The sequence below is a fragment of the Streptacidiphilus jeojiense genome (genome assembly GCF_000719095.1).
Taxonomy (GTDB): Bacteria; Actinomycetota; Actinomycetes; order Streptomycetales; family Streptomycetaceae; genus Streptacidiphilus; species Streptacidiphilus jeojiensis.
In genome coordinates this window covers 285,450-341,368 of sequence record NZ_JOEH01000016.1, presented here as the reverse complement: position 1 = coordinate 341,368, position 55,919 = coordinate 285,450, and the positions used below count along the sequence as shown (strand labels likewise).

The 55,919-nt window shown below is 70.8% G+C and carries 49 protein-coding genes and 1 pseudogene (2 of these 50 cut by a window edge); 25 read left to right on the top strand and 25 right to left on the bottom strand.

Annotation, left to right across the window (positions count from 1 at the left end):
* The 3 genes from IF29_RS48575 to IF29_RS0122470 form a co-directional block, all read right to left on the bottom strand.
* Positions 1-4,482 carry the 5' portion of a DUF5979 domain-containing protein gene (locus IF29_RS48575; protein WP_084714771.1) on the bottom strand. It extends 312 nt beyond the left edge of the window, so only the first 4,482 of its 4,794 coding nucleotides appear in the window; it begins with the start codon at positions 4,480-4,482; the stop codon falls past the left edge of the window.
* 241 nt (positions 4,483-4,723) lie between these two features.
* Positions 4,724-4,906, bottom strand: a complete 183-nt coding sequence (locus IF29_RS0122475) for a hypothetical protein (RefSeq protein WP_030257895.1) — start codon at positions 4,904-4,906, stop codon at positions 4,724-4,726.
* Between the two features lie 135 nt (positions 4,907-5,041).
* Positions 5,042-6,607: a Na+/H+ antiporter gene (locus IF29_RS0122470; RefSeq protein WP_030257892.1), complete on the bottom strand. Its 1,566-nt coding sequence runs from the start codon at positions 6,605-6,607 to the stop codon at positions 5,042-5,044.
* 641 nt (positions 6,608-7,248) lie between these two features.
* Here IF29_RS0122470 and IF29_RS0122465 point away from each other — a divergent pair.
* The 4 genes from IF29_RS0122465 to IF29_RS0122450 all read left to right on the top strand — a co-directional run bounded on the left by IF29_RS0122465 (position 7,249) and on the right by IF29_RS0122450 (position 12,534).
* Positions 7,249-8,583, top strand: a complete 1,335-nt coding sequence (locus tag IF29_RS0122465) for a DUF1254 domain-containing protein (RefSeq protein WP_030257889.1) — start codon at positions 7,249-7,251, stop codon at positions 8,581-8,583.
* Complete coding sequence (locus tag IF29_RS0122460) at positions 8,576-9,253, top strand: GAP family protein (protein ID WP_030257881.1); 678 nt, start codon at positions 8,576-8,578, stop codon at positions 9,251-9,253. Before IF29_RS0122465 ends, IF29_RS0122460 begins: the two co-directional genes overlap by 8 nt.
* Positions 9,254-9,629: 376 nt before the next feature.
* Entirely contained in the window at positions 9,630-11,669 is a 2,040-nt protein-coding gene (locus IF29_RS0122455) for a thioredoxin domain-containing protein (protein ID WP_030257879.1), read from the top strand.
* A 16-nt stretch (positions 11,670-11,685) separates the two neighbouring features.
* Positions 11,686-12,534 carry a GNAT family N-acetyltransferase gene (locus tag IF29_RS0122450; protein WP_030257876.1) on the top strand — a complete coding sequence of 283 codons (849 nt, stop codon included), beginning with the start codon at positions 11,686-11,688 and terminating at the stop codon, positions 12,532-12,534.
* A 52-nt stretch (positions 12,535-12,586) separates the two neighbouring features.
* Here IF29_RS0122450 and IF29_RS0122445 read toward each other — a convergent pair whose 3' ends face one another.
* From IF29_RS0122445 to trhA, 3 genes are all read right to left on the bottom strand, one after another.
* Complete coding sequence (locus tag IF29_RS0122445) at positions 12,587-13,270, bottom strand: acyl-CoA-like ligand-binding transcription factor (RefSeq protein ID WP_084714769.1); 684 nt, start codon at positions 13,268-13,270, stop codon at positions 12,587-12,589.
* Positions 13,267-14,856 carry an MFS transporter gene (locus IF29_RS0122440; RefSeq protein ID WP_051725683.1) on the bottom strand — a complete coding sequence of 530 codons (1,590 nt, stop codon included), beginning with the start codon at positions 14,854-14,856 and terminating at the stop codon, positions 13,267-13,269. Before IF29_RS0122440 ends, IF29_RS0122445 begins: the two co-directional genes overlap by 4 nt.
* A 102-nt stretch (positions 14,857-14,958) precedes the next feature.
* A complete protein-coding gene (trhA, locus tag IF29_RS0122435) occupies positions 14,959-15,660 on the bottom strand; it encodes a PAQR family membrane homeostasis protein TrhA (protein WP_030257869.1) in 702 nt (233 codons plus the stop codon).
* 263 nt (positions 15,661-15,923) lie between these two features.
* On the opposite strand from trhA, the gene IF29_RS0122430 reads away from it, so the two are divergent.
* Positions 15,924-17,756 (top strand): phosphoenolpyruvate carboxykinase (GTP), encoded by a 1,833-nt coding sequence (locus IF29_RS0122430; protein WP_051725682.1) that lies wholly within the window; start codon positions 15,924-15,926, stop codon positions 17,754-17,756.
* On the opposite strand, the gene IF29_RS0122425 is transcribed toward IF29_RS0122430, so the two are convergent.
* From IF29_RS0122425 to IF29_RS0122415, 3 genes are all read right to left on the bottom strand, one after another.
* Complete coding sequence (locus IF29_RS0122425) at positions 17,753-18,235, bottom strand: SCO4983 family protein (protein ID WP_157623867.1); 483 nt, start codon at positions 18,233-18,235, stop codon at positions 17,753-17,755. The two genes, IF29_RS0122430 and IF29_RS0122425, sit on opposite strands and share 4 nt — an antisense overlap.
* A gap of 99 nt (positions 18,236-18,334) precedes the next feature.
* Positions 18,335-19,549 carry a pyridoxal phosphate-dependent aminotransferase gene (locus IF29_RS0122420; protein WP_030257861.1) on the bottom strand — a complete coding sequence of 405 codons (1,215 nt, stop codon included), beginning with the start codon at positions 19,547-19,549 and terminating at the stop codon, positions 18,335-18,337.
* An 11-nt stretch (positions 19,550-19,560) separates the two neighbouring features.
* Entirely contained in the window at positions 19,561-20,580 is a 1,020-nt protein-coding gene (locus IF29_RS0122415) for a hypothetical protein (RefSeq protein ID WP_030257858.1), read from the bottom strand.
* Between the two features lie 200 nt (positions 20,581-20,780).
* On the opposite strand from IF29_RS0122415, the gene IF29_RS0122410 reads away from it, so the two are divergent.
* Entirely contained in the window at positions 20,781-22,223 is a 1,443-nt protein-coding gene (locus IF29_RS0122410; protein ID WP_198037529.1) for a cellulase family glycosylhydrolase, read from the top strand.
* Here IF29_RS0122410 and IF29_RS0122405 read toward each other — a convergent pair.
* Entirely contained in the window at positions 22,201-23,865 is a 1,665-nt protein-coding gene (locus tag IF29_RS0122405) for an N-acyl-D-amino-acid deacylase family protein (protein ID WP_030257854.1), read from the bottom strand. The two genes, IF29_RS0122410 and IF29_RS0122405, sit on opposite strands and share 23 nt — an antisense overlap.
* A complete protein-coding gene (locus IF29_RS0122400) occupies positions 23,865-25,184 on the bottom strand; it encodes an alanine racemase (RefSeq protein WP_051725677.1) in 1,320 nt (439 codons plus the stop codon). The genes IF29_RS0122405 and IF29_RS0122400 overlap by 1 nt, the downstream gene beginning before the upstream one ends.
* Before the next feature lie 93 nt (positions 25,185-25,277).
* Here IF29_RS0122400 and IF29_RS0122395 point away from each other — a divergent pair, with 93 nt between their 5' ends.
* Together IF29_RS0122395 and IF29_RS42300 are read left to right on the top strand one after the other, a co-directional pair.
* Complete coding sequence (locus IF29_RS0122395; RefSeq protein WP_030257851.1) at positions 25,278-25,673, top strand: RidA family protein; 396 nt, start codon at positions 25,278-25,280, stop codon at positions 25,671-25,673.
* A gap of 37 nt (positions 25,674-25,710) precedes the next feature.
* Positions 25,711-26,334 carry a prepilin peptidase gene (locus IF29_RS42300; protein WP_051725675.1) on the top strand — a complete coding sequence of 208 codons (624 nt, stop codon included), beginning with the start codon at positions 25,711-25,713 and terminating at the stop codon, positions 26,332-26,334.
* Positions 26,335-26,338: 4 nt separating this feature from the next.
* Here the strand turns inward: IF29_RS42300 and IF29_RS0122385 are convergent, their stop codons facing one another.
* Positions 26,339-27,877 (bottom strand): chitinase, encoded by a 1,539-nt coding sequence (locus IF29_RS0122385; protein ID WP_030257847.1) that lies wholly within the window; start codon positions 27,875-27,877, stop codon positions 26,339-26,341.
* Between the two features lie 224 nt (positions 27,878-28,101).
* Positions 28,102-29,142 carry an L-glyceraldehyde 3-phosphate reductase gene (gene mgrA, locus IF29_RS0122380; protein ID WP_030257843.1) on the bottom strand — a complete coding sequence of 347 codons (1,041 nt, stop codon included), beginning with the start codon at positions 29,140-29,142 and terminating at the stop codon, positions 28,102-28,104.
* Positions 29,143-29,334: 192 nt separating this feature from the next.
* On the opposite strand from mgrA, the gene IF29_RS0122375 reads away from it, so the two are divergent.
* From IF29_RS0122375 to IF29_RS0122345, 7 genes are all read left to right on the top strand, one after another.
* On the top strand, positions 29,335-30,126 hold the full coding sequence (locus tag IF29_RS0122375) for an isoprenyl transferase (RefSeq protein ID WP_051725673.1): 792 nt from the start codon (positions 29,335-29,337) through the stop codon (positions 30,124-30,126).
* 185 nt (positions 30,127-30,311) lie between these two features.
* Positions 30,312-31,643, top strand: a complete 1,332-nt coding sequence (locus IF29_RS0122370; protein WP_030257839.1) for a PhoH family protein — start codon at positions 30,312-30,314, stop codon at positions 31,641-31,643.
* Positions 31,644-32,085: 442 nt separating this feature from the next.
* Complete coding sequence (locus tag IF29_RS0122365; protein WP_030257836.1) at positions 32,086-32,772, top strand: lytic transglycosylase domain-containing protein; 687 nt, start codon at positions 32,086-32,088, stop codon at positions 32,770-32,772.
* Positions 32,773-33,094: 322 nt separating this feature from the next.
* Positions 33,095-34,417: an AI-2E family transporter gene (locus IF29_RS0122360; protein ID WP_063757562.1), complete on the top strand. Its 1,323-nt coding sequence runs from the start codon at positions 33,095-33,097 to the stop codon at positions 34,415-34,417.
* A gap of 95 nt (positions 34,418-34,512) precedes the next feature.
* Complete coding sequence (locus tag IF29_RS0122355; protein WP_030257831.1) at positions 34,513-35,880, top strand: AAA family ATPase; 1,368 nt, start codon at positions 34,513-34,515, stop codon at positions 35,878-35,880.
* On the top strand, positions 35,880-36,596 hold the full coding sequence (locus tag IF29_RS42295) for an HNH endonuclease family protein (protein ID WP_051725671.1): 717 nt from the start codon (positions 35,880-35,882) through the stop codon (positions 36,594-36,596). The genes IF29_RS0122355 and IF29_RS42295 overlap by 1 nt, the downstream gene beginning before the upstream one ends.
* 11 nt (positions 36,597-36,607) lie before the next feature.
* Positions 36,608-37,573: a pirin family protein gene (locus tag IF29_RS0122345; protein WP_030257826.1), complete on the top strand. Its 966-nt coding sequence runs from the start codon at positions 36,608-36,610 to the stop codon at positions 37,571-37,573.
* 15 nt (positions 37,574-37,588) lie between these two features.
* Here IF29_RS0122345 and IF29_RS0122340 read toward each other — a convergent pair whose 3' ends face one another.
* Complete coding sequence (locus tag IF29_RS0122340) at positions 37,589-38,437, bottom strand: SAM-dependent methyltransferase (RefSeq protein WP_198037528.1); 849 nt, start codon at positions 38,435-38,437, stop codon at positions 37,589-37,591.
* A gap of 317 nt (positions 38,438-38,754) precedes the next feature.
* Here IF29_RS0122340 and IF29_RS0122335 point away from each other — a divergent pair, with 317 nt between their 5' ends.
* Positions 38,755-40,737 (top strand): glycosyl hydrolase family 18 protein, encoded by a 1,983-nt coding sequence (locus tag IF29_RS0122335; protein WP_037596179.1) that lies wholly within the window; start codon positions 38,755-38,757, stop codon positions 40,735-40,737.
* Between the two features lie 83 nt (positions 40,738-40,820).
* On the opposite strand, the gene IF29_RS0122330 is transcribed toward IF29_RS0122335, so the two are convergent.
* Both IF29_RS0122330 and IF29_RS0122325 read right to left on the bottom strand, forming a co-directional pair.
* The gene (locus tag IF29_RS0122330) at positions 40,821-42,215 is read right to left on the bottom strand and encodes a class II fumarate hydratase (RefSeq protein ID WP_030257821.1); all 1,395 of its coding nucleotides are present in this window, start codon (positions 42,213-42,215) and stop codon (positions 40,821-40,823) included.
* An 80-nt stretch (positions 42,216-42,295) separates the two neighbouring features.
* Positions 42,296-43,948, bottom strand: coding sequence for a fumarate hydratase (locus IF29_RS0122325; protein ID WP_030257818.1), 1,653 nt, complete (start codon positions 43,946-43,948; stop codon positions 42,296-42,298).
* 138 nt (positions 43,949-44,086) lie between these two features.
* Here IF29_RS0122325 and IF29_RS0122320 point away from each other — a divergent pair, with 138 nt between their 5' ends.
* Both IF29_RS0122320 and IF29_RS0122315 read left to right on the top strand, forming a co-directional pair.
* Positions 44,087-44,821: a DUF1707 SHOCT-like domain-containing protein gene (locus IF29_RS0122320; protein WP_030257812.1), complete on the top strand. Its 735-nt coding sequence runs from the start codon at positions 44,087-44,089 to the stop codon at positions 44,819-44,821.
* A 127-nt stretch (positions 44,822-44,948) separates the two neighbouring features.
* On the top strand, positions 44,949-45,305 hold the full coding sequence (locus IF29_RS0122315; RefSeq protein WP_030257810.1) for a WhiB family transcriptional regulator: 357 nt from the start codon (positions 44,949-44,951) through the stop codon (positions 45,303-45,305).
* A 25-nt stretch (positions 45,306-45,330) separates the two neighbouring features.
* Here IF29_RS0122315 and glpX read toward each other — a convergent pair whose 3' ends face one another.
* Positions 45,331-46,377, bottom strand: coding sequence for a class II fructose-bisphosphatase (gene glpX, locus IF29_RS0122310; protein ID WP_030257808.1), 1,047 nt, complete (start codon positions 46,375-46,377; stop codon positions 45,331-45,333).
* Positions 46,378-46,571: 194 nt separating this feature from the next.
* Between glpX and IF29_RS0122305 the strand changes: the two genes are divergently transcribed.
* Positions 46,572-47,141, top strand: a complete 570-nt coding sequence (locus IF29_RS0122305) for a DUF4245 domain-containing protein (protein ID WP_232242343.1) — start codon at positions 46,572-46,574, stop codon at positions 47,139-47,141.
* A 56-nt stretch (positions 47,142-47,197) separates the two neighbouring features.
* Here IF29_RS0122305 and IF29_RS0122300 read toward each other — a convergent pair whose 3' ends face one another.
* The 3 genes from IF29_RS0122300 to xseA all read right to left on the bottom strand — a co-directional run bounded on the left by IF29_RS0122300 (position 47,198) and on the right by xseA (position 49,435).
* Positions 47,198-47,797, bottom strand: a complete 600-nt coding sequence (locus IF29_RS0122300) for a malonic semialdehyde reductase (protein WP_030257804.1) — start codon at positions 47,795-47,797, stop codon at positions 47,198-47,200.
* 137 nt (positions 47,798-47,934) lie between these two features.
* Complete coding sequence (locus tag IF29_RS0122295) at positions 47,935-48,177, bottom strand: exodeoxyribonuclease VII small subunit (RefSeq protein ID WP_030257802.1); 243 nt, start codon at positions 48,175-48,177, stop codon at positions 47,935-47,937.
* A gap of 46 nt (positions 48,178-48,223) precedes the next feature.
* Positions 48,224-49,435 carry an exodeoxyribonuclease VII large subunit gene (xseA, locus tag IF29_RS0122290; protein WP_030257799.1) on the bottom strand — a complete coding sequence of 404 codons (1,212 nt, stop codon included), beginning with the start codon at positions 49,433-49,435 and terminating at the stop codon, positions 48,224-48,226.
* A 104-nt stretch (positions 49,436-49,539) separates the two neighbouring features.
* Between xseA and IF29_RS0122285 the strand changes: the two genes are divergently transcribed.
* The gene (locus tag IF29_RS0122285; protein WP_030257798.1) at positions 49,540-50,511 is read left to right on the top strand and encodes a 4-hydroxy-3-methylbut-2-enyl diphosphate reductase; all 972 of its coding nucleotides are present in this window, start codon (positions 49,540-49,542) and stop codon (positions 50,509-50,511) included.
* Positions 50,512-50,602: 91 nt separating this feature from the next.
* Positions 50,603-51,343 carry a polyphosphate--glucose phosphotransferase gene (gene ppgK / locus IF29_RS0122280; protein WP_030257795.1) on the top strand — a complete coding sequence of 247 codons (741 nt, stop codon included), beginning with the start codon at positions 50,603-50,605 and terminating at the stop codon, positions 51,341-51,343.
* Positions 51,344-51,423: 80 nt separating this feature from the next.
* Here ppgK and IF29_RS0122275 read toward each other — a convergent pair whose 3' ends face one another.
* Complete coding sequence (locus tag IF29_RS0122275; protein ID WP_084714761.1) at positions 51,424-51,987, bottom strand: DUF6542 domain-containing protein; 564 nt, start codon at positions 51,985-51,987, stop codon at positions 51,424-51,426.
* Between the two features lie 183 nt (positions 51,988-52,170).
* Here IF29_RS0122275 and ychF point away from each other — a divergent pair, with 183 nt between their 5' ends.
* Positions 52,171-53,244 (top strand): redox-regulated ATPase YchF, encoded by a 1,074-nt coding sequence (gene ychF / locus IF29_RS0122270; protein ID WP_030257789.1) that lies wholly within the window; start codon positions 52,171-52,173, stop codon positions 53,242-53,244.
* Between the two features lie 138 nt (positions 53,245-53,382).
* Here the strand turns inward: ychF and IF29_RS0122265 are convergent, their stop codons facing one another.
* Both IF29_RS0122265 and IF29_RS0122260 read right to left on the bottom strand, forming a co-directional pair.
* Positions 53,383-53,967, bottom strand: a complete 585-nt coding sequence (locus tag IF29_RS0122265; protein ID WP_051725667.1) for a GNAT family N-acetyltransferase — start codon at positions 53,965-53,967, stop codon at positions 53,383-53,385.
* A complete protein-coding gene (locus IF29_RS0122260) occupies positions 53,952-54,224 on the bottom strand; it encodes a hypothetical protein (protein ID WP_030257783.1) in 273 nt (90 codons plus the stop codon). Before IF29_RS0122260 ends, IF29_RS0122265 begins: the two co-directional genes overlap by 16 nt.
* A 230-nt stretch (positions 54,225-54,454) precedes the next feature.
* Here IF29_RS0122260 and IF29_RS0122255 point away from each other — a divergent pair, with 230 nt between their 5' ends.
* Both IF29_RS0122255 and IF29_RS0122250 read left to right on the top strand, forming a co-directional pair.
* Complete coding sequence (locus IF29_RS0122255) at positions 54,455-54,727, top strand: type II toxin-antitoxin system Phd/YefM family antitoxin (RefSeq protein ID WP_030257780.1); 273 nt, start codon at positions 54,455-54,457, stop codon at positions 54,725-54,727.
* Complete coding sequence (locus IF29_RS0122250; protein ID WP_030257777.1) at positions 54,724-54,987, top strand: Txe/YoeB family addiction module toxin; 264 nt, start codon at positions 54,724-54,726, stop codon at positions 54,985-54,987. Before IF29_RS0122255 ends, IF29_RS0122250 begins: the two co-directional genes overlap by 4 nt.
* On the opposite strand, the pseudogene IF29_RS45165 reads toward IF29_RS0122250, so the two are convergent.
* Together IF29_RS45165 and IF29_RS0122245 are read right to left on the bottom strand one after the other, a co-directional pair.
* A pseudogene (locus IF29_RS45165) lies at positions 54,959-55,096 on the bottom strand (Txe/YoeB family addiction module toxin); the annotation flags it as partial. The gene IF29_RS0122250 and the pseudogene IF29_RS45165 sit on opposite strands and share 29 nt — an antisense overlap.
* Positions 55,097-55,115: 19 nt before the next feature.
* Positions 55,116-55,559, bottom strand: coding sequence for a MarR family winged helix-turn-helix transcriptional regulator (locus tag IF29_RS0122245; protein ID WP_030257775.1), 444 nt, complete (start codon positions 55,557-55,559; stop codon positions 55,116-55,118).
* 82 nt (positions 55,560-55,641) lie between these two features.
* On the opposite strand from IF29_RS0122245, the gene IF29_RS0122240 reads away from it, so the two are divergent.
* Positions 55,642-55,919: the 5' end (the start) of an SDR family NAD(P)-dependent oxidoreductase gene (locus IF29_RS0122240; RefSeq protein ID WP_051725665.1), read on the top strand. 544 nt of this gene lie beyond the right edge of the window; 278 of the gene's 822 nt are visible here — the first part of the coding sequence; its start codon is at positions 55,642-55,644; its stop codon lies beyond the right edge, outside the window.

The following is a 55,919-nucleotide window of genomic DNA, read 5'->3' as shown; positions in this document are numbered from 1 at the left end:
CCAGCAGCGGCTGTTGACGGGCAGCGGTTGGACGGTGACCGGCTTGCCCGTGGTGACCTGGTAGGTCTTGTGCAGTACCAGGTCGCTCGGGGATCCGTCGCCGTTGGGCAGGGCGCAGGAGAGCTCGATCGGAAAGGAGGTGGTCGCGAAGTCGGCCGCACCGTCGCCGTTGAGCTGCTTGACCAGTTGCAGCGTGCCGAACTGGAAGGTGTTGGCGATCTCCACGGTCTGCACCGCGGGCGTGCCCAGGCCCGGGGCGATGGTGAGCTGCACGGGTCGGCTCACGGGGTGGTCGGTGCTGCCGCCGCGGGCCGAGGTCTCCCAGACCGAGCAGTCGGCTCCGGCCGGGATGCCGTCCACGGTCCTCGGCCGGGCCGCAGTGACCCGGTAGTCCTGGTCCAGGACGGTGCGGTCGGGCCGTCCCTGGGGGTGGATGACGCAGGTGACGTGGAACGCGAACGGCACGTGCGACAGCGCGCCGGTCAGCTGCGCCGAGGGCGAGTCGACCGTCTTCACCAGCTTCAGCGAACCGTAGGCGAGTGCCACGCCGACCTGGATTGGCTCGTTCGCCTGCAGCACCCGGGCCGAGCCGGCGCGGTCGGTGACCTCGTTGTGGGCGTAGGAGTTCCAGGCGATGGTCGGGTCGCCGTTGTGGGCCACGTCCAGCGGGGTGTCCATGGCGTAGGTGAGGTTGACGAACCCTCCGGGCACCAGCGGGGTGGGGAAGGTCAGTTCCGCGCGGAAGCCGCTGGCCCTGGCGCTGAACGGGTCGTCCCAGGTGGAGGCGGGGCAGGAGGCCGCTCCGGCGTCGGCGCCGGCCCCGGCCATGCTCAGGTCGTCGGCGCAGACGGCGGCGTCGTTCTCGTAGGCGAGGGTGAGGTCGCCGGGGCCGTCCAATGCGGGGCGGGTGGCCAGGGTGGGCCGGTGGTCCCAGGCGGTGTTGCGGGCGGAGTCGATGATGACGCCCTTGTCGCCCTGGACCGGGAAGCGGTCCACCACGCGCATGGCGGTGGCGTTCTCGGTGCCGGCGTTCTGCAGCCGCAGCAGGTAGTGGTACCGGTCGCCGGGGTTGACCAGGGCGATGCAGGGGCTGGTGGTGTACAGCAGGCCGTCTGGGCCGGTGAGGGACAGGCAGGAGGAGTCCCCGGCCGGCACGGTGGTCTTGCTGAGTACGTTGTACCAGCCCAGGCTGTCGCGTCCGGAGACCCACTTGCGGGCGGCGAAGCTGGCCCCGGCCTTGGCGGTGAGGGCGGCGGTGGCGGTGCAGTACAGGCCCGTGCCGAAGGTGGCGCCGTCGCGCTGGGAGGCGCCCTCGCAGGCCAGGTCGGGGTCGGTGGAGGTGGCGCCCATGGTGTTGGTGACCACGTCGCCCGCGTTGACGCCGGCCTCCAGCTTCACATGGATCTCGATGGTGAAGGTGGCGCCGGGCGCCAGCACCCACGGCTTGCCGTCGTCGGCCTTGGAGAAGTCCCAGGTCAGCATGGAGACATGAGTGCCGCTGTTGGTGGTGGAGAAGACCGGGGCCGGAACCGCCGGGGTGCCGGTGGGCACCTGCTGGTCCTCGATCTTGTAGGGCTGGCCGTTGTCGCCGGCGAACGAGTCGTTGAAGGCGATGCCGGCCGGCAGGCTGTCCCGGACCACCAGGTCAGGGACATTGGCGGTGCCGGTGTTGACGACCTTCAGGAAGAACGGGGCGTCCTCGCCGGGGGAGAGCGCGGTGTCCGGGGTCTTGCTGACGTCCAGCCGCGGGGTGCCCTTGACCAGGTCGAGGGTGGCGGTGACCGGATCGATGGGGCGCGGCCGGCCGGGCAGCTCCAGCTTGGTCAGGAAGGACCCCGAGACGGTGTCCTCCAGGTGGTCGGGCACCGTGCCGCCGGTGCTGCGCAGCTTCTCGCGCGGGCTGACGTCCAGGTGCAGGATGCCCTGGCAGCTGGTCCCGCTGGTGCACGGGGTGAGGGCGTAGCCGCCGTTGGCGGTGCTGGTGGAGGAGTAGGTGACGCGGAGGCCGGTGACGTCCGCGGCGCTCACCCCGGACGGCAGGGCGGCGGCGGAGGACGGGGTGCCGTTGACCCAGGCGCCGTTGACGTAGGCGTCGATCTGTACCCGGTCGGCGCCGCCGGGCATCTGGTTGGACGTGATGGACAACAGGTCCACGGCGTCGAAGAAGTCGCTGTCCTGGTCGGTCATCTGCAGGTACTTGGCTGACATGTTGCCGGTGTTGGCCACCGTCAGCGCCACGTCGGCATGCTGCTGCGGCAGGCCGGGGACGGGCTTGGGCAGTTGGCCGGGGGAGATCGACTTGTTGAGCGAGGCGCTGTCGGAGGCCGGGTCGGTGTTCATCGACGCCGAGCAGGACGGGGTGGTGGTGTAGCCGCCGTCGGCGCTGATGCCGAAGCAGTTGGTGAAGGTGGTGTCGTCGGGGGTGCCGGGCCGGCGTTCGGTGACCACGTTCACGGTGAAGGTGCCCTCGGGCGGCAGGTCGCCGGTGTAGGCGACGCGGATTCCGGTGGCGCGGTGCAGCAGCGCGGTGTCGCTCGCGTTGTAGGGGACCCAGCCGCCGGCCCCGCTGTTGGCGGTCGGGTCCCACAGCTCGATGGTGGCCGGGGTGGAGGACGGGTCCAGGGTGACCGAGTCGATCTGCATGACCGAGAAGGGGTTGCCCTGGCTGAAGTCGGGGGTGCCGTCGGCCTTCGCCGGAGGGTCCGTCAGCACCGGGTTCACCAACGGGGTGTTGCCGTTGTTGGTGATCTTGAGGTGGAACGGGATGGGCTGGCCGACCGGGACGGAGGTCTGGTCCGTGGTCTTGTCGCCGCCCGCGTCGGTGTTCGGGTTCTCGACCGTCATGTCCTTGCAGACGCCGCCGCTGGCGGTGCCGGAGCCGTCGGTGCGGCCGGCGTCGCCGGTGAAGGAGGCGCAGTTGGTCAGGGTGCCGGCCGCCACGCCGTCCTTGAGCGTGCCGTGCAGGTCCAGTCCGGCGTCGGCGTTCGGGGCGATGGTGGGGTTGCCGTCCGCGTCGGTGCCGGTGTAGGTGACCTCCACTTTGGTGACGCTGGTGCCCGCTTTGGCGACGTCAACGGTGGTGTCGGCGGTGTAGGTGTTGGTGCTGGTGGTGCCGTCGGCGTAGGTGACGGTCAGGGTGGCCGAGGTGGCGCCGTCGGGGAAGCGCAGCCGGACCTGGCTGACGTCGATCGAGTCCAGGCTGCTGGGGTTCCTGCTCGGGTCGGGTTCGGTGACGGTGATGGTCTTCACCGGGAACGGCGACTTGTTGGTGACGTCCACCAGTGCGCTGACCGGGGAGTTCTCGCCGGTGACGGCATGCTCGCTGCTCTGGTGGGTGAAGTCGCCGTTGGTGTCGGGGAAGAAGTCCTTGGTGGAGTCCAGTACCAGGATGTTCGGCAGGATGTCGTACGGCGCGCACGCCTGGGCGCCGTTCGTGCTGCCGGTGGTCTTCTCCTGCGCGGACGGGGTGGCGCAGTTGTCGACGGTGATCTTGTCAGTGGGGCGCAGCGGGGCCCCGGTGGTGCGGTCGGTGTCGCGCAGCTTCAGCTTGACGGTGACGCTGCCGCCGTCGGTGTCGTAGGGCAGTGGGTCGCCGTTGCTGTTGGTGAACACCACCTGGAATCCGGTGACGTCCCCGGCAGCCACGCCGGTGGGCAGGGGGAGCGCGCCGGGCGCGGTGATCGGGTCCCCGGTGTGGGTGGTCCCGTCGGCGGTGGTGACCACCAGTTGGGCCTGGTCGGCGCCGGCCGGGAACTTGGTCACCTCGGCGGACTCGAAGTCGAAGTACTCGAACGTCTGCTGGCCGGTGTCCGAGATCGTCAGCGAGGTGACGTCGGCCGAGGAGGAGGAGTTGTTGCGCACGCCCAGGGTGAGCGTGCTCTCCTCGCCGCTGCCGGCCACTGCCGAGCCGTCGGTCCAGGTCTTGGTGGCCACCGGCTTGACGACCAGCGGGATGTGGACGGTGACGTCGCTCTCTGCGGACTTGGTGGCGGCGTTGTCGGCGGTCACGGTGGCGGTGTTCGGCAGCACCGTGCCGTCCTTGAGCTGGGTGTCGGCGGGCAGCCGCATGCCGACCTCCACCGAGCCGCTCTGACCGGCCCGCAGTCCGGTCTCCCCGGAGGGGTTGGTCAGCGGCTGCTTGTAGACGATGGTCAGCTTGCGGGTCGCGGCGACGTAGGTGACGTCCCGGGTGGAGTTCGACTGCGGCAGGCTGGTCACCTCCAGGCCGGCGGGCAGTACGTCGGTGACGGTGAAGTGCACGCAGTCCACGGTCAGACCCGAGCACTGCCCCTGCAAGGTGTAGATGAACTCGTCCCCGGGCTCCAGCGGACCGCTTGCATCATTGGTCTTGGTGATACTCACCGAGCTCTGCGGCAGGGCGCGCCTGGCCTCGGCGGCGACCGCCCCGGGGGCGGCGGCCAGCAGTCCGAAGGTGAGGGCGGCCACCGCCAGGCGGTGGAGGCCGCTTGCGTGCAGGCGCATGTGACGGTCCTTCGGCAGAGGGCACGGGGTTTCTCCGGACAGTAAATGGGATGATCCGCGAAGAATGGTCAGCGGCACTGACGCCCCGCACCTTTTCACTCAGACGGCCCCGAGCTGCGAAAATGCAACACAGGGTCGTCCGGTCGGTGACAAGGACTGAACCTCACCGACGTCCTGTGGTGAGGCGCTCTGCGCGCAGCGGGTCGCCAGCTTTGGGAGGCCGAGGGAGGGTGATGGTGCTTCAGAACGGGCTGTCGCTGTAGGTCGGGAACCTGTCAAGCCCTAGTTCGCGCACGTGGGCGTGGGTGCTGGAGTCGGCCCGGTGGACGGTGACCGGGGGATTGCGGGTCTGAGACGCGTTGAGCGCGGCGAAGAAGAACAGGACGGAGGCGGCAGTAGCGCTCAGGTTTGGCCTGGCCGACATCGAGGTGCGTCTAGCCCCGAGGTGGTCGGTGTCTGCTGGGTGGTGGTGCAGAGCACGTCGGTCCTGGTCGGTCTTAGGCCCCTCTCCGCCTAGGTTCTGGGTAGCTGTGCTGTGGAGCGCAAAGTGTCTGTGCGGTCATCGGCCGCCGCTGATGCCGGACTCCTCCAGGTCGAGGTCGTGCTGCAGCTGGCGCCGGGTGGTGTCGCTGATCTGGTGGGTGTCGTACATGCCCTGCAGTTCGGTGCCCTGGACGGCGATGACCTCGCGTCGCAGTTGCTGGTAGATGTGCAGGAGCGGTGTCTGGTCGGTGCTGGGGTCCTGTTGGTCCTGGGCCAGGCTGTGGCGCAGGCGCGCGTCCAGGGCCAGGCGTACGCGTTCGAGTGCGGCTTGTGGGGCTGCGTCGAGGTCGGCGAGCTGGTCGAGGTAGTCCAGGCCCGCGCGGGCCAGCTGTTGACGGGCGTGTTCCTGCTCGCGGGCGGTGTCGCGCGGTTCCAGGGCCAGTCCGGAGCGGCCCACCAGAGGTGCCAGGCTCAGGCCCTGGACGACCAGGGTGAAGACCACTACCGCGGTGGTCAGCACCAGGACCAGTGGGCGTCCCGGGAGTGCTGTGCCGTCGTCGGCTATCAGGGGGATGGACAAGGCGGCGGCCAGCGGCATCACCCCGCGGGTGCCGGCCCAGGTCACCACGGCCGCCACCCGCCACGACGCGGCGCCGTCCACCGGCTTGACCACCTTGGACAGCGGCCACACCCACAGCACCCGCAGCCCGATCAGGACCGCGGCCAGCGCCAGGGCCTGCAACGGCCATCGACCGCTGCCTGCGGGCAGGTCGCGGACCATGGTGGGCAGCTCCAGGCCGATGACCGCGAAGACCACGCTCTCCAGCAGGAACACCACCACCGAGTACACCGCCTGTAGTTGCAGGCGGATCCGTGCGTCGGTCAGCCGGTAGCCGGAGCGGCCGAGGACCACGCCCGCGATCACGACGGCGGTGACCCCGGAGGCGTGCGTGCCTTCGGCGAGCACGTACGCGCCGTAGGGGGTGGCCAGGGCGATCACGGTCTCCAGGACCGGGTCGGTGGTCCGGGCCCGGATGAACGCCACCACTGCGGCCACGGCCGCGCCGACGAGGCTTCCACCGCCGGCCAGCAGGAAGAACTCGCCGCCCGCAGCTGGCCAGCTGACCACGGTGGAGGCCACCGCAAGCCCGACGGCGACCTTGAACAGCACCAGGGAGGTGGCGTCGTTGAACAGGCTCTCGGCCTGCACCATGGTCTGCACCCGCCCCGGCAGTGCTAGCCTGCGGCCCAGAGCGGTTACGGCCACCGGGTCGGTGCTGGCAAGGACCGCGCCCAGGACCAGGGCCATCGGCGCGGTCAGCGGCGTCAGCGCAACCGCGAGCACGCCGACGGCGGCGGCCGAGGCCAGCACCAGGCCCAGGGCCAGGACCGTGACCGGCCGCCACACGGTCTTCAGGTCGCGCAGTGACATCTCCTCCGCTGATGCGTACAGCAGGGGCGGCAGCACCACCAGGGCGATGGTCTGCGGGGCGATGCGCAGTGCCGGGGTGCCCGGTATCAGGGCCACCACCAGGCCCGCGATGACGAGCAGGGAGGGTGCCGGGATACGCCAGCGGCGGGCTCCGGTGGCCACGACGGTGGCCAGGACCACGAGAACAAGCACAGTGCCGACGGCGCGCATTTCGGGATCCCCGGATCGTCACCGGGGTCCCTGCCGCGCGATTGCGGCAGATCCATCCCCGGGCCGACCAGACTTCCCGGCACACCGTGGAGCTACTTTATCGAATCCTTAACACCCTGGGCCGCTGGCAGCACCGACATGTCAGCCGGCGCAGATCCATCTGCCGTGCCCTGCTGTGCACGGCCGATGATCCTGACCGACTGGCCTCCACCCTGTCGCGGGCAGCAGGGTACTTCGATCATCTATGCGGGTTGTAGAGTTTCCGTGCGCCTATGCCATTCGCCCTCGTCGGCGTCAGTGCGCACGAGCGGGTGCAGCTTCTCGGCCAGGAAGCGCAGGAGCGCGCCGGGTCTTGGCCGGCCAGGATGCCTAGGCAAGTCCGCGAAGGTGCTCGGCGAGGGGAAGCGTGGATGTCGGCGGGTGTTGGCCTTGTTGCCGAGAGCCGGAGGTGCATTGACGCGGCTCCAGGGGTCTGCCGGGTTTTCCGCGTCAGTGGGTTTGGGCGTCAGTCGGGGGCCTTTCGCCCGGCAGGTGCTGTGGGCCCGAAGGGTGGATTGGACGCCGCCGGGCAGGATGGCGGGCGGCTGCCTAGGATCTGGCTTAGTGCCAGATGATCATCCTGCTAGGTGAGGCGGCGGCGTATGAGTGGTGCGGGTCTGGACCTGGATGCGGTGCGGGAGACGGCGGCGCAGGGGTGGGTGTACGGGCATCCGGTGCTGGAGAACTACCGCACGATGTACACCCAGGCCATCGACTCCACTGACCCCCGGTACGTGGGCGGCTTCGGCCGGTTCCGGCACTACCCGCAGCCGTCCCGACCGCGGAACACCGACATCGTCACCCCGAACAACGACACCCCCTACTCGTGGTGCTGGCTGGACCTGCGGGCCGAGCCGTGGGTGGTGTCGGTGCCCGCGATGGACCGCTACTACGTGCTGCCGTTCCACGACCTGGACACCACCTACCTCGGATACATCGGCGCCCGTGCTACCGGCCAGGCCCCGGGCGACTACCTGATCGCAGGCCACGGCTGGGACGGCGAAATGCCCGCGGGCATTGCCGCGGTGCTGCGCGCCGACACCCAGCTGATCGGCTGCCTGGGCCGCACCTACCTCACCGGCCTGACCGACCAGGACGTCACCCAACTGAAGAGCATCCAGAACCAGTACCGGCTCCGCCCCTTGAGCGCCTTCATCGGCACCGCCGCCCCGCCCGCCGCCCCGGTGCCGGCGTGGCCGCGGTGGCGCGAGGAGAACAGCGACGGCCTCGGATTCCTGGCGGTGCTGGACTTCCTGCTCGGCTTCTTCCCCGTCCTGCCCACCCAGCGGGACCTGCGCGAGCGCCTGGCCGCCCTGGGCGTCGACGGCACCGGCACCTTCGACCCGGCCGCACTGGACCCCCAGGTCCGAACCGCCCTGGAAGAGGGCCTGGCCCGGGGCCGCGCGCAGGTCGAGGACGCCAAGGCGCAGGCCGTCGGCTCCACCGGGCTGTTCGGCACCCGCGACCAGCTGGGCGAGGACTACCTTGCCCGGTGCGTGGGCGCTGACAAGGGCCTGTACGGGCTGCCCGAGGAGGAAGCCTGGTACGGCGGCTGGATCGCCGACAGCGCCGGCAACCGCCCCCCGAACGCCGCCACCCGCGACTACACCGTCCACTACCGCGCCGACCAGCTCCCCAAGGCCCGGTTCTTCTGGTCCGCCACCCTGTACCGGCTGCCCGAACGCCTGCTGGTCGACAACCCGATCAACCGCTACTCCATCGGCGACCGCACCCCGGGCCTGGTCTACGACCCGGACGGCGGCCTGACCCTGTACGTCCAGCACACCCGGCCTGCCGACCCCGACCGGGTCGCGAACTGGCTCCCCGCCCCGGACGGGCCGTTCACCGTCATCACCCGCATCTACGGCCCCGACCCCGCCGTCCTGGACGGCACCTGGACCCTGCCGGACCTGACCGCCGGACCCGACCGTGGGTGACGCCATCGGGCAGATGCTGCCCTCCGCCGTCGGCATCGCCATCAGCCCATTGCCGCTGATTGCCGTCATCCTCATGCTCGCCACCCCGAACGGCCGAACCAACGGCATCGCCTTCACGGCCGGCTGGACCGCAGCCCTGGGCCTTGCCACCGCCGCCCTGGTCCTGCTCGGGTCCGGCGCCGACGCCGCCAGCGGGGACGGCACCCCGGCGACCTGGACCAGCTGGCTCAAGCTCGCCCTGGGACTGCTGTTCGCCCTGCTCGCCGGCAAACAGTTCACCTCACGCCCCCGTGATGGGCAGGAAGCCCAGGCCCCGGGCTGGATGAAGGCCATCGACCAGTTCACCCCCGCCAAGGCCACCGCCCTGTCCGCGGCGCTCGCGGTGGCCAACCCGAAGAACCTGGTCCTGGTGGTCGGCGGCGCCATCGCGATCGCCAGCAGTACGGCGGGCACCGGCGGCAAGACGATCGCCGCGGTGCTCATGGTGCTGATCGCCTCGCTGTGCACCACCGTGCCTCTGGCCGTCTACCTCTTCGGTGGCCGGCGCGCCGCCACCACCCTGGACAGCTGGAAGGCATGGATGTCCGCCCACAACGCCGCCATCATGACCGTCGTCCTGGCCGTCCTGGGTGCCAAGTACATCGGCGACGCCATCAGCGCCCTCACCTGACGCACCCCAGACGACACCGCCTCCTGTTCGCCGCAGACGACCGACTTCAGTTGAGCCCGACTTGGCCCAGTGCGCGATTGGAGTACCGGCCATCGCGAACACACTGGGGAATGCACGAGTGCCTATTCTCGTGCTCGAATTCTGAGTTCCGGTTGGCCGTGCCGCGATGACGGCTGTCAGCATTGAGGGCGGCCGAACCCTCTCGTCGGACGTGTCCCCACTGCTGACTCTGTCTATTTGACAGATCCATATGTCGCCTTGACAGGAGTGGCGGTGGGGGGTGAGACTTTCGATCACTACCGATGCGACAGAAGTGTTCGTGTGCTGGTCGTGCTGAGCCGGGGATGACGAAGGGCCTTGGGAGGCAGGGCGGTTCATGAACAGGCTTGGCCGAACAACATCGCCCTACCTGCTTCAGCACGCCTCCAATCCGGTGGATTGGTGGCCGTGGGGTAGGGAGGCGATGGCGGAGGCCGTCAGGCGAGATGTGCCTGTTCTGTTGTCAATCGGTTATTCGTCATGCCATTGGTGCCATGTGATGGCCCATGAGAGTTTTGAGGACGCCGGGTTGGCCGGGTACCTCAATGAGCGCTTCGTGCCGGTGAAGGTGGACCGGGAGGAGCGGCCCGATGTCGACGCCGTGTACATGGAGGCGGTGCAGGCGGCGACCGGGCAGGGTGGGTGGCCGATGACGGTGTTCCTGACGCCGGGGGGCGAGCCGTTCTACTTCGGGACCTACTTCCCGCCGCAGCCCCGGCACGGGATGCCCTCGTTCCGGCAGGTGCTGGAGGGCGTCTCGGCGGCGTGGCGGGAGCGGCGCGACGAGGTGGCCGAGGTGTCGGCGCGGATCGTCGCCGACCTGGCCGGGCGGGGCGATGTCTACGGCGCCGCCGGGCAGCGGCCGCCGACCGAGGCGGAGCTGCACGAGGCCGCCGTCGCGCTCGGACGGGAGTACGACGACAAGCGCGGCGGCTTCGGTGGCGCGCCCAAGTTCCCGCCGTCGATGGCGCTGGAGTTCCTGCTGCGGCACCACGCGGCGACCGGCTCCGCCGAGGCGCTGCGGATGGTGGAGGGCAGCTGCGCCGCGATGGCCCGCGGCGGGATCCACGACCAGCTCGGCGGCGGGTTCGCCCGCTACGCGGTGGACGCCGAGTGGGTGGTGCCGCACTTCGAGAAGATGCTCTACGACAACGCCCTGCTGCTGAGGGTGTACCTGCACCTGTGGCGGGCCGACGGATCCGAGCTCGCGCGCCGGGTCGCGCTGTCCACCGCCGCCTTCCTGCTCGCCGAACTCCGCACCCCCGAGGGCGGGTTCGCCTCCGCCCTGGACGCCGACAGTGCGGGACCGGACGGGCACAACCACGAGGGCGCCTTCTACGCCTGGACGCCGGCCCAGCTCGTCGAGGCGCTCGGCCCGCAGGACGGGGCGCGGGCCGCCGCGCTGTTCGCCGTCACCGCCGCCGGGACCTTCGAGGCCGGGGCGTCGGTGCTCCAGCTCCCGGAGGACCCCGACGACGCCGAGTGGTTCGCCTCGGTTCGGTCCCGGCTGCTCGCCGCCCGCGCCGGGCGCCCGCGTCCGGCCCGCGACGACAAGGTGGTCGCCGCCTGGAACGGACTGGCGATCGCCGCCCTCGCCGAGACCGGCGCGCTGCTGGAACGCCCCGAGTACCTGGAGGCCGCCCTCGCCGCCGCCGACCTGCTGGTCGCCGTCCACCTCACGCCGGAGCCGGAGGGACGGCTGCTGCGCACCTCGCGCGACGGCCGCCCCGGCGCCAACGCCGGAGTGCTGGAGGACTACGCCGACACCGCGGAGGGCTTCCTCGCGCTCTACTCGGTGACCGGGGACGACAGTTGGCTGACCCTGGCCGGAGTGCTGCTGGACACCGTGCTGGCCAGGTTCACCGACGAGGAGTCAGGAGCGCTGTACGACACGGCGTCCGACGCCGAACGGCTGATCCGCCGCCCGCAGGACCCGACCGACAACGCCGTACCCTCCGGCTGGACGGCGGCGGCCGGAGCGCTGCTCGGCTACGCCGCCCTCACCGGGTCGGAGCGGCACCGCACCGCGGCCGAACGGGCGCTCGGCGTGGTCAGCGCGCTGGGGCCGCGCGCCCCGCGCTTCATCGGCTGGGGCCTGGCCGTGGCCGAGGCACTGGTCGACGGCCCGCGTGAGATCGCCGTGGTGGGCCCGGCCGACGACCCCGGGACGGCGGCGCTGCGCCGCACTGCGCTGCTCGCCACCGCGCCGGGCGCGGTGCTCGCGGTGGGCGAGCCGGGGGCGACGACGGTGCCGCTGCTGGCCGACCGTCCGCTCCGGGACGGGCTGCCCACGGCGTACGTCTGTCGCCGTTTCAGCTGCGACGCCCCGGTCACCAATCCCGTGGCGCTGGCGGAGAAGCTGGCTGCGACTTTCTAAGACGGAGATCGACTGCATGGCTTGGGAGATAACGCACGACGTCGATGCCTTCCACAGCGTCGCGGCCGCGTACCTGGCGGCGGATCCGGTGCGCAACACCGTGCTGCTGACCGTCGCCGACACGGTTCGGTCGCGCGGGCCGCACGCCTACGGCGGCGATCTGCCGGCCCGGTTCGGGTGGTGGCGGGGCCAGGACGGCACGGTGCAGGGGGCGTACGTCCACACGCCGCCGTTCCGGCCGACGCTGGGGCCGATGCCCGACGAGGCGGCGCGGGCGCTGGTGCGGAAGTGGCGCAGCAGCGGCGCGACCGCCCCCGGGGTGTCGGGCGGTGCCGGACTGGTCCGGACGGTCGGCGCGGAGTGGGCCGCCACCGGCGGCGGCTGGACCGTGTTCCGGGACCAGCGGCTGTTCCGGCTCGGTGAGTTGACGCCGCCTCAGCCGGAGCCGCCCGGCTCGGCGCGGCTGGCCGACGCGGCGGACGTCCCGCTGGTGGTGCGTTGGTTCGAGGAGTTCTCCGAGTCGATCGGTGAGGGCAGCGGGAACACCCCCACCCAGGCGCAGCGCCGGGTCGCGGCGGGGAACCTGGTGCTCTGGGTGCTGGACGGGGCGCCGGTGAGCATGGCCGGCTTCTCCCGGGTGATCGCCGGTCAGGGCCGGGTCGCTCCCGTCTACACCCCGTCGGAGCTGCGCGGACGCGGCTACGCCGGGATGGCCACGGTCGAGGCGAGCCGCGCGCTGAGGGCGGCGGGCGCCGCGGAGGTGCTGCTCTACACCGACCTGGCCAACCCCACCAGCAACGCCCTGTACCAGCGCCTCGGCTACCGTCCGGTCGAGGACGTCACCGTGCTGGACCTGCACGACTGACGGAGGCACGACTGACGGAGGCACGACTGACGGAGGCACGACTGACGGAGGCTCAGCTCCAGGCTGCGCCGCTGAAGCCCTCGGCCACCGCGTTCAGCGCCAGTTCGCACAGGTCGGCCACGTCCCCCTCGCCGTCCCGGTCGGCCCAGTACGCGACCGCCTCGCTGCAGGCGGCGAGTATGGCCGAGACCAGGGCGCGCAGCCCGAGGTCGTCGTCCGGGCGGCCGGTGCGCTCGGCGAGGACGGCGACGATCAGGTCCCGGGAGCGGATCATCTCCAGGGCGCTGCGGCTGCGGATCGCCGGGACCTCGTTGAGCAGCTTCATCCGCAGCAGCATGTCGCCGCCCTCGGTCCCGGTGATCTGGCGCAGGGCCGGCACGATCGCCTGCCGCATGGACTCCGTCAGCGGCTCGTCCAGCGGCCTGGTGCGCAGTCCCGCCACCATCACCGGGTCGTAGTCGTCGCTGACGACCAGGTCTTCCTTGGTGGGGAAGTACCGGAAGAAGGTGCTGGGCGAGACCTCGGCGTCGGCCGCGATCTGGTCCACCGTGGTGGCGTCGTAGCCCTGGGTGGTGAACAGGCGGAAGGCCGCCGTGCGGATCGCACGGCGGGTCTTCAGCTTCTTGCGCTCCCGCAGCCCCAGCGGGGCGGCGAGGAGTTCCTCGAGTGCGTCCTGATCGGTCGTGTGCTGATCGGTCGTGTCCTGATCGGTCGCGTTCGGCGGTGCGGGGGTCATGCCACTGATTGTGCGTGATCCGCCGCACCGTTGGCGATGTCCCGACCCTCCTGCCGGGCCGCGCGCCCGGCGGCACCCGGCATCCGCAGGGCGATCAGCGCCGCGGAGAGCACCGCGGTGATGCCGCAGACCAGCAGCACGGTGGTCATCCCGTGCAGGAAGGCGCTGTGCGCGGAGGCGGCCAGTGCGGTGGAGTGCAGCTGGTCGGCGACGGCCTGGGCGGCGGAGACGGAGCCGCGCGCGGTGTGGGCCAGCGGGCCGGGGAGGCCGGAGGTGTCGAGCCGGCCGGTGTAGATCCCGGCGAGCAGCGCGCCGAGCAGGGCGACGCCGATGGCGCCGGCGGACTGGCGGAGGGTCTGCAGCAGACCGGAACCGACGCCGGAGCGGTCGGCCGGCAGCGCCGTCATGGCTGCGCCCATCGCGGGCACCATGGTGAGGCCCATGCCCAGGCCCAGCACGGTGAGCCAGATCGCGGTCCAGCCGTAGCCGTCGGTGGAGCCGGTCAGGCTGCCGAGGAACATGGCGGCGGCGACCAGCAGCAACCCGGAGCTGATCACCCAGCGGGCGGAGACCGCGGCGACCAGCCGCTCGGACAGCCGGGCCGCCACGATCAGGCCGAGCATCAGCGGCATCAGCCGGACCCCGGTGCCCAGCGCGTCGTAGCCGAGCACCGACTGCAGGTACTGCGGCAGCACGAACAGCGCGCCCATCAGCACGGCGGTGACCAGCACGGTGGCGATGGTGCTCCAGCGGAACACCCGGTCGGCGAGCAGGGTGAGGTCCAGCATCGGGTGCTCCTCGGAGCGTTCGCGCAGGACCAGGCCGCCGAGCAGCAGGACCGAGGCGACCAGCATGCCGACGATCAGCGGGGAGCCCCAGCCGTCGCTGGGGGCCTGGATGAACCCGAAGGTGAGGGCGGCCAGGCCGGCGGTGCCGAGCAGGGCGCTGACCGGGTCCACCCGGGGGACGGCGGGGTTGCGGGACTCGGGGACCAGCAGCACCAGGGCGAGGATGCCGACGGCGATCAGCGGCACGTTGATCAGGAAGATCGAGCCCCACCAGAAGTGGTTGAGCAGCAGCCCGCCGATGATCGGCCCGAGCGGCAGGCCGAGGGCCGTGCCGGTGGTCATCACGGCGACGGCGCGGCCGCGCTCGTCCGAGGGGAACAGGTTCGGCACGATCGACATGGCCAGCGGCATGATCAGTGCTCCGCCGAGGCCCATTCCGGCGCGGACGGCGATCAGGGTGGCGGGCGAGTCGGCGAAGGTGCCGACCAGGGAGGCCGCGAGGAAGAGGGTGAGGCCGGCGATGAGCAGCCTGCGCCGCCCGAAGCGGTCGCCGAGCAGCCCGGCCGGCAGCATCGCCGCGGCGAAGACCACCAGGTAGGCGTCGACGATCCACTGCAGCTGGCCGGTGCCGGCGTGCAGTTGGACGGCGATGTCGGGCAGGGCGACGTTGAGGACGGTGCTGTCGAAGCCGATGACCAGGACGGCCAGGCAGAGGGCGCCCAGCGCCCACCAGCGGCGCGGGACGGCGGCTGGTGCGCTGGCTGGTGCGGCGGCGGGGGGCTCGGACGAGGAGGACATGGCAGGCTCCATCAGTTGAGTGAAACTGTCTTATGACAGTAACTCTCAAAAGATTGGAGCCGTCAATATGCGGTTGTATGAAGCTGTGCGGGAGCGACGGTTTCAGGCCACGGCCGAGTACGCCACCAGTGAGACGCCGACGTACTGGACGATGAAGGCTGCCAGCGTGCAGAGGTGGAACACCTCGTGGAAGCCGAACCAGCGCGGTGACGGGTTTGGCCGCTTCAGGCCGTAGATGACGCCGCCGGCGCTGTAGAGCAGCCCGCCGACGACCAGCAGCACGACCACGGCGATCCCGCCGGTGCGCAGGAAGTCCGGCAGGAAGAACACCGCCGCCCAGCCCAGGGCGATGTAGCAGGGGGTGTAGAGCCAGCGCGGCGCGCCGACCCAGAAGACCCGGAAGGCGATCCCGGCCAGGGCGCCGGCCCAGACCAGCCAGAGCAGCAGCTCCCGGCGGCCGCCGCTCAGCAGCAGGATGGTGAAGGGGGTGTAGCTGCCGGCGATGATCAGGAAGATGTTGCTGTGGTCGAGCCGGCGCAGCACCGCCTCGCCGCGCGGGCCCCAGTTGAAGCGGTGGTAGAGCCCGCTGATGCCGAAGAGCATCCAGGCCGAGGCCGAGTAGACCGCGCAGGCGATCCTCGCCTGGGTGGAGTCGGCCAGGCAGATGAGGACGATCCCGGCGGCGATCGAGGCGGGGAACATCCCGGCGTGCAGCCAGCCGCGCAGTTTCGGCTTGAAGGTCTCGAGCGACTCGAGGGGCGCGGGAGCTGCGGCGTCACTGGTGGCGCTGGTGGCGTCGGTCATGGGGCAACCATACCTACGGAACCGTAGGTTACTTATCAGTAGAGGGTGTGAATCCTCACTCATAGGTTTCCGGAAGTCCTGTTTCGGCGCCGTGGATGCGACGGATTTCCGGATTCGTCTCCCAGGAAGGCGAGATCTTTGTGCGCTGGGTCACATTGAGCGGACAGGGGCGGTATGTCGCATTCGGAATATCGGCGTTACGCTGCGAGAACCCTCAACCCCGTCACCGAATCAAGGACGATTCGGTGCGAAACGGAGCGATCGTGCCGTACGAGAACTCTGCCCTGGCCACCTCCGCGCCCACGCAGCACAAACCGCTGCTCGCCTGGGTCCAGGAGATCGCAGAGCTCACCCAGCCCGACCGAATCGAGTGGTGCGACGGCTCTGAAGCCGAGTACCAGCGCCTGTGTGACCTCCTGGTCGACAAGGGGACATTCACCAGGCTCAACCCCGAGAAGCGGCCCAACTCCTACTACGCAGCCTCCGACCCCAGCGACGTCGCCCGGGTCGAGGACCGTACCTTCATCTGCTCCGAGCGGGAGCAGGACGCCGGACCCACCAACAACTGGAAGGCCCCCGCCGAGATGCGGGCGGTCTTCGGCGAGCTGTTCGAGGGTTCGATGCGCGGCCGGACGATGTACGTCGTGCCCTTCAGCATGGGCCCGGTCGGATCCCCTCTCGCCGCGTGCGGCGTCGAGATCACGGACTCCGCGTACGTCGCCGTCTCCATGCGCACCATGACCCGGATGGGACAGGCCGTCCTGGACCACCTCGGCGAGGACGGCGAGTTCGTCCGGGCCGTGCACAGCCTGGGCGCCCCGCTGGCCGAGGGGCAGGCGGACGTCGCCTGGCCCTGCAACCCGACCAAGTACATCTCGCACTTCCCGGAGACCCGCGAGATCTGGTCCTACGGCTCCGGCTACGGCGGCAACGCGCTGCTCGGCAAGAAGTGCTACGCCCTGCGGATCGCGTCGACCATGGCGCGGGACGAGGGCTGGCTGGCCGAGCACATGCTGATCCTCAAGCTCACGCCGCCCGAGACGCCCTCCGGCAAGGGCGAGCCGGTCTACCTCACCGCGGCCTTCCCGAGCGCCTGCGGCAAGACCAACCTGGCGATGCTCCAGCCCACGATCCCGGGCTGGACGGTCGAGACCATCGGCGACGACATCGCCTGGATGCGCTTCGGCGCCGACGGCCGGCTCTACGCGATCAACCCCGAGTTCGGCTTCTTCGGCGTCGCCCCCGGTACCGGCGCGGACACCAACGCCAATGCGGTGGAGTCGATGTGGGGCAACACCGTCTTCACCAACGTCGCGCTGACCGACGACGGCGACGTGTGGTGGGAGGGCCTCACCGAGGAGCCCCCGGCGCACCTCACCGACTGGCGCGGCAACAGCTGGACGCCGGAGAGCCCGACCCCGGCCGCGCACCCCAACGCGCGGTTCACCGTGCCGGCCTCGCAGTGCCCGATCATCGCCCCCGAGTGGGAGGACCCGGCCGGGGTGCCGATCTCGGCGATCCTCTTCGGCGGACGCCGCGCCAGCGCGGTCCCGCTGGTCACCGAGTCCTTCGACTGGCAGCACGGCGTCTTCCTCGGCGCCAACGTCGCCAGCGAGAAGACCGCGGCGGCCGAGGGCACCGTCGGCGAGCTGCGTCGCGACCCCTTCGCGATGCTGCCGTTCTGCGGCTACAACATGGGCGACTACTTCGCCCACTGGGTGAAGCTGGGCAGGCAGGCCGAGGCCGCCAAGCTGCCGAAGATCTACTACGTGAACTGGTTCCGCAAGAACGCCGACGGGAAGTTCGTCTGGCCGGGCTTCGGCGAGAACAGCCGCGTGCTCAAGTGGATCGTCGAACGGCTGCAGGGCGGCGCGGACGGGGTGACCACCCCGATCGGGGTGCTGCCCACCCGCGCGGCGCTGGACCTGGACGGGCTCGACATCGACGAGGCCGACCTGGAGCTGCTGCTGAGCGTGGACCCGGAGATCTGGCGGCAGGAGGCCGCGCTGATCCCCGAGCACCTGGAGCTCTTCGGCGAGCACACGCCGAAGGAGCTGTGGGCCGAGTACGACCGGCTGGTCGAGCGGCTGGGCTAGCCCACCGCAAGGGTCGACAGTGCCGTCGCATGGGCGTCCATGCGGCGGCACGCCAGCATCGCGGTGGCGGTGTCCTGCTGCGCGGCGGCGACCACCAGCAGCCGCCCGGCCAGTGCGTGGGCCTGCTGGTGCAGCTCGCGGAGCGGGCGGCCACCGGCGGACGGGACTGACGGCAGGACGCCGGCGGCCCGGTCCGAGACGGCCGAGACCTCGTGGATCCTGGTGCCGATCTGCTTGAGCGCGGCATCCAGCTCGGCCTGCTGCGCCCGGTCCTCGGCGGCCTGCCGGACCGCCTCGGTGGCGGAGCGCAGCGCCGCGAGATGGCCGACCAGCCGGGTGTCACGCTGCGGGGCCGGGACGGTGCTGCTGTGCGCGCTGCTGTTGTGGACCGGCGTCTGTCCGGATTGGACCCGGGTCGGTGCGCGCCGGTAGGCGGGAAGGGTCTTGGGCTGCTCGTACATGGGGCGCCCTCGGGGCATGCTGGTGACGATGTGCGGGACACCATCCTAACTTGGACTCAGTCCAAACTGGATCGCATTTCGCCCCGATCCCCGTCCCGGGCCCGGCGCCGTCCCGGTTCAGGGCTGGCTGTAGCCGTCCAGGAAGTGGCCGATCCGGGTGACCGCCTCGGCCAGGTCCTCCGCGCGGGGCAGGGTGACCAGGCGGAAGTGGTCCGGGTCGGGCCAGTTGAAGCCGGTGCCCTGGACCACGTAGATGTGCTCCTGCTTCAGCAGGTCCAGCACCAGCTGGGCGTCGTCCTTGACCCGGTAGACCTTGGGGTCGAGCTTGGGGAAGGCGTAGAGCGCGCCCTTGGGCTTGACGCAGGAGACGCCGGGGATGTCGTTGAGCAGCTTCCAGGCCACGTCCCGCTGCTCCAGCAGCCGGCCGCCGGGGAGGACCAGGTCCTTGATGGACTGCCGGCCGCCGAGGGCGGCGGCGATGGCGTGCTGGGCCGGCATGTTGGCGCAGAGCCGCATGGTGGCCAGCACGTTCAGACCCTCGATGTAGCTGCGGGCGTGGTCCCTGGGGCCGGAGACGGTCATCCAGCCGGAGCGGAAGCCGGCCACCCGGTAGGCCTTGGACAGCCCGTTGAAGGTGAAGCACAGCAGGTCCGGGGCGAGCAGCGCGGTGGGGGTGTGGGTGACGTCGTCGTAGAGGATCTTGTCGTAGATCTCGTCCGAGTAGATGATCAGGTTGTTGCGGCGGGCGATCTCGGTGAGGCCGCGCAGCAGCTCGTCGTCGTAGACGGCGCCGGTGGGGTTGTTCGGGTTGATGATCACGATGCCGCGGGTGCGGTCGGTGATCTTGGCCTCGATGTCGGCCAGGTCCGGGTACCAGTCGGCCTGCTCGTCGCAGCGGTAGTGCACGGCGGTGCCGCCGGACAGGCTCACCGAGGCGGTCCACAGCGGGTAGTCCGGCGCCGGGACGAGCACCTCGTCGCCGTCGTCCAGCAGCGCCTGCATGGCCATCTGGATCAGCTCGGAGACGCCGTTGCCGATGTAGACGTCATCGACCGTCAGATCCTCGAAGCCGAGGTCCTCGTAGTGCATCACCACGGCGCGGCGGGCCGCCAGCAGCCCCTTGGAGTCGCCGTACCCGTGTGCGTTGGCGAGGTTGCGCAGGATGTCCTGCAGGATCTCGGGCGGTGCCTCGAAGCCGAAGGGTGCCGGGTTCCCGGTGTTCAGCTTGAGGATCCGGTGGCCCTGCTCCTCGAGGCGCATGGCCTCGTCGAGGATCGGTCCGCGGATGTCGTAGCAGACATTGGCGAGCTTGCTGGACTGGATCACCTGCATGGCTCGGTACTCTACGGGGCCTGGGTGCTGGATGCCTTGTGGTTTTCGTCATGCGGACTGGTGTCGTCACCGCTGCCGGTGCGCTGACGTGGGAACTTCACCGGCAGTCTGACACCGGACGGGAGCTTCGGCCGGCTCGGCAGCCTCACCTTGGCGGGCAGCTTCACCTTGGCCGGCAGCTTCACCTTGGCGGGGAGCCTGACCTTGGCGGGCAGCTTCAGCGCGGCGGACAGCCCGGCCTTCGACGGGAGCTTCAGCCCGCTCGGCAGGTTCAGCCGGGCCGTCAGTTTCTTACCCGCCGCGAGCGCCGCCGCCAGCTTCAGCCCCAGGCTCAGCCGCAGCTTCGCGACCCGCGCCGGTCCGCTCCCGGCCCGCCAGCGGCGGGCCGCCCGGCCGCCCAGCTCCCTGGTCGGCTCGACCAGGTAGACCAGCACCAGCCGGCCGCTCTCGGCCCACCACTCGCGGGCGCGTTCCACCGCCGCGGCCGGGACCACGGCGAACACCGCGGCCAGGCCCGGGATCCAGCCCAGCGCCACGCACCAGACCAGGCTGACCAGCGCGCCCAGTGCGGGGTAGCCGAAGTAGGCCAGCGGTCCGCCGGCCACCTCCCGGGCCACGACCAGGCCGCGGAAGAAGCCGGAGAGCAGCCCGCCGGCCATCAGCGCGCCCCAGCCGACGAAGAACCGGTGCAGCCGCCCGGAGCTGGGGAAGTTGCGGCGGTGCCGGGCGAGCAGCCGGACCACCGTGCCGACCAGCAGCAGCGCGGCGAAGTCCTCGCAGCCCAGCGCGGTCCAGCTCTCCTGGGCGAAGCGGGTGAAGCGCAGCCCGGGCAGCAGCACCGGAACGCCCAGGGAGCCGGGTATCAGCAGGTCGCCGTAGTTCTGGGTGAACCAGAAGAGCAGTGAGTCCGTCCCGAACAGCAGCACCAGAAGCAGCGTCACCAGGCCGCCGGCGTAGGCGACCTTCCGTCCCGTCAGCGCGCGCGACACGGCCGCACGCAGGAGGGAGGGACGCTGCTCGATCATGGCCATGCGCCGGACTCTAGTGCCGGACGATCCGTCTGGACAGCCGTTCCCCGACAATCTCAACCTGCGAATACGCCGTGACATCTTGGTACTGAATCAGGACATTGCCAGAGTGGGATGTATGGTTCCGGCGATCTAGGATCACCGGATCGGTACTTCGGGGCGGGCGGGGTGTGGGGCTAGTGGCGCGGCTGCGGCGATGGCTGGTGAACCTGGTGGTTCTGGCCTGCGCGATAGGACTACTGGGGGCGGTGGGGGCGAAGCCCTCCGGGCACGGTGCGTGGCAGGAGCGATTCATCACGGATTCGCAGGGCCGCGCTCTGATCCTCTACGGACTGAACACCTCCAGCAGCTCCAAGTACTCGGCTGACGGAATGCCCTGGATCAAACAGGCCGACGTGGCCGCGGAATACAACACTCTGGGCACGGATTTCGTGCGCTACCTGATCCAGTGGAGCGATGTCGAGCCCGAGCCCGGGGTGTACGACGACCACTACCTGGCCGAGGTCAGGCAGCGCATCGGCTGGTACCAGGCGCAGGGCTACCAGGTGCTGCTGGACATGCACCAGGACGTGTACGGGGCCGCGGTCGGCGGCAACGGCGCCCCCGGCTGGGCCACCGACAGCGGCGGCCTCGCCGCCACCGTGCAGAGCCCGTGGGAGATGACCTACGTCCAGCCCGGGGTGACCCACGCCTACGACGAGTTCTGGGGGACCCGGACCGACCACCCGGAGTACCAGCAGCAGTACGTCGCGGCCTGGACCCATGTCGCCTCGTACTTCGCCAGGAACAACACCGTGCTCGGCTACGACCTGATGAACGAGCCCTGGGGCGGCTCGGTGCAGGGCCCGGCCTTCGAGACGGGGCCACTGGCGCACCTGTACCAGAACGCCATCGACGCCATCAGGACCGTGGACCCGAACCACTGGATCTTCGTCGAGCCCGAGGCGGCCACCACCAACTACGGCCTGCCCAGCGCCCTGCCCAAGCTGGACGACCCGAGGACGGCCACCCCGGGCGCCGAGGCCAGGATCGGCTACGCGCCGCACCTCTACCCGGCCCCCATCGACTCCGGCGGCACCTACAGCGGCACCGACCAGTACCTGACGGACCGTACGCTGGCCTCCTGGCAGACCCAGGTGCAGCGGACCGCGGCGCGGATGGACGCGCCGGTGCTGATGGGCGAGTGGGGCCTGGACGCCACCCAGGACGGGGCGCACCTCTACGTCGACCACATCCAGACGCTGCTCGACACCATGATGATCGGATCGGCCTACTGGTCCAGCGATCCGGGCAGCTGGTCGCCGTGGAAGGCGCCGGGCAAGCCCTCCGACATCGCCGACGTGCTGGCCACCGCCTATCCGCGGGCCATCGCCGGGCAGCCGGTGGACTTCAGCTACGACAAGTCCACGCTGGAGCTGACCATGGACTGGAACGACAAGGCCGGCGTCACCGGCAGCACCGACGTCTACCTGCCGCCGGGCGACTTCCCGGACGGCGGCGACGTCCAGCTCAACGGGGACTACAAGGCGAAGTGGGACGCGAGCCGGCACATCCTGTCGCTGACGGTGAAGGCGACGCCGGGGGTGACGCACCATCTGGTGATCACCCCGACGGTGCCGGGCGTCAACGAGAGCTCGATCGGCTGACGCCCCGTCTGACGCTGCGTCCGGGGGTGGCGGCGGTGCGCCGATGGTCGTCGACCACCGGGACGCCGTCCACCAGGACGTAGGGGATGCCGGACGGCGCGGCGCGCGGCTGCTCGTAGGTCGCCCCGGCCGCCACCGTCTGCGGGTCCAGTAGCACCAGGTCGGCCCGGAAGCCCTCGCGGACCAGGCCGCGGTCGGTCAGGCCGAGCCGCCGGGCCGGGCCGGCGGAGAGGTGCCGCACGCACTCGGCCAGCCCGAGCACTCCCTCGGTGCGCACGTAGTGGCCGAGGTAGCGCGGGAAGGTGCCCCAGGCCCGGGGGTGCGGCCGGTCGCCGACCAGCAGCCCGTCGCTGCCACCGGTGTGCGCGGGGTGCCGCATGATCGCCCGGACGTTCTCCTCGTGGCCGACGTGCTGCAGCACGGTGGTCCCCAGTCCGTCCGCGCGCAGCAGGTCGACATAGGCGGTGAAGGGGTCGACGCCGTCCCTGGCCGCGAGTTGGCTGACCGTCAGGCCCACGGTGGACCGCAGCTCGGCCCGGCGCACCCCGCTGACCTGAACGGTGTCCCAGTCGGCGACCACGCCGTGGCAGCCGTCCGAGCCGTGCAGCTCCAGGTCGGCGCGGATCCGGGCGAGCACGGCCGGCGACGCCAGCCGGCGCAGTGTCTCCTCGGGGCCGCCGGCGGTGGCCCAGCCGGGCAGCAGTGCGGCCAGGGTGGTGGACCCGGGCAGGTAGGGGTAGCTGTCCAGGGTCAGGTCCACGCCGTCGGCGAGCGCGGCGTCCAGCAGCTGCAGCAGCTCGCCCGCCCGGCCCGCGTTGACCTGGAAGTTCATGGTGGCGTGGGCCAGGTGCAGGGCGCAGCCGGACTGCCGGGCCACCTCGGTCATCTCGGCGTAGGCCGCCAGGGCGTGGGCGCCGTAGGAGCGGTGGTGCGGGCAGAAGTAGCCGCCGCGGGCGGCCACCGTCCGGCACAGCGCCACCAGTTCGGCGGTGTCGGCGTACATGCCGGGGGAGTAGCTGAGCCCGGCGGACAGGCCCATGGCGCCCTCGGCCAGGGCCCGGTCCAGGTGGCGGTCCATCAGCTCCAGCTCGGCCGCGGTGGCGGCGCGGTCCTCCCAGCCCAGCACCAGGGCGCGCAGGGTGCCGTGCGGGACCAGGTAGGCGGCGTTGACGGCCAGTCCGCCGCCCAGCGGTCCGGCGTCCAGCCGGTCCAGGTACTCGCCGACGCTGCGCCAGGACCAGTCCAGGCCTTCTGGATCGCCGTTCCAGCCGGCGAGTTGAACCCGCAGCCCGGCCAGGGTGGCGTCGTCGACCGGGGCGTAGGAGAGGCCGTCCTGGCCGAGCACCTCCAGGGTGACGCCCTGGGCGGCCTTGGCCTCGTGCCCGGGGTCGGTGAGCAGGGCCAGGTCGGAGTGGGCGTGCATGTCGATGAAGCCGGGGGTGAGCGCCAGGCCGTCGGCGTCGACGGTGCGGCCGGTGGTGCCGGGGCGGGGGCCGGGGTCGGACTCACGGTGGATCAGTGCGATCCGTCCGTCCCGGACGAGCGAGTCGGCGAGGTACGGGGTCCCGCCGGAGCCGTCCACCACCAGCGCGCCGCGGAGCAGGAGGTCCTGACGGGCCCCCTGACTCGTCGTCGCAGGCATCAGAAGAAGGTCCGGATCAGGTCGACCACGGTGCCGTCCGCCTCGACCTCGGGGATCAGCTGCCACTTCTCGAAGGCCGTGCAGGGGTGCGAGAGGCCCAGCGCGACCCAGTCGCCGACGTTGACCTCGGCGCCCGGGGCGACCGTCACGAAGGCGTGCTGGTCGGCGAGCTTGTCGACGGTCAGCCCGGCGGCCGGGCGCTGCGCGCCGGTGCCGGGGTCGCGGACCAGCTCCGGCAGCGGCAGGCCGAGGTCGTAGGGGAGGTCCCGCTTGCCCGCGTTGAGCAGGGCCAGTCCGGGCTCGGGCCGGGAGACGACCTGGGCCCACAGCCGCAGCGCGGGCCGCAGCCGCTCCGCCTCGGCGGCGTCGCGCAGCGGCGAGATCCCGGCGTAGTGCAGCGCGTCATGGGTGACGTAAGCGCCGCTGCGCAGCAGCCGCAGCACCGGCCGGGAGAGCCGCAGCGCCGGTTCGGTCAGCGCCTCGGCGACCAGGTCGAAGTGCTCGCTGCCGCCGGCGCTGACCACGATCTCCTCGGTGCCGGCGAACAGCCCGGCGGCGTCCACCCGGTGGGCCGTCTCCACCAGGTCGGCCAGCCAGGCCCGGACCAGGGCACGGTCGTCGACGGTGGCGATGGTCCCCTCGTAGCCGGCCACCCCGACCAGCCGCAGCCGCTGGCTCGCGGCGGCGCGCCGGGCCAGCTCGACGGCGGCCGCGACTCCGCGCACGCCGGTGCGGGCGCCGTCCGCGCCCAGCTCGACGACCACGTCCACCGGCCGGACGCCGGTCGGCAGGGCCGCCTCCATCAGTTCCACGCCGCGCACCGAGTCGACGTAGCAGACGAAGCGGAACCCCGGATCGGCGTCCAGCTCGGCGGCCAGCCAGGCCAGCGCGGCCGGGTCGACCAGCTCATTGGCCAGGAACACCTGCGGCACCCCGAAGGCCCGGTACATCCGCAGGTGGGAGGGCATGGCGGCGGTGATCCCCCAGGCGCCCAGCTCCAGCTGGCGCCGGTAGAGCTGCGGGGCCAGCGGGGTCTTGCCGTGCGGGGCGAAGGCCAGTCCGTGGGCCGCGGTCCAACGGGCCATCAGGGCCAGGTTGTGGCGCAGCGCGTCCGCGTCCAGGGTGAGCACCGGGGTGGTGAAGCCGTCCTCGAAGAGGCTGGGCTCGGCCGCCACCAGCTCGGCGACGGTGCCGCCCGCACGGGCGGGCGGCATGCCCTTGAACCGCCAGTCGAGGAGGGTGCTGCCGAGCTGCTCCAGCGCGAGGTGGTCCACGATGCTCCTGACAGGGTGTTGCGGCAGACGCAATGCTGGTTGCATATCCTGCCGCACGGCAGTTCGTCCGTACAGATCCGCCCGTACAGATCCGCCCGTGCCCGTCCGTCCGTTCCAGCGCCGAGGAGTACCACCGCCATGAGCAAGAGCGTCGTCCGCACCGACCAGGCCCCGACCCCGATCGCGAGCTTCTCCCAGGGCGTCGCCAAGGGCGGGCTGCTCCAGGTCGCCGGCCAGGTCGGCTTCGACCCGGCCACCGGGACCCCGGTCGGCCCCGGCCTGACCGAGCAGATCGAGCAGACCCTCCGCAACGTCCAGTCCGTGCTGGAGGCGGGCGGCGCCGGCTGGGACGACGTGCTGATGATGCGGGTCTACCTGACCGACACCGCGCACTTCGCCGAGCTGAACGCGGTCTACGACGCCTGGTTCGCCAAGGCTCTGCCCGAGGGCGGCTTCCCGGCCCGGACCACGGTGTACGTGGGCCTCCCGGCCGGCCTGCTGGTCGAGATCGACGCCCTGGCCGTCACCGGCTGAGGTTAGTCTGAGGGCCTCCGGGGGAGAGGGGGCGACCGTGCTGGGTCCGTATGCGTTCACCGTGGTGGCCGGCGGCCTGGTCGGGGTGGGGGTCCATGGCCCGGTCCGGCGCGAGGCCGCCCGGTACACCGCGCAACTGCCCTCTCCCGCCCAGGTCATGGGCCTGTGCGTGGCGGCCCTGGGGGCCACCGCGGCGGCCACCGGCTACCACTGGCACGTCCTGGCGCTGCTCTGGGCGGCCGCCTGCGCGGTGCCGCTGGCGCTGGTGGACGTCACCGAGCACCGGCTGCCGCGCCGGCTCACCCACCCCTCGGCGGCCGGGACGCTGCTGCTGCTCGGCGCCGCCCGGCTGGCCGGTGACCGCACCGGCTCCGCGCTGCACGCCCTCTACGGGGCCGCCGCGCTGGGCGCGGTGTTCTGGCTGATGGCGCTGGCACTGCCGTTCGGCCTCGGCGACGCCGCGCTGGGGCTGACCGTGGGCGCCGTGCTCGGCTGGTACGGCTTCGGGGCGGTCTTCGAGGGGGTGCTGCTCGGCTTCCTGCTGGCGGCGGTCTACGGCACGACGAAGCTCGCCGCGCGCCGTGCCGGGCGTCGCGACGAGCTTCCCTTCGGACCGTTCCTGCTGCTGGGGGCGCTACTGGCGATAGCGCTCAGCCATTAGCCAGCTACGCCATGGCGTGGACGAACACACCCTCGTTGTTGGCGAACTGGTTGCCGTTGCTGGCGTCCCAGTTGGTCGACCAGGTCATCACCCCGCCGATGGCCGGCCAGGTGGTGCTGGGCTTGAAGGTGCCGCAGTTGGTGCCCTTGGCCAGGCAGTTGAGGGCGTTCTCGACCACGCTGGGTGCCACGTAGCCGCTGCCGGCCGCGCTGGTCGAGGCCGGGACGCCGATGCCGACCTGGCTGGGGCTGAGCCCGGCCTGGATGGCGGTGCAGGCCATCGAGGTGATGAAGTCCACGGTGCCCTCGGAGTAGACGCCGCCGTCGCAGCCGTTCATCGAACCCGAGTTGTAGTACTGGGTGTTGACGATGGTGAGGACGTCCTTGACCGCCAGCGCCGTGGCCAGGTAGTCGGAGCTGGAGTTCAGCATGTCGATGGTCTGCGGGGCCATGGTGAGCACGAAGCCGGAGCCGGCCTTGCTCGCCAGCGAGTGCAGCGCCTGCGCCATGTAGGTCGGGTTGAGGCCGTTCTCCAGGTCGATGTCGACCCCGTCGAAGCCGTACGTCTGCATCAGCGAGTAGGCGCTGTTGGCGAAGTTGGTGGCGGCGGCGGAGCTGGCGACGGAGATGGTGCCGTTCTGGCCGCCGACCGAGAGCACGACCTTCTTGCCGGCCGCGTGCTTGGCCGCGATGTCGGCCTTGAACTGGGCGTCGGTGTAGCCGCCGAGCTTGCTCTGCAGGGTGGAGTCCAGCGAGAAGGTGATGCCGCCGGTGTTGCTGGGGTCGGCGGTGGCGAAGGAGACCGCGATGATGTCGTACTGCGAGCTGACGTCGCTGATCTTCTGGTCGGTGGCGCCGTTGTCGAAGTCCTGCCAGTAGCCGGTGACCAGGTGCTTCCCGGTGCCGGTGCTGCCGGTCGAGGTGGCGGTGGGGGTCGGCGAGGCGGTGGTCGCGGTCGGCGTGGGGGAGGCCGAGGCGCTGGCGCTGGCGCTCGCGGAGGCCGACGCGCTGGCGGTCGGGCTCGCCGAGGTGGTCGCGCCCGCGGCGCCGCTCAGCACCACGTCGTCGGCGTAGTACGCCGCCTGCCCGTACCAGCCGTGCAGGTAGATGGTGACGCTGGTGGTCGAGGCGCCGGTCTTGAAGGTGGTGCTCAGCTGGTTCCAGGAACTGCTGTTGGACCAGGTGCTGACGTCCGTCGTGCCGTCACCGCTGGTGCCCAGGTAGACGTACGGACCCTGGACCCAGGAGCTGAGCGAGTACGAGGAGTTGGGCTGGACGCTGATGGTCTGGGTGCACTGCGCGTCGTCGCCGCTGGTGGGGGTGGCGACCAGGGCGTGGGTGCCGGAGTGCACCGTGGCCGTGGTGACGGCGCCGCCGCTGCAGGTCCAGTTGGAGAGGGTGCCGGTCTCGAAGCCGGGGTTGGCCACCAGGTTGGTGGTGTCGGCGCTGGCGCCGCCGGTGAAGGCGACCAGGCCGGTCAGACCGAGTCCGACGGCCGTTGCACAGGCGGTAACTGCGCCGATGGCGCGGCGAGGGGAAGCCATGGATCTGTCCTCAGGGTGTGGGGGAGGGAAGACAGCAAGTGAAGCTTGACCCACAAGTTGGACTAGACCAGTTGGCATGTCAAGACCCCCAACTGCTGCTTAAGGTTCCGTTGAGACAACTCCGAGCAGGCGGTCGGGAGAGCAAAAAGGTACAGACCACATCCGGAGGGGATCCCCCCGAATGCGGTCTGTACCATGTTTTCCCAGTTGGGCGGAGTGCCTTTTCAGCCCTCGCTGGACGCCGACCAGATGTTGATGTCCGCGTCGGTCGCGTAGCGGTCGATCTCGGCCAGCTCCTCCACGGTCAGGGCCGGGCCCTGGATTGCGGCGATGTTGGTCTCCAGCTGCGCCACCGAGGAGGCCCCGATCAGCGCCGAGGTCATCCGCGGGTCCCGCAGCAGCCAGGTCAGCGCCAGCTGGGCCAGCGACTGGCCGCGCTTGGCGGCGATGTCGTTGAGCGCGCGCAGCTTGAACAGGGTCTGCTCGTTCAGCGCGCCCGGGTCCAGAGACTTGCCCTGTGCGGCCCGCGAGTCCTCCGGGATGCCGTGCAGGTAGCGGTCGGTGAGCAGGCCCTGCGCCAGCGGCGCGAAGCCGATGCAGCCCGCCCCCTCCTGCTCCAAGGTGTCCAGCAGCCCGTCCTCCTCGGTCCAGCGGTTCAGCATGGAGTAGGAGGGCTGGTGGATCAGCAGCGGAACGCCCAGGTCGCGCAGGATCGCCGCGGCCTTGCGGGTGTTCTCGGCGTTGTACGAGGAGATGCCGACGTACAGCGCCTTGCCCTGCTGGACGGCGGACGCCAGCGCGCCCATCGTCTCCTCCAGCGGGGTCTCCGGGTCGAACCGGTGCGAGTAGAAGATGTCGACGTAGTCCAGGCCCATCCGCTGCAGCGACTGGTCCAGGCTGGCGGTGAGGTACTTGCGCGAGCCCCACTCACCGTAGGGGCCCGGCCACATGTCGTAGCCGGCCTTGGTGGAGATCACCAGCTCGTCCCGGAACGGACGGAAGTCCGCGGCCAGGTGCCGGCCGAAGTTGGCCTCGGCGGCCCCGTACGGCGGGCCGTAGTTGTTGGCCAGGTCGAAGTGGGTGACGCCGAGGTCGAAGGCCCGGCGCAGGATCGCCCGCTGGGTCTCCAGCGGCTTGTCGTCGCCGAAGTTGTGCCACAGGCCGAGCGAGATCTCCGGCAGCTTCAGCCCGCTGCGGCCGGTCCTGCGGTAGTTCATCGAACCCTGGTAGCGGGTTTCGGCCGGCTGGTAAGGAGCTGGGATCATGGGGTGGATGCCTCTCCGGATGGCGCATTTTGTCAGACCACTGAACAATAGTCCGCCGATCCCACCGGCACGATTCCATGACGCTCAGGTGCCGGGAGTATGGTGACCCCCCGGGGACGGGCTGCTGCTGACGCCCGCCTGCCCGGAAGGTCGCAGCCGACCGGAGGGTCGCAGTAGAGGGGCGCAACAACCATGGACCTCGGGCTGGTCATCCGCCGCACACCGGTACTCCGCAAGCTGACCTACGGGCTCTACGGCCGCCGGGTCGAGGCCCACCTGGACCGGGCCACGGTGCCGCGCCACGTCGGGGTGATGCTCGACGGGAACCGCCGCTGGGCCCGCGCCGCCGGGATGTCCACCGTGGACGGGCACCAGAGCGGCGCCGACAAGATCCCGGACTTCCTCAGCTGGTGCGAGGAGGTCGGCGTCGAGGTGGTCACCCTGTGGATGCTGTCCACCGACAACCTCAGCCGGCCCAAGGAGGAACTGGTCCCGCTGCTCGGCATCATCGAGCAGGCGGTGCGCGACCTCGCCGCCACCGGCCACTGGCGGGTCCACCCGGTCGGTGCCCTGGACCTGCTGCCGACCGGCACCGCGGCCGTGCTCAAGGAGGCCGAGCAGGCCACCGCGCACCACACCGGGATACTCGTCAACGTCGCCGTCGGCTACGGCGGCCGGCACGAGATCGCCGACGCGGTCCGCAAGCTGCTGCAGGAGCAGGCCGCACTCGGCACCTCGGTCGAACAGCTGGCCGAGATGATCGACGTCGAGCACATCGCCCGCCACCTCTACACCAGCGGCCAGCCCGACCCCGACCTGGTCATCCGCACCTCCGGCGAGCAGCGGCTGTCCGGCTTCCTGCTCTGGCAGAGCGCGCACTCCGAGTTCTACTTCTGCGAGGCGTACTGGCCGGCCTTCCGCAAGGTCGACTTCCTCCGGGCGCTGCGCGACTACGCCAACCGCCAGCGCCGCTTCGGCGGCTGACCCGCGGTCCGGTTTCTTGTCCAACGGCCGAAGAACGGCTGATGACGATGGGGCGTCAGTTCGTTTCCATCGGCATGGGTTCGGGCGAGCCGGGGAATAACCGGGTCAGACCGTGACCTCGGCCATCGGGGCCCGAGGGTCCGGCGAACCGCGGATGACAGCAGGTCGTCCGCCCGGGAGGCCCTGTGGTCAGCTCCAAGAGCCGCCGGAGTGAGCAAGACCGGCGCACGTACGTCCTCGACACCAGCGTTCTGCTGGCCGACCCGAACGCGATGACGCGATTCGAGGAGCACGAGGTCGTGCTCCCCGTGGTCGTGGTCACGGAGTTGGAGGCCAAGCGGCACCACCCGGAACTCGGCTACTTCGCCCGCCAGGCGCTGCGCCTGCTGGACGACTACCGGGTCCGCTACGGACGGCTCGACGCCCCCATTCCCGTGGGCGACGTCGGCGGAACGATCCGGGTCGAGCTGAACCACACCGATCCGTCCGTCCTCCCGGCCGGCTACCGGCTCGGGGACAGCGACAGCCGCATCCTGGCGGTCGCCCGCAACCTGCAGGCCGAGGGCTACGACGTCACCGTCGTCTCCAAGGACCTGCCGATGCGGGTCAAGGCCAGCTCGGTCGGCCTGCTCGCGGAGGAGTACCGCGCCGAACTGGCGATCACCTCCGGCTGGACTGGTATGCACGAGCAGGCAGTCTCCGGCGAACAGGTCGACGCCCTGTTCGAGGCCGGGAGCGCCGACACCGTCGACATCCCCGAGGTGCGCGAGCTGCCGGTGCACACCGGCCTGGTGCTGACCTCGGAGCGCGGCAAGGCCCTGGGACGGGTCACGCCGGACGGCAGGGTGCGCCTGGTGCGCGGGGACCGCGACGTCTTCGGGCTGCGCGGCCGCAGCGCGGAGCAGCGGATCGCGCTGGACCTGCTCCAGGACCCGGACATCGGCATCATCTCGATGGGCGGACGGGCCGGCACCGGCAAGTCGGCGCTGGCGCTGTGCGCCGGGCTGGACGCCGTGCTGGAGCGCCGGCAGCACCGCAAGGTGATGGTCTTCCGGCCGCTGTACGCGGTGGGCGGGCAGGAGCTGGGATACCTGCCCGGTTCCGAGTCGGAGAAGATGAGCCCCTGGGCCCAGGCGGTCTTCGACACCCTCTCCGCGGTGACCACGCCGGACGTGATCGAGGAGGTGCTGTCCCGGGGGATGCTGGAGGTCCTCCCGCTCACCCACATCCGCGGGCGCTCGCTGCACGACGCCTTCGTGATCGTGGACGAGGCGCAGTCGCTGGAGCGGAACGTCCTGCTGACGGTGCTGTCCCGGATCGGCCAGGGGTCGCGGGTGGTGCTCACCCACGACGTGGCGCAGCGGGACAACCTGCGGGTCGGGCGGTACGACGGGGTCGTCGCGGTGGTGGAGAAGCTGAAGGGGCATCCGCTGTTCGCACATGTGACCTTGAACCGGTCGGAGCGGTCGCCGATCGCCGCGTTGGTCACGGAGTTGCTGGAGGACATCCACAGCTGAGCCTTGCGGGCCGGGGCGCGGGGAGCTGCGGGCTGACGGTGCACCTAGGTGCATGGTTGGCAGCGCAGTTCCTCGCGCCCCTTGTTGTGGTTCGGCGCGGAGGCAAAGTTGTCCGATCGTAACCATGGCACCAGCTGTCCCACAGGGGTTCGGCCGAACTTCCTGCCCCATCCGCCATGTGAGCTTCACCACGCAACCGGGAATTGCGCCGGGCCGTCCGAGTCGGGCAAGGTGTGGGTTCTGTCAGGCCCCGCGTGGGACAGGACTGACCACTCGTCAGAGTGAAAAGTCCGGTCGTACGCCGCCCGAGTTCGTTGGCGCCCCGTTCCCTTCGAGGCGCTCCGGGCCCGTGTCTCCCGTGACCATCGCAGCGGGGAGGCCAGCGTCAGGGGTGGGGTTCGTCCGTGCGGTCACCACACGGACGACGCTGGAAGGAAACCGTGTGAACCGGATTTCGGTTCGGGGTGTGGCTGTGGCCTCCGCCACCGCCGTCACTGCCGTCGGAGCCGTGGTCGGCGTCGCCTCCGGCGACACCAAGCCCACCGTTCAGACAGCCGATGTCGCAGGATCCACTCTTCTCGCCGAGATCCCGTCCGGCGAGCAGGCCCAGACGGTGAGCGAGAACATCGCCATGCAGGCCGACGCCCAGCAGGCGTCCGCCACCGCAGCCGCGCAGAAGGCCGCCGCCGAAGCCGCCCGGATCAAGGCCGCCCAGGTCGCCAAGGCCAAGTCCGACGCGGACAAGGCCGCCGCCGCTGCGAAGGCCGCCAAGGCCCGCGCCGACGCGGAGGCCGCGGCCAGCCGTGCCGCCGCCCGCGAGGCCGTCACCAAGACCTACACCGCCGGTTCGGCGCAGGCGATAGCCCAGTCGATCGTCCCGGCCTCGCAGTTCACCTGCTTCAGCAACATCGTCGAGCGCGAGAGCGGCTGGGACTACACCGCCACCAATGCCAGCTCCGGCGCGTACGGCCTGGTCCAGGCCCTGCCGGGGAGCAAGATGGCCTCGGCGGGATCGGACTGGCGCACCAATCCGGCGACCCAGATCAAGTGGGGCCTGAGCTACATGGACTCGCGCTACGGCAGCCCGTGCGACGCCTGGGCCTACTGGCAGGTCCACCAGTCGTACTGACGAGTAGCCCCGAGGCCGTGCAGGGCGCGGCCGCGCGGACATGTTGAAGCCCCCGATCCCTGTCCGATCGGGGGCTTCGATACATCTCCCACGGAACGGCCGCCGTGTGCGGAGCGGCCTTGATGCTGGTCGTCCCCCGATCTCTGTCCGGCTAAACCCATAAAGCCAAGAATGACCGGATTTTCCGATCAGCTGTCGAAGGATGACCGGCTCAGCTTTCCGGTGGGCCGCCCCGGTGACCGCTGTGAGCACCGGGTAGCGTTCGGGGCGCGGACTTCATCTGGTTCACGGGGCTATCGGGTGTGAAGGGGGCGGGGCGGCGATGCCAGGCGAGCAGCACAGCGGACCGGTGGCTTGGGGGGCGTCGCTGCTCTCGCGGATCGCCTCGCGGCTGGAGCACCGGCGCCGCGAGGTCGAGGCCGACGTCAAGGTCGCCGAACACCGCAACGACCCGCCGCCGGTCCCGGCCCTCCCCGCGGTGGAGAACGGCCTGTCGCACTATCCCGCCAGGCCCAGCAGCCCGACCGAGGCCGTGCCCTGGTCGCTCAGGGTCACCGCCGAGCTGATGTGGCGGCTGCTGATCGTCGGCGCCGGCGTCTACGTGCTGTTCCGCGTGGTCCAGACGCTGCGCATCGTCGCCTTCGCCTTCATCGCGGCGCTGCTGATCAGCGCGCTGCTGCAGCCCACCGTGGCCTGGCTGCGGCGGCACGGGGTGCCCAGGGGGCTGGCCGCCGCGATGACCTTCATCGGGGGCCTGATCGGCATCGGCCTGGTCGGCTGGTTCGTCGGCTGGCAGGTGACCACCAACCTCAACGAGGTCACCGGCAAGGTCCAGAACGGCATCTCGCAGATCCGCACCTGGCTCACCCACGGGCCGATGCATCTGACCGACAAACAGATCAACGAGTTCGCGGGGCAGCTGTCCAAGGCGATCGGCACCAACAGCGACCAGATCACCTCCTTCGGCTTCTCCACCGTGGGCATCGTGATCGAGATCCTGACCGGGGTGTTCCTCGCGGCGTTCTGCACCTTCTTCCTGATCTACGACGGCGAGCGGATCTGGGGCTGGCTGCTGCGGCTGTTCCCGCCGAGCGCCCGGCGCGGGATGGCCGGGGCCGGGCCGCGGGCCTGGTCCACGCTGACCGCCTACGTCCGGGGCACGGTGCTGGTGGCGTTCATCGACTCGGCGTCGATCGGCATCGGCATCTATCTGCTCGGGGTGCCGCTGGCGCTGCCGATCTCGGTGCTGATCTTCCTCGGTGCCTTCGTCCCGCTGGTCGGGGCCCTGGTCACCGGCACCGTCGCGGTGCTGATCGGGCTGGTGACCAACGGGGTGTTCACCGCGGCGATGGTGCTGGCGGTGCTGCTGGCGGTGCAGCAGATCGAGGGCCACCTGCTGCAGCCGCTGATCCTGGGCCGCGCGGTCCGGGTGCACCCCATCGCGGTGGTGCTGTCGGTGACCATCGGATCGGTGATCGGCGGCATCGGCGGCGCGGTGGTCGCCGTCCCCCTGGTCGCCGTCACCAACACCACGGTCGGCTACCTGAAGACCCGCCAGCACGTCGACGAGGACGTCCGGGCCGCACTGATCGCCGCCGAGGCCGACGCCGCGGCGAGCGTGCACGACCAGCCGCCGCAGACCTAGGACCCGGCTCCGCAGGACGCTCGTCGCGCTGCCGGTCCGGCTAGTCTCGTCACAGCGGCCCGTGACGGCCGGCGGCACGGAAGGGGAGACCACGGGTGTACGTGTCGAGAGTCCAGATCGACGGGATCCGCGGGTTCCACGGGGCCCGCTCGGTCGATCTGGCGCTCACCCGCCCCGATGGGACCCACGCCGGCTGGACGGTTCTGGCCGGCCGCAACGGTTCCGGGAAGTCGACCCTGCTCAAGGCGCTCGCAATAGCTCTGTGCACCCCGTCCGTGGCCTATCCGCTCGCCCCCGACCTGCACGCGTGGCCGACGGCGACGCCCAGCCGGATCCGGCTGACCATGGACGCCGACCCGGACGACATCGAGTTCCTGCTGGGCGGCAGGCCGGGCAGCGGCAGGCCGGCGGACGGGGCCGGGCACGGGGAGATCCGTACCGAGTGCGTCTGGGTCGACGCCAGGAGCCGTTCCGGCAAGCGCCCCCCGCAGCCGGTCTGGAACCGCAGGCTCACCCTGCGGTCCACAGGCGGCCGGGGCCGGAAACCGGTGCGCGTCGCGATCGCCGACCCGGAGTGGGACAGCCTGACCGACGGGATGTTCGTCGGCTACGGTCCGTTCCGGCGCCTGGCCAGGGACGGCGGGCAGGACGCCGCCACCTTCGCCACCCTCTTCGACAACGACGCCGCCCTTGCCGAAGGGGTGGCCTGGCTGGTCGGTGAGCACCACCGCAGCCTGGAGGGGCGGGCGGGCTCGGCCGAGATCATCGACGCGGTGCTGGCCCTGCTCGGCGACGGACTGCTCCCGGACGGGTTCCGGGTCTCCCGGGTCGACTCGCAGGGTCTGTGGGTCGAGCGCGGCGGGCGGGAGTTCGCGCTGCAGGAGATGAGCGACGGCTACCGGACGGCTGTCGCCATGGTGGTCAACCTGGTCTGGGAGACGCTCGGCCCGCTGCACCCGGCCGAACCGGTGGTGGAGCGCAAGGACGGTCGGGTGGTCGTCCCCAGGGCCGGGGTGGTGCTCATCGACGAGGTCGACGCGCATCTGCACGTCACCTGGCAGCAGCGCGTCGGTGACTGGCTGAGGACGCACTTCCCGCGGATCCAGTTCATCGTCACCACCCACAGCCCCTACGTCTGCCAGGCGGCGGACCCCGGCGGCCTGATCCGCCTGGCTGCGCCGGACGAGGACGCCGCTCCGGAGGTCGTCGACGACGACCTCTACAGCCGGGTGGTCTACGGGAGCGGGGACGACGCCGTGCTCTCCGAGCTGTTCGGGCTGGAGAGCCCGTACTCCGCCGTGGCCGAGCGGGCCCGCCGGCGGATCGGCGATCTGGAGGGCCGGGTGCTCAACGGCGCGGCCTCCGAGGCGGAGCTCGCCGAGTACGAGGAGCTGAGCAGCAAGCTCAACAGTTCGCTCAGCGCCCGGGTGATCGAGGTGTCCGCCCGCCTGGCCCGGCGCTGATGATCCCACTGAGGAGGCCGGCCCTGGAGGAGCGGCTGGACCGCCGGCTGGTGTCGCGCACCGCCGCCCTGGTCCGCAGCGGTGCCACCGCCGAGCAGGCGCGCCGGGCCTGGTCGGGGGCGGCCGCGTTACGCAGGCAGTTGCGCGAGGCGCTGGAGCGGATGGCCCCCGGCGTCCAGCGGTGCATGTACTGCGGGGACAGCCACGGTGCGTCCATCGACCACTTCGAGCCGCTGGCCCGGAACCCGCTGAAGGCGTTCGTCTGGGTCAACCACCTGCTGGCCTGCACGCACTGCAACAGCAACCACAAACGCGACCGCTTCCCCGTCGACGCCTCCGGCGACTGCCTCCTGGTCGATCCCACCCAGGAGGATCCGGCGGACCACCTACAACTGGTGCTGCGGTCCGGGGAGTACCGGCCGCGTTCGGAGAAGGGCGCGGTCACCATCGACGTCTTCGGTCTGAACCGGAGGGCACTGGTGGACGGGAGGGCGGCGGCCTTCGTCCGCTGCCGGTCCATGCTGCGCGACATCCACCACCAGCTCGGTTCCGCGCAGGGTGCGGAGGCCGGCCAGGTGGCGGACGCGCTGGCGATCCAGCCCTTCGCCGACGTGCTGCATGCGATGCAGGCGCTGCGCGAGCAGCCCGGTGCCGCCCTGGTCATGGGGGAGCCCGAACGGGAGAGCCTGCGTTGGCTGGCCCGCCGTTCCGGCTAAGGTGCGATGGTATGAGCAACCTGGAGACCGCGCCGCAGGCGCGGGTGTGCGGTGGGCGTGAGGACGTTGCGGCGGAGCCGGTGCACGAGCTGCTGACGGGCCGGCAGGTGCCGCTGGGTGGCAGCACCGTGGTGCGGCGGCTGCTGCCGAACCTGGGGCGGAGGATGGTCGGCGCCTGGTGCTTCGTGGACCACTACGGGCCCGACGACATCGCCAGCGAGCCGGGGATGCAGGTGGCCCCGCACCCGCACATCGGCCTGCAGACCGTCAGCTGGCTGCACGACGGCGAGGTGCAGCACCGGGACAGCCTCGGCAGCCTGGCCACCGTCCGGCCGCGCGAGCTTGGGCTGATGACGGCGGGTCGGGCCATCGCGCACTCCGAGCAGTCCCCGTCCCCGCACTCCCCGCTGCTGCACGGCGCGCAGCTCTGGGTGGCCCTCCCCGACGCGGACCGGCACACCGAGCCGCACTTCGAGCACCACCCGGTGCTGCCCGAGGTCACCGCGCCCGGGCTGCACGCCACCGTGATCATGGGCGAGCTCGACGGCGCCCGCTCGCCGGGCCGGACCTACTCGCCGCTGGTCGGCGCCGACCTCACGCTGGCCGCCGGCGCCTCGGCGCGGCTGCCGCTGCAGCCCGACTTCGAGTACGCGGTGCTGGTGATGTCGGGCGACGCCGAGGTGGACGGGGTGCCGGTGCAGCGCGGCTCGATGCTCTACCTGGGCTGCGGACGCCGCGAGCTGCCGCTGCGCGCCGCGGCCGACAGCGGCCTGCTGCTGCTCGGCGGCGAGCCGTTCGAGGAGAAGCTGGTGATGTGGTGGAACTTCGTGGCCCGCAGCGGCGACGAGATCACCGAGGCCCGCGAGGCCTGGATGACCGGCTCCCGCTTCGGCGAGGTGCACGGCTACGACGGCGCCCCCATCCCCGCCCCGGCCCTTCCCGACCTGCCGCTGAAGCCGCGCGGCCGAGTGCGCTGAGCTGAACCCCGGGGATCAGGGTTTGCGGGCGATCAGCAGGTAGGCGTCGTCGACGGCCGGGTCGTCGGCGTAGGGGAGTGCGGCGTCCCCGGCGAAGGCGGGCCACCAGGTGGTGGGCGTGGCGACGCCGGGGGCGAGCAGCTCCAGGCCGTCCGCGAAGGCCTCGACCTCGGCGCGGTCGCGGGTCTGGAAGCGGACGCCCGCCGCGCGGTAGGTGTCCGCGCCCCGGTTGACCGCCTCCGGGTTGCTGTCGGCGGTGGCGTGCGACAGCACCAGGTAGCTGCCGGGGGCCAGCGGCTTCAGCAACTCCCGGACCAGGGCGTACGGTTCGTCCTGGTCCGGGACGAAGTGCAGCACCGAGATCAGCTGCAGTGCGACCGGGCGGTCCAGGTCGAGCGCCGGCTGCTCGCCGGTCAGGCAGCTGTGGCCGAGGATCTGCTGCGGCTGCCGCAGGTCCGCCTCGATGTAGTCCACCCGGCCCTCGCCGGTGGTCCCGGTGAGCAGCGCACGGGCGTGGGCGAGCACGATCGGGTCGTTGTCGGTGTAGACGATGCGGGCGTCCGGGTGGATGCCCTGGGCGATCTCGTGCACATTGGGCGTGGTCGGGATGCCGGTGCCGATGTCCAGGAACTGGGTGATCCCCTGCCTGGCCAGGAACTCCACCGCGATCCGCATGAAGGCCCGGTTCATCCGGGTCACCGTGCGCAGCCCGGGGTAGGCGGCCAGCGCCTGCTCGGCGACCGCGCGGTCCACCGGGAAGTTGGTCTTCCCGCCGAGCAGGAAGTCGTACATCCGTGCCGACTGCGGACGGTCGGTCCGCAGGTCCACCGGCTGGATCGGCTCAAGACGCACGGCTGTGCTCATCCACCCCGACGCGCTATCGGTCATCGCCGACCACCCTTGTCCGTACGGGACCGCTCTCGGCCACTGTAGGGCCGACGATCTGATCATAACCGGCAGTCAGTCACCTTATTGGTCCAGACCCTTGACGGAGTGATTGGTCTGTACCACATTGAGTGGCAGGTACCTGCCCAACGCATGCGCATGCGCTCACGTCCCCCTCATCCCCCACTTCGGGAGGACGCACCATGCACCAGTCCATGCGCCGTTCCATGCGGCAGCCCGTGCAGCAGTCCACACGCGGTCCCGACCGGCCGCGCCGTGGTCCACGGCGGCTCGGCATGACCGTCGCCACCGTCGCGGCAGCCCTGGTCGGGCTGTCCGCGTCGCTGCTGGCCACCTCGGCCGGGGCCGCCACGGTGGCCCCGGCGACCAATACCACCGGCGCCGCTGCCACCAGCGGCGGGCTGAAGATCGGGTACTTCGACCAGTGGTCGATCTACCAGAACGCCTTCTATCCCAAGAACCTGCAGACCGAGGGCATCGCGCCCAAACTCGACTACCTGATCTACGACTTCGAGAACATCGACCCGACCTCGCACACCTGCTTCGAGGCCAACTCGGCCGCCTCGCAGGACGAGACCAACCCCAACGCCGGTGACGGCGCGGGCGACTCCTTCGCCGACTACGGCAAGTCCTACGACTCCAGCATCAGCGTCGACGGCACCTCGGACGCTTACAACATGCCGATCGTGGGCAACTTCCACCAGCTCCAGGAGCTCAAGGCGAAGAACCCCAACCTCAAGATCCTGCTGTCGATCGGCGGTTGGACCTACTCCAAGTACTTCTCCGACGCCGCGGCGACCGACGCCTCCCGCAAGGCGCTGGTGTCCTCCTGCATCGACATGTTCATCAAGGGCAACCTGCCCTCGCAGAACGGCTACGGCGGGGCCGGCACCGGCAAGGGCATCTTCGACGGCTTCGACATCGACTGGGAGTACCCGGGCGGCGGCGGCCACACCGGCAACCACTCCAGCACCGCGGACAAGGCCAACTTCACCGCGCTGCTCGCGGAGTTCCGCAGCGAGCTCAACACCCAGGGCACTGCCGACGGCAAGACCTACGCCCTCAGCGCCGCCCTGCCGTCCGGCCAGGACAAGATCCAGAGCATCGAGACCAACAAGATCGGCCAGTACCTGACCTTCGGCGACGCCATGACCTACGACATGCACGGCGGCTGGGAGCCCACCGGGCCCACCAACCACCAGGCGCCGCTGTACTCCGGACCGAACGACCCGATGACCCCGATCGCCCCCGGCACCGCCAAGTACTCGGTGGACGAGGCGGTGAAGGCCTACACCGTCGGCGACTCCCAGTACGGCATCACCGGCGGCTTCCCACCGGGCAAGCTGACCCTGGGCATCCCGTTCTACTACCGGGGCTGGACCGGGGTGCCAGCCGGCAGCAACCACGGCCTGTTCCAGACCGCGACCGGTCCGGCGACCGGCGCGGCCGACTCCGGCAACGTCGCGGGCGTGCGGATGTACAAGGAGCTGACCGGGGTGGTCGACAACGCGGCCGACACCTTCTGGGATCCGACCGCGCAGGCCGCCTACTTCTACGACGGCAGCAACTTCTGGAGCGGTGAGGACGCCCAGTCCATCCAGGCCACCGCCAACTACCTGCACTGCAACGGCCTGGGCGGAACCATGATGTTCTCGATGTACGACCTGGACCCGGCGGCGACGCTCTTCAACGACACCGTGGCCGACACCAACGGCTCGGCGTCCAGCTGCCCGGCCCCGCCGACCACCGCGCCGCCGACCACGGCCCCGCCCACCACGGCTCCGCCGACCACGGCGCCTCCCACCACCGCCCCGCCCACGACGGCGCCGCCGACCACCGCACCGCCGACCACCGCCCCGCCCACCGGCGGAGCAGTCGTCAACGGCGGCTTCGAGACCGGCTCGCTGTCCCCCTGGACCTGCTCCGCAGCGGGCGGCGCCACCGTCCAGAGCAGCACCGTCCACAGCGGCAGCCACGCCCTCACGGCGACGCCGACGTCCAGTGACACCGCCCAGTGCCAGCAGACGCTGACACTCAAGGCCAACACGGCCTACACCCTCACCGGGTGGATCCAGGGCAACTACGTCTACCTGGGCGTCAGCGGCGGGGCCACGGCCAGCACCTGGGCCAGTCCCGGCTCCACCTGGCAGAAGCTGACCGTCACCTTCACCACTGGCTCGTCCACCTCGGTCACCCTCTACATCCACGGGTGGTACGGCCAGAGCGCCTACTCGGCCGACGACATCGCCGTCGCCTGAGTAGTCGGATGCCGGCTGTCACCACCTGTCAGCCCTCAGCCGGCATCCGACGGCCCGGCCCTGACCGCTTCCCCCACGCGCGGTCAGGGCCGGGTCATGCCCAGCACGTCCAGGGCCGTGTCCAGCTGCTGCTCCGTCAGCTCGCCGCGGTCGACGTAGCCGCGCTCCAGCACCACCTGACGGATCGTCTTCAGCTCGGCCAGCGACTGCTTGGCGACCTTCGCCGCCTCCTCGTAGCCGATGTAGCGGTTCAGCGGGGTGACCACGGAGGGCGAGGACTCGGCCAGCTCGCGCATCCGCCCCACGTTGGCGGTGATGCCGTCCACCGTGCGGTCGGCCAGCAGCCGGGCGACGTTGGCCAGCAGCCGGACCGACTCCAGCAGGTTCCTGGCGATCACCGGCAGCATCACATTGAGCTCGAAGTTGCCCGCCGCGCCGGCCGTCGCCACCGTCGCGTCATTGCCGACCACCTGCGCGGCGACCATCACCACGGCCTCGGGGATCACCGGGTTGACCTTGCCCGGCATGATCGACGAGCCGGGCTGGAGGTCGGGCAGGTTGATCTCGCCCAGCCCGGTGCGCGGTCCCGAGCCCATCCAGCGCAGATCGTTGGCGATCTTCGTGAACCCGACCGCGACGGTGCGCAGCTGGCCGCTCAGCTCCACCAGGCCGTCCCGTGCGCCCTGCGCCTCGAAGTGGTTCCGCGCCTCGGTCAGCGGCAGCCCGGTGGCCCGGGCGACCTCGGCGATCACCGCGGCCGAGAAGCCGGGCGGGGTGTTGATCCCGGTGCCCACGGCCGTCCCGCCCAGCGGCAGCTCGGCCACCCGGGGCAGCGTCGCCCGCAGCCGCTCGACTCCGTACCTGACCTGGGCGGCGTACCCGCCGAACTCCTGCCCCAGGGTCACCGGCGTGGCGTCCATCAGATGGGTCCGGCCGGACTTCACCGCGGCCGCGAACTCCACCGCCTTGCGCTCCAGCGCCTCGGCCAGGTGCTCCAGCGCGGGGACCAGGTCATGGGTGACGGCGGCGGTGGCCGCGATGTGGATCGAGCTGGGGAAGACGTCGTTGGACGACTGGCTGGCGTTGACGTGGTCGTTGGGGTGCACCGGCGCCCCGAGCCGCTCGGCGGCCAGCGCCGCGATCACCTCGTTGGCGTTCATGTTGGACGAGGTCCCGGAACCGGTCTGGAACACGTCGATGGGGAACTCCCCGTCCCAGCGCCCCGACGCCACCTCCTCGGCCGCCGCGGCGACGGCCTCGGCCACGTCGCCGTCCAGCACCCCGAGCTCACCGTTGACCCGGGCCGCCGCCGCCTTGATCCGCGCCAGCGCCTCGATGTGCGCCCGCTCCAGCCGCTGCCCGGAGACGGGGAAGTTCTCCACCGCCCGCTGGGTCTGCGCCCCCCACTTGGCGTCCTTGGGAACCCGCACCTCGCCCATCGAGTCGTGCTCGATCCGGTAGCCGTCGGTTGCATCCATGTTCATGGTCATGACCTCCGTCTACCCACAGCGACGGGGGCGGAGCTGGTGTTCCCCCGCTCCACCCCCGTCCGGACGAACTACCGCACCGGAATGCTGGTGATCAGCGGCTGCGCCGCCGCACCCGGGTCGGTGAAGAAGTCGTTGCCCTTGTCGTCGACGACCACGAAGGCCGGGAAGTCGACGACCTCGATGCGCCAGACCGCCTCCATGCCGAGCTCGGCGTACTCCAGCACCTCGACCTTCTTGATGCAGTCCAGGGCGAGCCGGGCGGCGGGGCCGCCGATGGAGCCGAGGTAGAAGCCGCCGTGCTTGGCGCAGGCGTCGGTGACCTGCTGGGAGCGGTTGCCCTTGGCGAGCATGACCATGGAGCCGCCGGCCGCCTGGAACTGGTCGACGTAGGAGTCCATCCGGCCCGCCGTGGTCGGGCCGAAGGAGCCGGAGGCGTAGCCCTCGGGGGTCTTGGCCGGGCCGGCGTAGTAGACCGGGTGGTCCTTGAGGTACTGCGGCATGCCCTCGCCCGCGTCCAGCCGCTCCTTGATCTTGGCGTGGGCGATGTCGCGCGCGACGACCAGGGTGCCGGTCAGCGAGAGCCGGGTCTTCACCGGGTGCTTGCTGAGCTCGCTGCGGATCTCGCTCATCGGCTGGTTGAGGTCGATCCGGACGACGGCATCGTCCAGGTGCTCGTCGGTGGTCTCCGGGAGGTACTTGGCCGGGTCGGTCTCCAACTGCTCCAGGAAGACGCCCTCCGCGGTGATCTTGCCCAGCGCCTGGCGGTCGGCCGAGCAGGAGACGGCCATCGCGACCGGCAGCGAGGCGCCGTGCCGGGGCAGCCGGATGACCCGGACGTCGTGGCAGAAGTACTTGCCGCCGAACTGGGCGCCGATGCCGATCTTCTGGGTCAGTTCCTGCACCCGCGCCTCCAGCTCCAGGTCGCGGAAGCCGTGGCCGGTGGGGGAGCCCTCGGTGGGGAGGGTGTCCAGGTAGTGGGCCGAGGCGTACTTGGCCGTCTTCAGGGCGAACTCGGCGCTGGTGCCGCCGACCACGATCGCCAGGTGGTACGGCGGGCAGGCGGCCGTCCCCAGCGAGCGGATCTTCTGCTCCAGGAAGGCCATCATCGACGACTCGTTGAGGATCGCCTTGGTCTCCTGGTAGAGGTACGACTTGTTGGCGCTGCCGCCGCCCTTGGCCATGAACAGGAACCTGTAGGCGTCGCCGTCCGTCGCGTACAGCTCGACCTGTGCCGGGAGGTTGCTGCCGGTGTTCTTCTCGTCCCACATGGTCAGCGGGGCCATCTGCGAGTAGCGCAGGTTGAGCTTGGTGTAGGCGTCGTAGATGCCGCGGGAGAGCGCCGCCTCGTCGCCGCCCTCGGTGAGCACGTTCTGGCCGCGCTTGCCCATCACGATCGCGGTGCCGGTGTCCTGGCACATCGGCAGCACGCCGCCGGCCGCGATGTTGGCGTTCTTCAGCAGGTCCAGGGCGACGAAGCGGTCGTTGGGGCTGGCCTCGGGATCGTCCAGGATGCGGCGCAGCTGGGCCAGGTGCGCCGGGCGCAGCAGGTGCGAGATGTCGTGCATCGCCTCGGCCGCGAGCAGCCGCAGCGCCTCGGGCTCGACCTGCAGGAAGCGCCGCCCGTTCGCCTCGAAGGTGGAGACACCCTCGCTGGTGAGCAGCCGGTACGGGGTGGGGTCCGTGCCGAGCGGCAGCAGGTCGGTGTAGGCGAAGTCCGGCATCGTGGGTCCTCATTCTTCGGCGATCGGAGCTCGGCGGCGGGCTCCGAGCTCCGGCAGCCGTGGCGGAGCCCTCCCCAGGGTACTGATCGGGGCTGCCGGGGCTGTCATGGAGGGTGGCAGGGTGACTATCCTCACCCTGTGGACAACTCACCCGTGCCGAAGCCCGTTCCGGATCCGTTGAAGAAGCCCTACGCCGACCCGGCGGCGGCCGAACTGCGTGCTTCCGACGCCGACCGCGAACGTGTCGCCGAGGCGCTGCGCGAGGCCTACGCGGAGGGCCGGTTGACCGCGGAGGAGCACGGCGAGCGGGTGGACGCGGTGTACGCGGCGAAGACCCTGGGCGAGCTGGTACCGCTGACCCGGGACCTGCCCTCGCACCACGCCACCCAGCAGGGGATGCCGACGGCGGGTGCGGCCTCCACCGCCACGCGGCCGGCGCCGCAGTCCGGCCGGCCCCCGCTGCCGTCCCGCTCCGAGCCCGAGTCCATGGTGGCGATCTTCGGCGGGGCCGAGCGCAAGGGCCGCTTCCGGGCCGGGCGGATGCTCAAGGCCGTGGCGATCTTCGGCGGGGTGGAGATCGACCTGACCGAGGCGGTGTTCGACGCACCTGAGCTGGAGATCCACTGCACCGCGGTCTTCGGCGGCGTGGAGATCAAGGTCCCGGAGCATGTGACCCTGCGCGGCGGCGGTGCCGGGATCTTCGGCGGCTTCGACGTGAAGCAGCAGGAGAGCCCCGATCCGCACGGCCCGGTGGTGACCATCAAGGGTGCCGCGGTGTTCGGCGGGGTCGAGGCGAAGCGCCGCAAGCCGAACAAGCTCGCGGCGAAAGCACGGGAGAAGGCGCGCAAGTTCCTGGACGCCGGCGAGGGCTGACGAACCGCGCGTCGGATTGTGTGCGCAATGCATGAATCGGTCGGCGGCGGGGTAGTTCTGGCCTCACACACCGAGCATTCGCCGCTGTCGTCAGGAGTGCGTCGTGCTTCATCCGATACAGGCCCGTATGGACGACCCCCGTGCGCATGTTGCACACGTCCCGGCACAACGCGGACCGGCGGATGACAGCCCATGGCATTCCAACGCGGCCTGCCGCCGCGACGAGGCGGGCCTGTTCTTCGCCCCCTCGAAGGAGCCGACGGCGGCCCGGCTGGCGCGCGAGGAGCAGGCGAAGCGGGTCTGCGCCCGCTGCCCGGTGCTGCTGGAGTGCCGGGAGCACGCGCTGCTGCAACCCGAGCCCTACGGCGTCTGGGGCGGCCTGACCGCCGCCGAGCGCCGGGTGGTGCTCGCCCGGCGCCGCCGCCGGGAGCAGGAGCTCCGGGAGGCGGCGCGGGTCGGCAGCCAGATCGCCGCCGCGGGCTGAGCGCCCGTCAGTTCTGGGCTACCGCCTAGCGAGCACGGTCGAAGTCGATCGCGCTGTAGGCACGCAGCTTGGACAGCTTGTGGGTGCTGTCGATCTGTCGGATGGTCCCGCTCTTGGACCGCATCACCAGTGAACTGGTGGTCGCCGTCTCCGACTTGTAGTGCACGCCGCGCAGCAGCTCGCCGTCGGTGATTCCGGTGGCGACGAAGAACACGTTGTCGCCGCTGACCAGGTCGTCGGTGTGCAGCACCCGGTCCAGGTCGTGTCCGGCGTCCAGCGCCTTGCGGCGCTCCGCCTCGTCCTTGGGCCACAGCCGGCCCTGGATCACACCGCCCAGACACTTTATGGCGCAGGCCGCGATGATGCCCTCGGGCGTCCCGCCGATGCCCAGCAGCAGGTCGACGCCGGTGCCCTCGCGGACGGCCATGACGGCGCCGGCCACGTCGCCGTCCGAGATGAACTTGATCCGGGCGCCGGTGGCCCGGATCTCGGCCGCCAGCTGCTCGTGCCGCGGGCGGTCCAGCAGCACCACCGTGACGTCCTCGGGCGCGGAGCCCTTGGCCCTGGCCACCGCGCGGACGTTGTGCTCGACCGGGGCGGTGATGTCGACCAGTCCGGCCGCGTCCGGGCCGGCGACCAGCTTGTCCATGTAGAAGACCGCGCTGGGGTCGTACATGGTGCCCCGGTCGGCGACGGCGAGCACCGCGACTGCGTTGGGCATGCCCTTGGCGGTGAGGGTGGTGCCGTCCACCGGGTCCACGGCGACGTCGCACTCGGCACCGGTGCCGTCACCGATCCGCTCGCCGTTGAAGAGCATGGGCGCGTCGTCCTTCTCGCCCTCGCCGATCACGACGACGCCGTTCATGGAGACGGTCTGGACCAGGGTGCGCATGGCGCGAACGGCGGCGCCGTCGGCGCCGTTCTTGTCGCCACGTCCTACCCAGCGGCCGGCCGCCATGGCGGCGGCCTCGGTCACGCGGACGAGTTCGAGGGCGAGGTTGCGATCGGGCGCCTCGGGGGCGACCTCCAGGGATGAGGGAAGAGCGTGGTTGTGGTGCTGGTTTTCGGTCATCGGTTGCGTACCTCTCTTGTACGACGACGGCCGGATGAGGGTGCTGCGAGCCTATCCGTGACCTGCGCGGATGTCTGTGGCCTGGGGCACCCCGACCAGGCGGCACACGGCATCGGCCCCGGTCGGGGCCCGGAATGCGGCGGTTCGGCACCCCGGTGCGGACACCCCCGCGGGGCATGGGCCACCATGGAGGCGTGGCAACTGAGAGCGCGCCGGCGCAGACCGGGACAGCACCCACCAAGACCCAGAAGCGGCCGGGCATGGCCGGGAAGTCCGTGCGCGACATGATCCTGTCGCTGCTCGCGGTGATGGCGGCGGGCTTCGTGATCTACTACTTCGTCCCGCACAGCGGCGGCGACGGGGTGCACCCGGTGCAGTACCAGGCCGCACTGGACTCGGCCGAGCGCGCGGCCCCGTACCAGGTGCTGGCGCCGACAGGGCTGCCCTCCGGCTGGAACGCCACGGCCGTCGAGTACGACGGCGCCGACCCGCAGAACGCCGAGTGGACGCTCGGCTTCATCGACCCGGCCAAGCAGTACGTCGCGGTGCGCCAGAGCAACGGCCCGGCGGCCGCGTTCCTCGCGGACGCGACGACCAACGGCGTGAAGCAGACCGCCACCAGCACGGTCGACGGCCAGGTCTGGAGCCACTACCAGGGCGACCGCTACCGGGCCCTGGTGCTGCAGACCGACAAGGTGACCACCGTGGTGACCGGCACCGAGTCCTTCGCCGGCCTGGAGAAGTTCGCCGCGACGCTGAAGTAGCACGACGCACGAATGCCCCGGCCGTGAACACGGCCGGGGCATTCGCACACCTGGCGTCAGACGGTGGTGACGGCCTCGTCGAAGGTCAGGCGGGGGTTGCGCGGGTACCAGGCGTCCTCGCCCGGCTTGCCGATGTTGATGACGGCCAGCACGGAGTGGTCGCCGTCCGGGAAGAAGTCCTTGTTGATGCCTGCGGCGTCGAAGCCGGTCATCGGGCCGGCGGCCAGGCCCGCGGCGCGGATGCCGACGACGAAGTAGCCGACCTGGAGGGCGGCGTTGAAGGAGCTGGAGGCCTCGCGGACCGGACGCTCGGTGAAGAAGAGGTCCTTGGCCTGCGGGAAGGCCGGGAACTGGGCCGGCAGCTCCTCGTGGAACTCGTGGTCGGCGGCGACGACGGCGACCAGCGGCGCGGTGGCGGTCTTGGCCTTGTTGCCGTCGGCCATGTGGCCGACCAGGCGCTCACGGGCCTCGGCGGAGCGGACCAGGACGATGCGCAGCGGCTGCTGGTTGAACGCGGTCGGGCCGAACTTCACCAGGTCGTAGATCGCCTGGATCTGCTCGTCGCTGACCGGCTCGTCAGTGAAGGTGTTGGCGGTGCGGGCCTCGCGGAACAGCAGATCCTGGGCGGCGGCGTCGAGTACCAGAGCGTCAGACATGATTCACCTTTGCGATGTGTACCTGTGGAGGGACGGCAGGTGCGCCGCCGTCACGGGTACCAACATAGGTGAACTTTCAACTATTTCCCAAGGGCACCCCTGCCCGCGTGACGTGGATCACCCCAGGTCGGCAGCGCTCAGTCCGTCTCGGACTGCTCCTCGCCCTCGGCCAGCGCGGCGTCCAGCCGGGCCTTCGCGCCGTCCAGCCAGCGCTCGCAGGTCTTCGCCAGCTGCTCCCCGCGCTCCCACAGGGCCAGCGACTCCTCCAGCGACGTCCCCCCGGTCTCCAGCGTCCGGACGACCTCCAGCAGGGCGTCCCGCGCCTGCTCGTAGCCCAGGGTGTCGTCCACCGCTGCCTCACCCGCCGACTTCTTTGCCATGCCCCCAGCGTAGGGGCCGCCACCGACATTTCGGTCCGGCGCGGGCTCAGCCCTGATCCACCGTCACCGCGAACTCGCCCTCGGCCACCCGGGCCCGCAGCCGCTCGCCGGAGGCGACCTGCGCCGGGTCGCGCACCACCGCGCCGCCCTCCCGCTGCAGCACCGCGTACCCGCGCTGCAGCGTCGCCGCGGGGGAGAGGGCGACCACCCGGGCCAGCGTGTGCTCCAGCTCGGAGACGGCCCGGTCCAGCCGGTGGCCCAGGGTCCGCCGGGAACGGTCCAGCAGGGTGCTCAGCTCGGCGGCCCGCTCGTCCACCATCCGGTGGGGCGCGGCCAGCACCGGCCGGCTGCGCACCGAGGCCAGCCCGCTGCGCTCCCGCTCCAGCCGGGCCTGGATGCCGTACCTGGCCCGGTCGCGCAGCCCGTGCACCCGGGACAGCTCCTCCCGCACGTCCGGGACGACCCGCTTGGCGGCGTCGGTGGGGGTGGAGGCCCGCAGGTCGGCGACGAAGTCCAGCAGCGGCTGGTCCGGCTCGTGGCCGATGGCGCTGACCACCGGGGTCCGGGCCGCCGCGACGGCGCGGACCAGCTGCTCGTCGGAGAACGGCAGCAGGTCCTCCACGCTGCCGCCGCCCCGGGCGACGATGATCACGTCCACGTCCGGATGCTCGTCCAGCTCCTTGACGGCCGCGATCACCTCGGGGACCGCGTGCACGCCCTGCACCGGGACGTTGCGGACCTCGAAGCGGACCGCGGGCCAGCGCCGTCGCGCGTTCTGCAGCACGTCGCGCTCGGCGGCGGACGCGCGCCCGGTCACCAGGCCGATGCACTGCGGCAGGAACGGCAGCGGCTTCTTGCGCTCGGCGGCGAACAGCCCCTCCGCGCCCAGCGTGCGCTTCAGCAGTTCCAGCCGCGCCAGCAGGTCGCCCAGACCGACCAGCCGGATCTCGGCGGCACGCAGCGACAGCGTGCCGCGCGGCCCGTACCACTCGGGCTTGGCGTGCACGACCACCCGCGAACCCTCGGTCACCAGTTCCGCCACCGGGTCGAAGACGGCCCGGTAGCAGGTCACCGAGAGCGAGACGTCCTCGGAGGGGTCACGCAGCGTCAGGAAGACCACCCCGGCGCCGGGACGCCGGCTCAGCTGGGTGATCTGACCCTCCACCCAGACCGCGCCGAGACGGTTGATCCAGCCGCCGATGAGCTGGGACACCTTCGCCACCGGGATGGGGGTGTCCGCCGAAGTGTCCAAGGCCATGCGTCGAGACTATCGGCAGGGTCCGACAGTGCCGAGAGCCACGACCGGCCGCCGCCGTCCGGTCGCCCCTGGGGCCGGCGCCCCCTGCCGGTAGGCTGGGCCCCATGCCTGCTACCGCATCCCGCCGTGTCCTGCTCGCCGCCCCGCGGGGCTACTGCGCCGGTGTCGACCGTGCCGTCATCGCCGTGGAGAAGGCTCTGGAGCAGTACGGGGCCCCCATCTACGTCCGCAACGAGATCGTCCACAACAAGTACGTCGTGCAGACGCTGGAGAAGAAGGGCGTCATCTTCGTCGGCGCCACCGAGGAGGTCCCCGAGGGCAACATCGTGGTCTTCTCGGCCCACGGCGTGGCCCCCTCGGTCCACGACGAGGCCCAGCGCGGCAAGCTGGCCACCATCGACGCCACCTGCCCGCTGGTCACCAAGGTGCACAAGGAGGCCCTCCGCTACGCGGAGGAGGACTACGACATCCTGCTGATCGGCCACGAGGGCCACGAGGAGGTCATCGGGACGATGGGCGAGGCGCCCGAGCGGACCCACCTGGTGGACGGTCCGGGTGACGTCGACAAGGTGCAGGTCAGGGACGAGTCCAAGGTGGTGTGGCTGTCGCAGACCACGCTCTCGGTGGACGAGGCGATGGCCACCGTCGGCGCGCTGAAGACCCGCTTCCCGCTGCTGACCAGCCCGCCCAGCGACGACATCTGCTACGCCACGCAGAACCGGCAGGTCGTGATCAAGCAGATCGCGGCCGAGTCCGACCTGGTCGTCGTGGTCGGTTCGCGCAACTCCTCCAACTCGGTGCGGCTGGTCGAGGTCTCCCTGGAGGCCGGCGCCAAGGCCGCCCACCTGGTCGACTTCGCCGACGAGATCGACGAGGCCTGGCTGGAGGGCGTCAGCACCATCGGCGTCACCAGCGGCGCCTCGGTCCCGGAGATCCTGGTCGACGGCGTGCTGGAGTGGCTGGCCGCGCGGGGCTTCGGCGACGTCGAGGTGGTCCGCACCGCGGACGAGCACATTCAGTTCTCCCTGCCCAAGGAGCTCCGCCGGGACCTCCGCGCGGAGGCCGCAGGCAAGTAGGGCCGTACAGATCCGGGTACGTGAGGCGGCTTGGCGGGGTAGGTCCTACGTTGGCGTTATCGGGTTCAACGACGAACAGGGGATTCTCGACGTGAACGTCTTCGGTGTGGACATCGGCGGCTCGGGCATCAAGGGGGCGCCCGCCGACCTGGATCGGGGCGCCCTCGCCCAGGAACGGCACAAAGTGCTCACCCCGCACCCGTCCGAGCCGAAGGCGGTGGTCGGTGCGGTTCAGGAAGTGGTCCGCCACTTCGACTGGCAGGGCCCGGTCGGTCTGACCTTCCCCGGCGTGGTGGTGGACGGGCACACCCGTACCGCCGCCAATGTCGACAAGGGTTGGATCGACCTGGACGCCAGGGCGCTGTTCTCGGAGGCTCTCGGCCTGCCGGTGGCCGTGGTCAACGACGCCGACGCGGCCGGCATGGCCGAGGTCGCCTACGGCGCGGGCAAGGACCGCAAGGGCGTGGTGTTGCTGCTCACCCTGGGCACCGGCATCGGCAGCGCGCTGTTCATCGACGGCGCGCTGGTGCCCAACACCGAGCTGGGCCACCTGGAGCTGCACGGCAAGGACGCGGAGAAGCACGCCTCCTCGGCGGCCAAGGAGGAGCACGACTGGAGCTGGGCGCACTGGGCGGAGCGGCTCGACGACTACTTCGCCATGGTGGAGCAGCTGTTCTCACCGCAGCTGATCATCATCGGCGGCGGGGTGAGCCGCAAGGCCGACAAGTTCCTGCCCCTGCTCAAGCCGCTGCGCGCGGAGATCGTGCCGGCGCAGCTGCAGAACGATGCGGGGATCGTCGGCGCGGCGATGGCCGCCTCGAAGCTGGGCTGACCGGTCCGTTCCCCGTGCCCCCAGGGGCGCGGGGAACTGCGCGATCAGCCACTTACGGTCCGCAGCCGAAAAACAGTACGTCAGCCCCGACGGCGGGCCCTGCCGAGAGCGATATGCCGGGCCAACGCGATCACCGCAGAGATCGCGGTGCCGGTGAACAACCACCCCGCCTGCAGGGCCAGCCCGGTGGCCAGGCTGACGATCCGTCCGACGAACCCGCCGGGCCCACCGCCCAGCACCAACAGGGTGATCGCGAACGCGATCGGCCCGCTGATCGGGGCGACCGCCAGATCCGCAGGGCGTACCCGCACCGCGACCTGGAAGCAGGCGGCGACATAGGCGAGCCCCATCACGATGCCGGAGCCGCCGAACAGCCAGAAGTCCAGCGCCCCGCCCAGGAAGGTCGCACCGAGGGTGACCACGGCGCCGCCCACCGCGGTGAGCCGGTGCGGGGTCCGCGGTCCGGCACCCGCCCGCTGCGCGGGCCGCGCGGCGGGCCGACGGGCGCCGCCGCCCCGCTGTTCGGGGGTACGCGGCCCGGGGCCGGCCTCGGGGTCGTGGGAGCGTGCCGGTCCGGGCACGGCGGCGGCCCGCCCGGGGACTGCTGCGCTCCCGGGGCGGTCGGTGGTGCGTGCGTCAGACATGCGTCGGTACTCCACGAGTCCAACGTACGGTCGGATGAACGCCACTCCCTGTGACGGACACGCCGGTGCCGCGTCACCGTCACCCACTGTGCCTAACGTCCCCGCGAACCTCCGTAGACTGGGGCACCGACCCCTTGTCCTCTCGTCGCCTCCGGGCTGCCTCCTCCACCAGGATCTCGCCACATGTCGCTTTCGATCGGAATCGTGGGCCTGCCGAACGTCGGCAAGTCCACGCTCTTCAACGCCCTGACCAAGAACGACGTGCTGGCGGCCAACTACCCGTTCGCGACGATCGAGCCCAATGTCGGCGTCGTCGGCGTCCCGGACCCGCGCCTCGCGGTGCTGGCGAAGATCTTCGGATCGCAGCGGATCCTCCCGGCGACGGTGGACTTCGTGGACATCGCCGGCATCGTCCGCGGCGCCAGCGTCGGCGAGGGCCTGGGCAACAAATTCCTGGCGAACATCCGCGAGTCCGACGCGATCTGCCAGGTCATCCGCGCCTTCGAGGACCCGGACGTGGTGCACGTCGACGGCAAGGTCTCGCCCAAGGACGACATCGAGACCATCAACACCGAGCTGATCCTGGCGGACCTGCAGTCCATTGAGAAGGTGCTGCCGCGGCTGCAGAAGGAGTCCCGCCTCAAGAAGGAGTCGGCGACCCTGCTCAAGGCCGCCGAGGCGGCCCAGGCGGTGCTGAACTCCGGGAAGACCCTCTTCGAGTCCGGCTTCGACCGCGACTCGGTCCGCGAGCTGCACCTGCTGACCGTCAAGCCCTTCCTCTACGTCTTCAACGTGGACGAGGACGAGCTGACCGACGAGGACTTCAAGGAGGCCCAGCGCGCCCTGGTGGCCCCCGCCGAGGCCATCTTCCTCAACGCCAAGATCGAGTCCGAGCTGATCGGCATGGACGAGGACGAGGCCCTGGAGCTGCTCCAGTCCATGGGCCAGGAGGAGGCCGGCATGGCCACCCTCGGCCGGGTCGGCTTCGAGACCCTGGGCCTGCAGACCTACCTCACCGCGGGTCCCAAGGAGGTCCGCGCCTGGACCATCAAGAAGGGCGCCACTGCCCCGGAGGCCGCGGGCGTCATCCACACCGACTTCCAGAAGGGCTTCATCAAGGCCGAGATCGTCTCCTACGACGACCTGGTCGAGTGCGGCTCCATCCCCGAGGCCCGCGCCAAGGGCAAGTCCCGCATCGAGGGCAAGGACTACGTCATGCAAGACGGCGACGTCGTCGAGTTCCGCTTCAACGTGTAGCGCCCGCTCTGTCACGGGTTGGTGCAGTTCGCCGATCTGCAGGTGGGGCGGGGTTTGCGCATATGCCAACGGCCCCGTTCCACCACCCATGCTGGATATGTGCTGGATAAGATGACGCCCGGTCGGACCCGGGCATCATCATCGTGGGGTACGGTCCTGCCGCAGTCGGGTCTCCAGGGCGTCCAGCCCGGCCTCGACCACGACCACGGTGCGGACGGTGGTGTAGCCGAGCCGGAGGTTCACCTCGATCATGTGGGTGTTCTCGGCCCCGGTCGAGGTGCTGATCCACACCATCTGCGGGCGTTCCGCCACGAGCCGGCGCATCATCGCTGCTTTGGCGAACCGCCCGAGCCCCCTGCCGCGGTGCTCCGGCAAGACGGCGGTGTACTGCTGCCATCCGTCGCCCGGCTGGTTCGGATGGCGCACCAACTCCGTCAGCCCGACGACCTGTCCGCCTTCGTCGCAGGCGGCCGCGACGAAGTACTCGAAGCCTCGCGCGGCCCAGTCCCGCTCCTCCTCGCGCACCAGCTTGGCGTCCCACCGGGGAGTGGAGTAGCTCGATGTGCCCACGGGTGCGTCGTGGATGGCGCCGCGCGCCCGGGCGAAGGAGTCCACCAGCGATGCCGGCGCCGCTGCGAGCCACTGCTCCAAGTGGTAGCCGCTCGGCGCCTGGACCTCCCACAGCCCGGGATCGACGTCGGCGATCATCAGCCGCTGCAGCACCCGGCGGCGATGTGACCGTTCTCGGCCTCGGGCAGGTGCACGTCCGCCACCCCGGCCAGGCGGCCGCTCCGGTGCGCGGTCCAGAACAGTGACGGCCCCGGACCCGTGACCGGCTCCAGCAGGTCCGCGACGACCGCCTCGCGGGACGGCACGGGGGCGTCGGGGCGGTCGACCGCTATGGACGCCAGAGTCAGCTCGTGAAAGCCGGCGAACTCGGCTTCGGACGCCTCAACCGGAACGAACCGCCTGATTTCCATTGCGGACCTGCTTCCTCATGCTGGTGGGTACTCGACGTTTCGAGCTGGGCCGGTCAAGCCGGGCCTCCCGCAAGGGCGGCGGCTGCAGAGGCAATAGCGACCATTCGATCATGATGGCCACTGCGCCGATCGCTGAGGTCGGCCGGGGTGTGGTGCGTGATCTACATTCGGTACGAGATTTAGGTACGAGAGTGGTACCGTAAACAAGTACAATACTGGAGGTGGCGTGCATGACGATCAGTGCCAGCGAGGCCCGTTCTCGGCTGTTCCCCCTCATACAGCAGGTCAATGACGACCATGCGCCGGTGCGGATTTCATCCAAGGCGGGCGACGTCGTGCTCATGTCTGCCGAGGATTTCGACTCGTGGCAGGAGACGATCTATCTCCTGCGGTCGCCGGCCAACGCCCGGCGCCTCATGGAGGCCGTCGCTCGGGACAAGGCGGGGTACACGGTCGTCACCAAGACGATGGCTGAGTTGGAAGCTCTGGCTGGTGATGCGTGAGGAGCGTCCACTTCGACCCGGGCGCCTGGGAGGACTTCCTCTTCTGGCTCGGTGCGGACAGAAAGAAGGCCAAGCGGATCACACGCCTGATCGGGGAGATCCAGCGGGATCCGTTCACCGGCGCGGGTAAGCCTGAACCGCTCAAGGGGGATCTGTCCGGCTACTGGTCGCGCCGAATCGACGATGAACACCGGCTTGTATATCGGGCTGACGACAAAGAAGTGAAGATCCTCAAGGCCCGCTACCACTACAGCGACTGATTTCCCGGTCCGTGACGAGGTGGACGAGTCGGTGCTCGTCGTCGATCCGGCGTGACCACGCGCCGGGCAAGTGCTACTTCAGCGGTTCGGGCTTACCGATCCCGACGAACACGCGGCAGTGCCGGGGCTCAGTGCTCCGGGGTGGCGTTGGCGGCGAGGCGGGCGAGGGTGTGCTCGAAGCGGGTCAGGTCCTCGTCGGTGAGGCCGTCGCGGAGGCGGTGGTCGAAGCCGAAGGCGACCTCGCGGAGCCGGAGGAAGAGCTCCTCGCCGGCCGGGGTGAGTTCCACCGCGTGGACGCGGCGGTTCTCCGGGTTGCGGGCGCGGGTGACCAGGCCGGACTTCTCCATGCCGTTGAGGTGGTGGGTGAGGGTGGCCCCCTGGATGCCCATGGACGCGGCGAGTTCGCGCTGGTTGCCGGTCTGCCGGCTCTTGACCGCGATCAGCACCTGCCAGATCGCCATCGAGCCCCCGGCGGCGGCCATCTCCTCGTCGAAGGCGCGGCTGACCGCCTTCGCGGTCGCTGCCAGCCGGAGGCCGACGGGCGTGCGGAAGGGGATCGGCGGGGTGCTCATGGGCCGACTTTAGCATTGACTTCTAACCGTTAGATATCTAATGATGAGGTATCTAACGGACTGCGAGGAGCGGAGTACCGCCATGACCGGCACCAGTACCAGCAGCAGCACCGGAACCAGTTGGACCGGTCGCCCTCTCGACGGCGCGGTCGCGTTGGTCGCCGGGGCCAGCAAGGGCATCGGCGCGGCCACCGCGCTGGCGTTCGCGCGGGCCGGGGCCGCCGTCGTGCTCGGGGCGCGGGACGGCGACGCGATCGAGGCGCTGGCCAAGGAGATCCGCGCCGAGGGCGGCCGGGCGCTCGCCGTGCGCACGGACGTCGGCGACGCCGAGTCGAGCGCCGACCTGGTGCGGCGGGCGGT

What these genes read in the sequence shown, in the direction of transcription:
- IF29_RS0122450 (WP_030257876.1), top strand. Translation starts at nt 11,686, where the DNA reads ATGGCTTGGGAGATAACGCACGACGTCGATGCCTTCCACAGCGTCGCG.
- IF29_RS0122415 (WP_030257858.1), bottom strand. Translation starts at nt 20,580, where the DNA reads ATGGCCATGATCGAGCAGCGTCCCTCCCTCCTGCGTGCGGCCGTGTCG.
- IF29_RS0122470 (WP_030257892.1), bottom strand. Translation starts at nt 6,607, where the DNA reads ATGCGCGCCGTCGGCACTGTGCTTGTTCTCGTGGTCCTGGCCACCGTC.
- IF29_RS0122475 (WP_030257895.1), bottom strand. Translation starts at nt 4,906, where the DNA reads ATGTCGGCCAGGCCAAACCTGAGCGCTACTGCCGCCTCCGTCCTGTTC.
- IF29_RS0122445 (WP_084714769.1), bottom strand. Translation starts at nt 13,270, where the DNA reads ATGACCCCCGCACCGCCGAACGCGACCGATCAGGACACGACCGATCAG.
- IF29_RS42295 (WP_051725671.1), top strand. Translation starts at nt 35,880, where the DNA reads ATGATCCCACTGAGGAGGCCGGCCCTGGAGGAGCGGCTGGACCGCCGG.
- IF29_RS0122300 (WP_030257804.1), bottom strand. Translation starts at nt 47,797, where the DNA reads ATGTCTGACGCTCTGGTACTCGACGCCGCCGCCCAGGATCTGCTGTTC.
- IF29_RS0122440 (WP_051725683.1), bottom strand. Translation starts at nt 14,856, where the DNA reads ATGTCCTCCTCGTCCGAGCCCCCCGCCGCCGCACCAGCCAGCGCACCA.
- IF29_RS0122295 (WP_030257802.1), bottom strand. Translation starts at nt 48,177, where the DNA reads ATGGCAAAGAAGTCGGCGGGTGAGGCAGCGGTGGACGACACCCTGGGC.
- IF29_RS0122360 (WP_063757562.1), top strand. Translation starts at nt 33,095, where the DNA reads ATGCCAGGCGAGCAGCACAGCGGACCGGTGGCTTGGGGGGCGTCGCTG.
- IF29_RS0122465 (WP_030257889.1), top strand. Translation starts at nt 7,249, where the DNA reads ATGAGTGGTGCGGGTCTGGACCTGGATGCGGTGCGGGAGACGGCGGCG.
- IF29_RS0122285 (WP_030257798.1), top strand. Translation starts at nt 49,540, where the DNA reads ATGCCTGCTACCGCATCCCGCCGTGTCCTGCTCGCCGCCCCGCGGGGC.
- IF29_RS0122400 (WP_051725677.1), bottom strand. Translation starts at nt 25,184, where the DNA reads ATGCAACCAGCATTGCGTCTGCCGCAACACCCTGTCAGGAGCATCGTG.
- trhA (WP_030257869.1), bottom strand. Translation starts at nt 15,660, where the DNA reads ATGACCGACGCCACCAGCGCCACCAGTGACGCCGCAGCTCCCGCGCCC.
- IF29_RS0122340 (WP_198037528.1), bottom strand. Translation starts at nt 38,437, where the DNA reads ATGAGCACAGCCGTGCGTCTTGAGCCGATCCAGCCGGTGGACCTGCGG.
- IF29_RS0122315 (WP_030257810.1), top strand. Translation starts at nt 44,949, where the DNA reads ATGGACGACCCCCGTGCGCATGTTGCACACGTCCCGGCACAACGCGGA.
- IF29_RS0122345 (WP_030257826.1), top strand. Translation starts at nt 36,608, where the DNA reads ATGAGCAACCTGGAGACCGCGCCGCAGGCGCGGGTGTGCGGTGGGCGT.
- IF29_RS0122335 (WP_037596179.1), top strand. Translation starts at nt 38,755, where the DNA reads ATGACCGTCGCCACCGTCGCGGCAGCCCTGGTCGGGCTGTCCGCGTCG.
- IF29_RS0122375 (WP_051725673.1), top strand. Translation starts at nt 29,335, where the DNA reads ATGGACCTCGGGCTGGTCATCCGCCGCACACCGGTACTCCGCAAGCTG.
- IF29_RS0122405 (WP_030257854.1), bottom strand. Translation starts at nt 23,865, where the DNA reads ATGCCTGCGACGACGAGTCAGGGGGCCCGTCAGGACCTCCTGCTCCGC.
- IF29_RS0122255 (WP_030257780.1), top strand. Translation starts at nt 54,455, where the DNA reads ATGACGATCAGTGCCAGCGAGGCCCGTTCTCGGCTGTTCCCCCTCATA.
- IF29_RS0122245 (WP_030257775.1), bottom strand. Translation starts at nt 55,559, where the DNA reads ATGAGCACCCCGCCGATCCCCTTCCGCACGCCCGTCGGCCTCCGGCTG.
- IF29_RS0122330 (WP_030257821.1), bottom strand. Translation starts at nt 42,215, where the DNA reads ATGGATGCAACCGACGGCTACCGGATCGAGCACGACTCGATGGGCGAG.
- mgrA (WP_030257843.1), bottom strand. Translation starts at nt 29,142, where the DNA reads ATGATCCCAGCTCCTTACCAGCCGGCCGAAACCCGCTACCAGGGTTCG.
- IF29_RS0122325 (WP_030257818.1), bottom strand. Translation starts at nt 43,948, where the DNA reads ATGCCGGACTTCGCCTACACCGACCTGCTGCCGCTCGGCACGGACCCC.
- IF29_RS0122260 (WP_030257783.1), bottom strand. Translation starts at nt 54,224, where the DNA reads ATGGAAATCAGGCGGTTCGTTCCGGTTGAGGCGTCCGAAGCCGAGTTC.
- IF29_RS0122275 (WP_084714761.1), bottom strand. Translation starts at nt 51,987, where the DNA reads ATGTCTGACGCACGCACCACCGACCGCCCCGGGAGCGCAGCAGTCCCC.
- IF29_RS0122385 (WP_030257847.1), bottom strand. Translation starts at nt 27,877, where the DNA reads ATGGCTTCCCCTCGCCGCGCCATCGGCGCAGTTACCGCCTGTGCAACG.
- xseA (WP_030257799.1), bottom strand. Translation starts at nt 49,435, where the DNA reads ATGGCCTTGGACACTTCGGCGGACACCCCCATCCCGGTGGCGAAGGTG.
- IF29_RS0122420 (WP_030257861.1), bottom strand. Translation starts at nt 19,549, where the DNA reads ATGCAGGTGATCCAGTCCAGCAAGCTCGCCAATGTCTGCTACGACATC.
- IF29_RS0122395 (WP_030257851.1), top strand. Translation starts at nt 25,278, where the DNA reads ATGAGCAAGAGCGTCGTCCGCACCGACCAGGCCCCGACCCCGATCGCG.
- IF29_RS0122425 (WP_157623867.1), bottom strand. Translation starts at nt 18,235, where the DNA reads ATGCCCCGAGGGCGCCCCATGTACGAGCAGCCCAAGACCCTTCCCGCC.
- glpX (WP_030257808.1), bottom strand. Translation starts at nt 46,377, where the DNA reads ATGACCGAAAACCAGCACCACAACCACGCTCTTCCCTCATCCCTGGAG.
- IF29_RS0122455 (WP_030257879.1), top strand. Translation starts at nt 9,630, where the DNA reads ATGAACAGGCTTGGCCGAACAACATCGCCCTACCTGCTTCAGCACGCC.
- ychF (WP_030257789.1), top strand. Translation starts at nt 52,171, where the DNA reads ATGTCGCTTTCGATCGGAATCGTGGGCCTGCCGAACGTCGGCAAGTCC.